This is a genomic window from Dellaglioa sp. BT-FLS60 (assembly GCF_054941065.1).
In genome coordinates this window covers 1-57,671 of record NZ_JBSOLI010000029.1, presented here as the reverse complement: position 1 = coordinate 57,671, position 57,671 = coordinate 1, and the positions used below count along the sequence as shown (strand labels likewise).

At 35.4% G+C, this 57,671-nt stretch carries 61 protein-coding genes, 1 other RNA gene, 2 pseudogenes, 2 riboswitches and 1 other annotated feature (1 of these 67 running past the window's edge); of the genes and pseudogenes, 51 read left to right on the top strand and 13 right to left on the bottom strand.

Features of this window, described 5'->3' with window-relative positions; translation table 11 throughout:
* From ACVQ8P_RS02400 to rplL, 9 genes are all read left to right on the top strand, one after another.
* A protein-coding gene (locus ACVQ8P_RS02400) for an RNA polymerase sigma factor (RefSeq protein ID WP_462297304.1) crosses the window boundary here: on the top strand, window positions 1-465 show its 3' portion. Its footprint begins 171 nt before the window's first position; 465 of the gene's 636 nt are visible here — the last part of the coding sequence; its start codon lies beyond the left edge, outside the window; it ends in the stop codon at window positions 463-465.
* A 122-nt stretch (window positions 466-587) separates the two neighbouring features.
* Window positions 588-737, top strand: coding sequence for a 50S ribosomal protein L33 (rpmG, locus tag ACVQ8P_RS02395; protein WP_057974231.1), 150 nt, complete (start codon window positions 588-590; stop codon window positions 735-737).
* 10 nt (window positions 738-747) lie between these two features.
* Window positions 748-927, top strand: coding sequence for a preprotein translocase subunit SecE (gene secE / locus ACVQ8P_RS02390; RefSeq protein WP_462297303.1), 180 nt, complete (start codon window positions 748-750; stop codon window positions 925-927).
* Between the two features lie 115 nt (window positions 928-1,042).
* Entirely contained in the window at window positions 1,043-1,594 is a 552-nt protein-coding gene (nusG, locus tag ACVQ8P_RS02385) for a transcription termination/antitermination protein NusG (RefSeq protein WP_462297335.1), read from the top strand.
* Between the two features lie 27 nt (window positions 1,595-1,621).
* A complete protein-coding gene (locus tag ACVQ8P_RS02380; RefSeq protein ID WP_462297302.1) occupies window positions 1,622-2,479 on the top strand; it encodes an alpha/beta hydrolase in 858 nt (285 codons plus the stop codon).
* A 113-nt stretch (window positions 2,480-2,592) separates the two neighbouring features.
* A complete protein-coding gene (rplK, locus tag ACVQ8P_RS02375) occupies window positions 2,593-3,018 on the top strand; it encodes a 50S ribosomal protein L11 (RefSeq protein ID WP_409021537.1) in 426 nt (141 codons plus the stop codon).
* 106 nt (window positions 3,019-3,124) lie between these two features.
* On the top strand, window positions 3,125-3,808 hold the full coding sequence (rplA, locus tag ACVQ8P_RS02370; RefSeq protein WP_462297301.1) for a 50S ribosomal protein L1: 684 nt from the start codon (window positions 3,125-3,127) through the stop codon (window positions 3,806-3,808).
* Between the two features lie 63 nt (window positions 3,809-3,871).
* Window positions 3,872-3,987 (top strand) — a sequence feature (ribosomal protein L10 leader region).
* Window positions 3,988-4,021: 34 nt separating this feature from the next.
* Window positions 4,022-4,528, top strand: coding sequence for a 50S ribosomal protein L10 (rplJ, locus tag ACVQ8P_RS02365; RefSeq protein WP_462297300.1), 507 nt, complete (start codon window positions 4,022-4,024; stop codon window positions 4,526-4,528).
* A 69-nt stretch (window positions 4,529-4,597) separates the two neighbouring features.
* Complete coding sequence (rplL, locus tag ACVQ8P_RS02360) at window positions 4,598-4,966, top strand: 50S ribosomal protein L7/L12 (RefSeq protein WP_462297299.1); 369 nt, start codon at window positions 4,598-4,600, stop codon at window positions 4,964-4,966.
* Window positions 4,967-5,113: 147 nt separating this feature from the next.
* Here the strand turns inward: rplL and ACVQ8P_RS02355 are convergent.
* A pseudogene (locus ACVQ8P_RS02355) lies at window positions 5,114-5,284 on the bottom strand (transposase); the annotation flags it as partial.
* A 674-nt stretch (window positions 5,285-5,958) separates the two neighbouring features.
* On the opposite strand from ACVQ8P_RS02355, the gene mprF reads away from it, so the two are divergent.
* The 8 genes and pseudogenes from mprF (at window position 5,959) to ACVQ8P_RS02315 (ending at window position 13,007) form a co-directional block, all read left to right on the top strand.
* Window positions 5,959-8,568, top strand: a complete 2,610-nt coding sequence (mprF, locus tag ACVQ8P_RS02350) for a bifunctional lysylphosphatidylglycerol flippase/synthetase MprF (RefSeq protein WP_462297298.1) — start codon at window positions 5,959-5,961, stop codon at window positions 8,566-8,568.
* 416 nt (window positions 8,569-8,984) lie between these two features.
* Window positions 8,985-10,328, top strand: a complete 1,344-nt coding sequence (locus ACVQ8P_RS02345) for a hemolysin family protein (RefSeq protein WP_462297297.1) — start codon at window positions 8,985-8,987, stop codon at window positions 10,326-10,328.
* A gap of 417 nt (window positions 10,329-10,745) precedes the next feature.
* Window positions 10,746-11,024, top strand: coding sequence for an autorepressor SdpR family transcription factor (locus tag ACVQ8P_RS02340; protein ID WP_462297296.1), 279 nt, complete (start codon window positions 10,746-10,748; stop codon window positions 11,022-11,024).
* On the top strand, window positions 11,014-11,550 hold the full coding sequence (locus ACVQ8P_RS02335; protein WP_462297295.1) for a DUF1648 domain-containing protein: 537 nt from the start codon (window positions 11,014-11,016) through the stop codon (window positions 11,548-11,550). The genes ACVQ8P_RS02340 and ACVQ8P_RS02335 overlap by 11 nt, the downstream gene beginning before the upstream one ends.
* A gap of 22 nt (window positions 11,551-11,572) precedes the next feature.
* Window positions 11,573-11,980 (top strand): hypothetical protein, encoded by a 408-nt coding sequence (locus ACVQ8P_RS02330; RefSeq protein ID WP_462297294.1) that lies wholly within the window; start codon window positions 11,573-11,575, stop codon window positions 11,978-11,980.
* Between the two features lie 98 nt (window positions 11,981-12,078).
* Window positions 12,079-12,183 (top strand): annotated as a pseudogene (locus ACVQ8P_RS02325) (IS982 family transposase); the annotation flags it as partial.
* A gap of 271 nt (window positions 12,184-12,454) precedes the next feature.
* On the top strand, window positions 12,455-12,715 hold the full coding sequence (locus ACVQ8P_RS02320; protein WP_462297293.1) for a DUF2089 family protein: 261 nt from the start codon (window positions 12,455-12,457) through the stop codon (window positions 12,713-12,715).
* Window positions 12,708-13,007: a hypothetical protein gene (locus ACVQ8P_RS02315; RefSeq protein ID WP_462297292.1), complete on the top strand. Its 300-nt coding sequence runs from the start codon at window positions 12,708-12,710 to the stop codon at window positions 13,005-13,007. Before ACVQ8P_RS02320 ends, ACVQ8P_RS02315 begins: the two co-directional genes overlap by 8 nt.
* Before the next feature lie 314 nt (window positions 13,008-13,321).
* Here the strand turns inward: ACVQ8P_RS02315 and nrdF are convergent, their stop codons facing one another.
* Genes nrdF through nrdH form a run of 4 tightly spaced genes read right to left on the bottom strand, consistent with a single transcriptional unit; the run spans window position 13,322 to window position 17,095 of the window.
* Complete coding sequence (gene nrdF, locus ACVQ8P_RS02310; protein ID WP_462297291.1) at window positions 13,322-14,314, bottom strand: class 1b ribonucleoside-diphosphate reductase subunit beta; 993 nt, start codon at window positions 14,312-14,314, stop codon at window positions 13,322-13,324.
* Between the two features lie 21 nt (window positions 14,315-14,335).
* The gene (gene nrdE, locus ACVQ8P_RS02305; RefSeq protein WP_462297334.1) at window positions 14,336-16,507 is read right to left on the bottom strand and encodes a class 1b ribonucleoside-diphosphate reductase subunit alpha; all 2,172 of its coding nucleotides are present in this window, start codon (window positions 16,505-16,507) and stop codon (window positions 14,336-14,338) included.
* Window positions 16,485-16,865, bottom strand: a complete 381-nt coding sequence (nrdI, locus tag ACVQ8P_RS02300) for a class Ib ribonucleoside-diphosphate reductase assembly flavoprotein NrdI (RefSeq protein ID WP_462297290.1) — start codon at window positions 16,863-16,865, stop codon at window positions 16,485-16,487. The genes nrdE and nrdI overlap by 23 nt, the downstream gene beginning before the upstream one ends.
* Window positions 16,865-17,095: a glutaredoxin-like protein NrdH gene (gene nrdH, locus ACVQ8P_RS02295; protein ID WP_462297289.1), complete on the bottom strand. Its 231-nt coding sequence runs from the start codon at window positions 17,093-17,095 to the stop codon at window positions 16,865-16,867. Before nrdH ends, nrdI begins: the two co-directional genes overlap by 1 nt.
* A 211-nt stretch (window positions 17,096-17,306) precedes the next feature.
* On the opposite strand from nrdH, the gene ACVQ8P_RS02290 reads away from it, so the two are divergent.
* The 14 genes from ACVQ8P_RS02290 (at window position 17,307) to ACVQ8P_RS02225 (ending at window position 26,341) form a co-directional block, all read left to right on the top strand.
* Complete coding sequence (locus ACVQ8P_RS02290; protein WP_462297288.1) at window positions 17,307-17,909, top strand: class I SAM-dependent methyltransferase; 603 nt, start codon at window positions 17,307-17,309, stop codon at window positions 17,907-17,909.
* A complete protein-coding gene (gene tadA, locus ACVQ8P_RS02285; RefSeq protein WP_462297287.1) occupies window positions 17,910-18,410 on the top strand; it encodes a tRNA adenosine(34) deaminase TadA in 501 nt (166 codons plus the stop codon).
* A gap of 41 nt (window positions 18,411-18,451) precedes the next feature.
* An RNA gene (ffs, locus tag ACVQ8P_RS02280) (signal recognition particle sRNA small type) lies at window positions 18,452-18,538 on the top strand.
* Between the two features lie 87 nt (window positions 18,539-18,625).
* Window positions 18,626-20,353: a DNA polymerase III subunit gamma/tau gene (gene dnaX / locus ACVQ8P_RS02275; protein WP_462297286.1), complete on the top strand. Its 1,728-nt coding sequence runs from the start codon at window positions 18,626-18,628 to the stop codon at window positions 20,351-20,353.
* A 17-nt stretch (window positions 20,354-20,370) separates the two neighbouring features.
* A complete protein-coding gene (locus ACVQ8P_RS02270; RefSeq protein ID WP_462297285.1) occupies window positions 20,371-20,685 on the top strand; it encodes a YbaB/EbfC family nucleoid-associated protein in 315 nt (104 codons plus the stop codon).
* A 27-nt stretch (window positions 20,686-20,712) separates the two neighbouring features.
* A complete protein-coding gene (gene recR, locus ACVQ8P_RS02265) occupies window positions 20,713-21,312 on the top strand; it encodes a recombination mediator RecR (protein WP_409021522.1) in 600 nt (199 codons plus the stop codon).
* A 15-nt stretch (window positions 21,313-21,327) separates the two neighbouring features.
* Entirely contained in the window at window positions 21,328-21,570 is a 243-nt protein-coding gene (locus ACVQ8P_RS02260) for a YaaL family protein (RefSeq protein ID WP_462297284.1), read from the top strand.
* 163 nt (window positions 21,571-21,733) lie between these two features.
* Complete coding sequence (tmk, locus tag ACVQ8P_RS02255; protein WP_462297283.1) at window positions 21,734-22,375, top strand: dTMP kinase; 642 nt, start codon at window positions 21,734-21,736, stop codon at window positions 22,373-22,375.
* 19 nt (window positions 22,376-22,394) lie between these two features.
* Window positions 22,395-22,724, top strand: coding sequence for a cyclic-di-AMP receptor (locus tag ACVQ8P_RS02250; protein WP_462297282.1), 330 nt, complete (start codon window positions 22,395-22,397; stop codon window positions 22,722-22,724).
* A 12-nt stretch (window positions 22,725-22,736) separates the two neighbouring features.
* Window positions 22,737-23,744: a DNA polymerase III subunit delta' gene (holB, locus tag ACVQ8P_RS02245; RefSeq protein ID WP_462297281.1), complete on the top strand. Its 1,008-nt coding sequence runs from the start codon at window positions 22,737-22,739 to the stop codon at window positions 23,742-23,744.
* A gap of 22 nt (window positions 23,745-23,766) precedes the next feature.
* Window positions 23,767-24,123: a DNA replication initiation control protein YabA gene (locus ACVQ8P_RS02240; RefSeq protein ID WP_462297280.1), complete on the top strand. Its 357-nt coding sequence runs from the start codon at window positions 23,767-23,769 to the stop codon at window positions 24,121-24,123.
* Entirely contained in the window at window positions 24,120-25,001 is an 882-nt protein-coding gene (gene rsmI / locus ACVQ8P_RS02235; protein ID WP_462297279.1) for a 16S rRNA (cytidine(1402)-2'-O)-methyltransferase, read from the top strand. Before ACVQ8P_RS02240 ends, rsmI begins: the two co-directional genes overlap by 4 nt.
* 12 nt (window positions 25,002-25,013) lie before the next feature.
* Entirely contained in the window at window positions 25,014-25,769 is a 756-nt protein-coding gene (locus ACVQ8P_RS02230) for an acyl-[acyl-carrier-protein] thioesterase (protein ID WP_462297278.1), read from the top strand.
* 146 nt (window positions 25,770-25,915) lie between these two features.
* Window positions 25,916-26,341, top strand: coding sequence for a hypothetical protein (locus ACVQ8P_RS02225; protein ID WP_462297277.1), 426 nt, complete (start codon window positions 25,916-25,918; stop codon window positions 26,339-26,341).
* Between the two features lie 227 nt (window positions 26,342-26,568).
* On the opposite strand, the gene ACVQ8P_RS02220 is transcribed toward ACVQ8P_RS02225, so the two are convergent.
* Window positions 26,569-27,546, bottom strand: a complete 978-nt coding sequence (locus ACVQ8P_RS02220; protein WP_462297276.1) for an asparaginase — start codon at window positions 27,544-27,546, stop codon at window positions 26,569-26,571.
* Window positions 27,547-27,640: 94 nt separating this feature from the next.
* Between ACVQ8P_RS02220 and brnQ the strand changes: the two genes are divergently transcribed.
* From brnQ to tsaD, 6 genes are all read left to right on the top strand, one after another.
* Window positions 27,641-29,002, top strand: a complete 1,362-nt coding sequence (gene brnQ, locus ACVQ8P_RS02215; RefSeq protein ID WP_462297275.1) for a branched-chain amino acid transport system II carrier protein — start codon at window positions 27,641-27,643, stop codon at window positions 29,000-29,002.
* A gap of 61 nt (window positions 29,003-29,063) precedes the next feature.
* Window positions 29,064-29,162: riboswitch (THF riboswitch) on the top strand.
* A gap of 40 nt (window positions 29,163-29,202) precedes the next feature.
* Entirely contained in the window at window positions 29,203-29,724 is a 522-nt protein-coding gene (locus tag ACVQ8P_RS02210; protein ID WP_462297274.1) for a folate family ECF transporter S component, read from the top strand.
* Between the two features lie 153 nt (window positions 29,725-29,877).
* A complete protein-coding gene (gene galE, locus ACVQ8P_RS02205; RefSeq protein WP_462297273.1) occupies window positions 29,878-30,867 on the top strand; it encodes a UDP-glucose 4-epimerase GalE in 990 nt (329 codons plus the stop codon).
* 125 nt (window positions 30,868-30,992) lie between these two features.
* Complete coding sequence (tsaB, locus tag ACVQ8P_RS02200) at window positions 30,993-31,715, top strand: tRNA (adenosine(37)-N6)-threonylcarbamoyltransferase complex dimerization subunit type 1 TsaB (protein ID WP_462297272.1); 723 nt, start codon at window positions 30,993-30,995, stop codon at window positions 31,713-31,715.
* Complete coding sequence (gene rimI / locus ACVQ8P_RS02195; protein WP_462297271.1) at window positions 31,699-32,265, top strand: ribosomal protein S18-alanine N-acetyltransferase; 567 nt, start codon at window positions 31,699-31,701, stop codon at window positions 32,263-32,265. Before tsaB ends, rimI begins: the two co-directional genes overlap by 17 nt.
* Before the next feature lie 31 nt (window positions 32,266-32,296).
* Window positions 32,297-33,325, top strand: coding sequence for a tRNA (adenosine(37)-N6)-threonylcarbamoyltransferase complex transferase subunit TsaD (tsaD, locus tag ACVQ8P_RS02190; RefSeq protein ID WP_462297270.1), 1,029 nt, complete (start codon window positions 32,297-32,299; stop codon window positions 33,323-33,325).
* A 42-nt stretch (window positions 33,326-33,367) separates the two neighbouring features.
* Here tsaD and cytX read toward each other — a convergent pair whose 3' ends face one another.
* From cytX to ACVQ8P_RS02160, 6 genes are all read right to left on the bottom strand, one after another.
* Window positions 33,368-34,555: a putative hydroxymethylpyrimidine transporter CytX gene (gene cytX / locus ACVQ8P_RS02185; protein WP_462297269.1), complete on the bottom strand. Its 1,188-nt coding sequence runs from the start codon at window positions 34,553-34,555 to the stop codon at window positions 33,368-33,370.
* 1 nt (window position 34,556) lies between these two features.
* Window positions 34,557-35,216 carry a thiamine phosphate synthase gene (gene thiE / locus ACVQ8P_RS02180; protein ID WP_462297268.1) on the bottom strand — a complete coding sequence of 220 codons (660 nt, stop codon included), beginning with the start codon at window positions 35,214-35,216 and terminating at the stop codon, window positions 34,557-34,559.
* Window positions 35,203-36,024 (bottom strand): bifunctional hydroxymethylpyrimidine kinase/phosphomethylpyrimidine kinase, encoded by an 822-nt coding sequence (thiD, locus tag ACVQ8P_RS02175; protein WP_462297267.1) that lies wholly within the window; start codon window positions 36,022-36,024, stop codon window positions 35,203-35,205. The genes thiE and thiD overlap by 14 nt, the downstream gene beginning before the upstream one ends.
* A 5-nt stretch (window positions 36,025-36,029) precedes the next feature.
* Window positions 36,030-36,821: a hydroxyethylthiazole kinase gene (thiM, locus tag ACVQ8P_RS02170; protein ID WP_462297266.1), complete on the bottom strand. Its 792-nt coding sequence runs from the start codon at window positions 36,819-36,821 to the stop codon at window positions 36,030-36,032.
* A 57-nt stretch (window positions 36,822-36,878) separates the two neighbouring features.
* Window positions 36,879-36,985: riboswitch (TPP riboswitch) on the bottom strand.
* A 78-nt stretch (window positions 36,986-37,063) separates the two neighbouring features.
* A complete protein-coding gene (locus tag ACVQ8P_RS02165; RefSeq protein WP_462297265.1) occupies window positions 37,064-39,001 on the bottom strand; it encodes an ABC-F family ATP-binding cassette domain-containing protein in 1,938 nt (645 codons plus the stop codon).
* A gap of 21 nt (window positions 39,002-39,022) precedes the next feature.
* Window positions 39,023-39,661, bottom strand: a complete 639-nt coding sequence (locus tag ACVQ8P_RS02160) for a lysostaphin resistance A-like protein (protein WP_462297264.1) — start codon at window positions 39,659-39,661, stop codon at window positions 39,023-39,025.
* Window positions 39,662-39,886: 225 nt separating this feature from the next.
* Here ACVQ8P_RS02160 and groES point away from each other — a divergent pair, with 225 nt between their 5' ends.
* From groES to ACVQ8P_RS02140, 4 genes are all read left to right on the top strand, one after another.
* On the top strand, window positions 39,887-40,171 hold the full coding sequence (groES, locus tag ACVQ8P_RS02155; protein ID WP_462297263.1) for a co-chaperone GroES: 285 nt from the start codon (window positions 39,887-39,889) through the stop codon (window positions 40,169-40,171).
* A gap of 36 nt (window positions 40,172-40,207) precedes the next feature.
* Complete coding sequence (gene groL / locus ACVQ8P_RS02150; protein ID WP_462297262.1) at window positions 40,208-41,833, top strand: chaperonin GroEL; 1,626 nt, start codon at window positions 40,208-40,210, stop codon at window positions 41,831-41,833.
* A gap of 249 nt (window positions 41,834-42,082) precedes the next feature.
* On the top strand, window positions 42,083-43,912 hold the full coding sequence (locus ACVQ8P_RS02145) for an APC family permease (RefSeq protein ID WP_462297261.1): 1,830 nt from the start codon (window positions 42,083-42,085) through the stop codon (window positions 43,910-43,912).
* A 109-nt stretch (window positions 43,913-44,021) separates the two neighbouring features.
* On the top strand, window positions 44,022-45,107 hold the full coding sequence (locus ACVQ8P_RS02140) for a glycosyltransferase family 4 protein (RefSeq protein ID WP_462297260.1): 1,086 nt from the start codon (window positions 44,022-44,024) through the stop codon (window positions 45,105-45,107).
* 36 nt (window positions 45,108-45,143) lie between these two features.
* Here ACVQ8P_RS02140 and ACVQ8P_RS02135 read toward each other — a convergent pair whose 3' ends face one another.
* Window positions 45,144-45,779, bottom strand: coding sequence for a YigZ family protein (locus tag ACVQ8P_RS02135; protein ID WP_462297259.1), 636 nt, complete (start codon window positions 45,777-45,779; stop codon window positions 45,144-45,146).
* Between the two features lie 47 nt (window positions 45,780-45,826).
* Here ACVQ8P_RS02135 and ACVQ8P_RS02130 point away from each other — a divergent pair, with 47 nt between their 5' ends.
* The 10 genes from ACVQ8P_RS02130 to ACVQ8P_RS02085 all read left to right on the top strand — a co-directional run bounded on the left by ACVQ8P_RS02130 (window position 45,827) and on the right by ACVQ8P_RS02085 (window position 57,317).
* Complete coding sequence (locus ACVQ8P_RS02130; protein WP_462297258.1) at window positions 45,827-47,155, top strand: DEAD/DEAH box helicase; 1,329 nt, start codon at window positions 45,827-45,829, stop codon at window positions 47,153-47,155.
* On the top strand, window positions 47,152-47,832 hold the full coding sequence (locus ACVQ8P_RS02125; protein WP_462297257.1) for a phosphoribosyltransferase family protein: 681 nt from the start codon (window positions 47,152-47,154) through the stop codon (window positions 47,830-47,832). Before ACVQ8P_RS02130 ends, ACVQ8P_RS02125 begins: the two co-directional genes overlap by 4 nt.
* 210 nt (window positions 47,833-48,042) lie before the next feature.
* Complete coding sequence (hpf, locus tag ACVQ8P_RS02120; protein WP_462297256.1) at window positions 48,043-48,606, top strand: ribosome hibernation-promoting factor, HPF/YfiA family; 564 nt, start codon at window positions 48,043-48,045, stop codon at window positions 48,604-48,606.
* 150 nt (window positions 48,607-48,756) lie between these two features.
* The gene (gene secA / locus ACVQ8P_RS02115; protein WP_462297255.1) at window positions 48,757-51,120 is read left to right on the top strand and encodes a preprotein translocase subunit SecA; all 2,364 of its coding nucleotides are present in this window, start codon (window positions 48,757-48,759) and stop codon (window positions 51,118-51,120) included.
* A gap of 93 nt (window positions 51,121-51,213) precedes the next feature.
* A protein-coding gene (gene prfB, locus ACVQ8P_RS02110; protein WP_462297254.1) for a peptide chain release factor 2 occupies window positions 51,214-52,330 on the top strand; the annotation gives its coding sequence in 2 pieces (ribosomal slippage) (window positions 51,214-51,285 and window positions 51,287-52,330; 1,116 coding nt in all).
* A 96-nt stretch (window positions 52,331-52,426) separates the two neighbouring features.
* Entirely contained in the window at window positions 52,427-53,122 is a 696-nt protein-coding gene (gene ftsE, locus ACVQ8P_RS02105) for a cell division ATP-binding protein FtsE (RefSeq protein ID WP_462297253.1), read from the top strand.
* Window positions 53,103-53,990, top strand: a complete 888-nt coding sequence (ftsX, locus tag ACVQ8P_RS02100; protein ID WP_462297252.1) for a permease-like cell division protein FtsX — start codon at window positions 53,103-53,105, stop codon at window positions 53,988-53,990. Before ftsE ends, ftsX begins: the two co-directional genes overlap by 20 nt.
* Before the next feature lie 87 nt (window positions 53,991-54,077).
* The gene (locus ACVQ8P_RS02095) at window positions 54,078-55,259 is read left to right on the top strand and encodes a PDZ domain-containing protein (protein WP_462297251.1); all 1,182 of its coding nucleotides are present in this window, start codon (window positions 54,078-54,080) and stop codon (window positions 55,257-55,259) included.
* A gap of 22 nt (window positions 55,260-55,281) precedes the next feature.
* Complete coding sequence (locus ACVQ8P_RS02090) at window positions 55,282-55,983, top strand: response regulator transcription factor (RefSeq protein WP_462297250.1); 702 nt, start codon at window positions 55,282-55,284, stop codon at window positions 55,981-55,983.
* Entirely contained in the window at window positions 55,980-57,317 is a 1,338-nt protein-coding gene (locus tag ACVQ8P_RS02085) for a sensor histidine kinase (protein WP_462297249.1), read from the top strand. Before ACVQ8P_RS02090 ends, ACVQ8P_RS02085 begins: the two co-directional genes overlap by 4 nt.
* Window positions 57,318-57,671: the final 354 nt, after the last annotated feature.

Here is a 57,671-nt window from a genome sequence, read left to right as displayed (position 1 = left end):
TTAAAATTATGGGACACCGAAGATTTTTTACAGGAAGCTAGGGCTGTTTGTTTTAGAGCTTTGAAAAATTACCAACCAGATAAAGGAATTACATTTGGTCAATATTTTAAAACGAGCTTATCCAATTGTATATTTAGTTTAATTCGTAAACAATCAGCTGCCAAACGATTGTCTGACGTGAATTCACATTCTTTAGAGTGTTATGAAGAAACTTATGGCGAATGTGAACGGCCCTCTTTTTATTGCGAAATACTGGCAGATGACAGGATTATCCTTCAAGAAAAGTTGGATGCTTTTGAATTAAAATTATCAGAATTAGAAAGAAGTACGTTTGTTTTACTTTATTATCAAATGAAAACACCAGAAGAAATTATGCTTATTTTAGATTGTGATCTCAAAAAAGTGTTGGGATCTATCGCAAGGTGCAAGAGTAAGCTTGGGTTATTCTTTAAAGAAAATCGATAATTTTGATGAGAAAGAAAAGAGGGTGGTTCCTTTTTTCTTTCTTTTAATGTAAAATAAGTGTATTCTTTAAAAATGTTAGTCGAAGTTAGTGTTAGCTAGCTTTACATTAAGGAGAAAAAGTCATGGCACAAAGAAAAGTAGCATTGGCTTGTATCGTTTGTGGCTCACGTAACTATATTGTTGCTGCAAAACCGAGCAGAACCGAACGCCTAGAAGTAAATAAATTTTGTAAATATTGCAATAAACATACGTTACATCGTGAAACAAAATAGGGGGATAATGATGAGAAAAATTAATGCATTTCTTAAAAGTGTGATTGTAGAAATTAAAGCAACAACCTGGCCAACAGGTAAAGAACTTCGCCGTGATACAACAACGGTTGTGGTAACTGCTATCTTATTCGCAATTTTCTTTTGGATTGTTGATTCAGGTGCTTCTGCATTCGTTTCCCTATTTTCATAGAAGAATAGCTATTTAACTGATATTTTGATATACTAATATCAGTGAGAAAACTTCGTTGATGCGGAGTTTTTTTTGTTTGAGAAAAATAAACCTGATAATTTAAGGAGAGATAGCGATAATGGAATCAATCGAAAAAAGTTGGTATGTTCTACATACTTACTCTGGTTACGAAAATAAAGTTAAAACAAATATTGAATCACGTGCACAATCAATGGGTATGGAAGATTTTATTTTCCGTGTAGTTGTCCCTGAAGAAGAAGAACGTGAAGTTAAAAACGGTAAAGAAAAAACAGACATGAAGAAAACGTTCCCTGGATATGTTTTAGTTGAAATGGGTATGTCAGATGAATCATGGTATGTTGTTCGTAATACACCAGGTGTAACTGGATTCGTTGGCTCTCATGGTGCCGGAAGTAAACCAGCGCCATTATTACCTGAAGAAGTAGAATTAATTCTACGTCGTTTAGGAATGAGTGCACGTCATCAAGAATTAGATATCGAAATTGGCGAATCTGTCACAATCGTTGAAGGTGCATTTGCTAACCTTATCGGTAAAGTGACTGAAATTGATAACGAAAAATTAAAACTTAAAGTTGATATCGATATGTTTGGTCGCGAAACAAGTACTGAATTAAACTTTGACCAAGTTGATAAATTATTAAAGTAAAGATTCGCAAAAGTAGAAGGTGATTGAATGACTAAGAGACTCTTACAAATGGGCTTATTAGGTCTGGGTGCCGGTACAAGTTTCTTTATCGGAAATAAATTCAGACGATTAGGACATGTCACAATTGATGCTTCTGATCCCATTGTACCTAGTAATAAGATGGTACCGACGTTGTTTGTTCATGGCTATGGTGGTAATCGCTTATCTTTTGGATCAATGATTAATCGATTTGAACGAGTAGGTTATGGGCGAAAAGATATGGTCATTATAGTCGATCTTGATGGTAGCTTACACGTTGAAGGGCAGTTAAGATCTGCACAGCCTTTTGTTCAAATATTATTTAAAAATAATGTCGCTTCTGTTGAAAAGCAGAGTGCATGGCTGTACCGGATTATGCAATTCTTATATGGTGCTTATGCTATTAAAAAAGTTGATTTTGTTGGGCATTCAATGGGCAGCGTTAGTATCTTACGCTACTTGACGGAATACCGGGATGCACTTGATGCGCCAACAGTAGCGCATGCTATTTCAATTGGAGCGCCTTATAATGATCATAATATTGCACGGACAACACCAAAAATTGAAGATTTATTTTTAACAGATGATGGTCCAGTTGAAACAACACCACTTTACCAATATTTTGACAAAGCAATGCAACATCTACCAAAAAACTTACAATTTCTAAATATTGCTGGTGATTTGAAGGATGGAAATGATGGTGCCGTTTCTGTTAACAGCGCACTATCGCTTCGGTACCTAGTTAAAAATCAACTTAATTATCATGAATTAATTGTGAGTGGTCGAAAAGCTGCGCACAGTTTATTGCATGAGAATAAGCGAGTTGATGAATCAATTTATAAATTTTTGTGGAAAAAGCATAAATAGATTGCGTGGAACCCATCTGGGTGTTATATTATATTAGTATGTTCTGCATACAGTGGGAGGAGAAATTTATATCTCCATTTACCACGCACGGACTTTACAAGGAGGTATGTCACGTGGCTAAAACAGTAGCAAACGTCGTTAAATTACAAATTCCAGCAGGTAAAGCAACTCCTGCTCCACCGGTTGGTCCTGCATTAGGACAAGCTGGTATTAATATTATGGGCTTTACAAAGGAATTCAATGCACGTACAGCTGATCAAGCTGGTATGTTGATTCCCGTTGTAATTAGTGTTTACGAAGATCGTTCATTCGATTTCGTTACAAAAACACCACCCGCAGCAGTTCTTTTAAAGAAAGCTGCAGGCGTTGAAAGTGGTTCTGGCGAACCTAACACTAAAAAAGTTGCAACCGTAACTAGTGCTCAAGTTCAACAAATCGCTGAAACTAAAATGCAAGATCTAAACGCTTCAGGTGTTGAATCTGCAATGCGCATGATCGAAGGAACTGCACGAAGCATGGGATTCGTTGTAGAAGGTTAATTCCTAAACTACAAACACGCTTCTCGGTCGGATACTCTATGAAAGTAGATGTATCAAGTGGGAGGTTTATCCGTTAGACCACATATTGCAAGGAGGAAAATTCAAGATGGCTAAAAAAGGTAAAAACTATCAAGACGCACTAAAACAAGTTGAAGAAGGTAAAAACTATTCAATCGCTGATGCAATCGCATTAGCTAAGAAAATGGATTTTGCTAAGTTTGATGCAACAGTTGAACTTGCTTACAACTTAAACTTAGATACAAAACAAGCAGACCAACAATTACGTGGGGCTGTTGTACTTCCAAATGGTACTGGTAAAGACCAAACTGTTGTTGTATTTGCTAAAGGCGAAAAAGCTAAAGCTGCACTTGCAGCCGGTGCTGACGTTGTTGGTGACGATGACTTGGTTGAACGTATTTCTGGTGGCTGGTTAGACTTTGATGTTGCTATTGCAACACCAGATATGATGGCCCAAGTTGGACGTTTAGGCCGTGTCTTAGGACCTAAAGGTTTAATGCCTAACCCTAAAACAGGTACTGTTACAATGGACGTTGAAAAAGCAGTTTCAGAATCTAAAGCCGGCAAGGTAACTTACCGTACTGATAGAGATGGAAATGTTCATGTTCCAATTGGTAAAGTATCATTTGATGATGCAGCATTAATTGGTAACTTTGATGTTATCAACGATGTTATTGTTAAAGCTCGCCCATCGTCAGTTAAGGGTGGCTACATCAAACATTTATCAGTTGCAACAACATTTGGTCCAAGCTTAAACTTGGCTCAAAACTAATATTAGATAATTAAATTTCTTTAGTTGACCTATAAATTTAACTATGTTAGATTTATAGAAGTCAATTAATTTATGATTCTACCGAAGACTCAGGTGGCGCAAGCCTTAATTTACCTGCCGAGGAGTGAAGTATTACTCTCTCTGTGTCTTGGTGGACACGGAGTTTTTTTATTGTAAAAAAGCTCTGACACGACTACAGGAGGTGAATCAATTATGAGTAAAGAATTTATCGCACAAAAAGCATTAATCGTGGATGAAATAACTGAAAAATTTAATAACGCTGCATCTGCAGTTGTTGTTGATTACCGTGGTTTAACGGTTGACCAAGTGACTGCATTACGTAAGGAATTACGTGAAGCAGGCGTTGAAATGAAAGTTATTAAAAACAAGATTTTAGTACGTGCTGCTGAAAAAGCAGGGTATGAAGGTATGGAAGAAGTATTTTCTGGACCTACTGCAGTCGCATTTTCTAGCGAAGATGTTGTTGCACCTGCACGTATTATGGCTAATTTTGCTAAGACTGCTGAAGCACTTAACATTAAAGGTGGCGTTATCGAAGGTAAAGTTGCAACGTTAGAAGAAATTAACGCTCTTGCTACATTACCAAGTCGTGATGGCTTACTTTCAATGTTACTTTCAGTATTACAAGCACCTGTTCGCAACGTTGCTTATGCGCTTAACGCTGTTGCAGAAAGCAAGGACGAAGAACCTGCTGCTTAATGCTTAGCATTTATGATCGGTACTTAATTGTACACAAAAAATCGTACACATAAAATGGAGGATACACACATGTCATTAGATACAGAAAAAATCATTGCTGATTTAAAAGAAGCAAGCATTTTAGATTTAAACGACTTAGTTAAAGCAATCGAAGAAGAATTCGGTGTTTCAGCTGCAGCTCCTGTAGCTGCTGCTGGTGCTGCTGCTGGCGAAGATGCTGGTGAAAAGTCAGAATTTACTGTTGAATTAACAGAAGCTGGCGACCAAAAAGTTAAAGCTATCAAAGCTGTTCGCGAAATTACAGGTTTAGGCCTTAAAGACGCTAAAGGTTTAGTTGATAACATTCCATCAGTTATCAAAGAAGGCGTTTCTAAAGATGAAGCTGAAGAAATGAAAGCTAATTTAGAAGCAGTCGGTGCCGTAGTTACTCTTAAATAATTTAATTATTTTTAGCCTGATGTTGTCCTGTTTACAGGGTAGCGTCAGGCTATTTTTTTGGCTCTTCGTCAACTGTTGTTGTTAGATAATATTATGAAAGTTCTGATCACTTAGTGATTAGAACTTTTTTTGTATGTACTTTGAGTGTATAAATAGTCTGATTCGAAATTTGTAAAAGTTTCTAAAGCCAAAACTAATACGTTTAATGACCTTGATTTTATTATTTGTGCCTTCTAAGGGCCCGTTAGAATAGTGATGGTTAAAGGTGTTTTTGATTTCAGAATGGTGAAGAAACAAATTTTCAATACTTTTGTTCATTTCTTCAGAACAGCCTTCGGTGTTGCTAACGTATAATGTCTTTTTCCATATTATAGAAGAGGTTATAGGCTAAACTGCAGATTATTTAAATGATTTTTTTAATTACTTGTAAATGATAAAATGTAATGTGCTGATAGTATTTTATAGTTATCAGGAAGTGCAATAGCTATTATTGGTTAAAGTCCTGATAAAATACGTTTTCAAAATTAATCCTAAATCTTGATAAACTGACTGTTGGTTTTATTAAATAAGTCATTACTTGAAAATGTTACTTTAGGAGGAAAATGTTCTGATGAAGTAACATCCGTCCTGGATAACGAAACGTATTATAATGGAGAAAATTTTGCCGTGGAAGAAAAGTAGGTTAACCTAATTAAAAGGTTTTCTAAGAGATAGATAAAAAAATAACCTAATGACTGGAAAAATGGAACTGACTAAAATATAATGAAAGATGACTAGCTGTAAATAAGACAGAATTTTAAACATAATAACTATTATAGTTATTATGTTTGTAGGGATGTTTTATTTATCCAGCTTATGAAGGTTAATCATGAATGGTAAATGATTTGAAACAGAGTTAATTATTTTTCAATAGTATGTCAAAGAACCAGAACGTGGCGTCATACATCTGCAGGGAGTATGAGTGATCAATAATAAGCAGGGGGATTTAAAAAATGAAAAAAATAATTAATGCAGGTAATGAATTTATCAAAAAGAGATTAACAGTTTTGAAACTCCTATTTATTTTATCAGTTTTAATTTTTGTTATTATCCAAGTTGGACGTATCTTTAGAGATATTAATGGTGCCCAAGTTCAAAGAAGCTTTGAGTCACAGTCGGTTGGATCCATTTTATTAATGCTGGTAATTGGGTTTATTGCCGTTTTACCTATGATGATTTATGATTTTGTGATGGTTAAATTTTTGCCAGAGAAATATTCATGGCGTTATATTCTACAAAGTGGTTGGATAACCAATACAATGACTAATATTGCAGGATTTGGTGGCTTACTAGGAGCCTCGCTGAGAGCTAATTTCTATAGTAAAAATGCTTCTAAAAAACAAGTCCTATTCGCTATTTCAAAGGTAGCATTATTTTTAGTTGCCGGTCTATCACTGTATTGTTGGGTGTCTTTAATTTTAATTTTTGGCTTAAATATTGGCTCACAGTTCGGACAGTATTGGATCTGGTTATTATTGGGTGGGTTATATTTTCCAATTGTTTTCATTATTACAAAAACCAGAGATTCAGAATTTTTTGCGGATTTAACAATTGGTCGCGAATTAACACTCATTCTTGGGTCATCTTTAGAATGGGGTTCTGCTGGACTATTCTTCATATTTATTGGATACATGATGAATGTTGATCCATCTCACTTAGTAGCTGTGTTTCCGTTATTCGTTATCGCGTCAATTATTGGTGTTGTATCAATGATTCCTGGTGGATTAGGGTCATTTGATGTCTTTATGATATTAGGACTACAGACACTAGGTGTACATAATAGTACGGCTGTTATTTGGTTGTTATTCTATCGATTATTTTATTATATATTCCCGTTCTTAGTGGGAGTCATTTTATTTATTAAAGATTCAGGTGGTCGATTTAATGAGTATTTAAATGGATTACCTGTTGTGTTACTTAGAAGAGTTGCGCATTTTATCCTTGTTTTATTTTTCTATGTGACAGGAGTTATTCTGTTATTGGCTTCAACGGTCCCAGAATTTACGTTTACTAATCCGATTATTAGTTACTTATATCCATATACCTTCTACTTTATTCATCAGATGAGCAATATTTTTATTGCCTTTTTAATGATTGGAATTGGTCGAGGCATTGAATCTAAGGTTAAACGTGCCTATTGGCCAATGGTTCTTTTTGTTGTCATGGGGATTATTAATACCCTCTGGCATGATTTTTCAATTACCTTACTTATTTTCTTAGCCGTTATATTAATTTGTGCGTTGTTGTCTAAACAAATATTTTATCGTGAAAGATTTGAATATTCGTGGGGACGCTTGCTAATTGATGGAGGCATATTTGCGGGAACGTTTATTCTCTATACAATAGTTGGGTTCTATAATGCACCACAATTTCATCATACGGGTAAGGTCCCAGATGTTTTCTTATTTCCATCAGAGAAAATTTGGTTATCTGGATTTTTGGGGTTACTTTTTGCAGTCATTGTTGTGTGGGTCACATTTACGTACCTATCTCGTAAGGATCAACGATTTGGTGAGCAAGAGTTTCCAGCAGATCGTGTTAAAAACGTGGTTGATACTTATGGTGGAAATGAAGTCAGTCATCTTGCCTTCTTAAGGGATAAGAATGTCTATTTTTATCAAAATGAAGGGCAGGATGAAGTCTTTTTCCTTTATCAGAAAAAGTCGAATAAATTAGTTGTTATGGGTGAGCCAGTTGGAAATCCTGAGTTTATTCGTGCCGCTATTAATCAATTTATCATTGATGCAGATGTTGAGGGATTAGAGTTAGTCTTTTATGAAGTTGATGCACAATTAACGATGATGTTGCATGAAGTTGGATTTGATTTTATTAAAATTGGTGAAGAAGGTTTCGTTAAAGTTTCTGAAGTGGTGTTGTCTGGTAAAAAACGACGTTCAGAGCGTGCTTTAATGAATAAATTTGACCGAGAAAATTATGCATTTGCGATGATTGAACCGCCCTATTCAAAAGAAACGATTCAAGAATTAAAAGATATTTCTGACAGTTGGCTAGGTGGACAATCTGAAAAAGGATTTTCTTTAGGATTCTTTGATGATTATTATCTTAATCAAGCACCGATTGCCGTTATTAACGATTCTGAAGGGCGTAAGGTTGCTTTTGCGACAATGATGCCTACTGGAAATCATAGGGTTTTATCGATTGATTTGATGAGATATAGTCGAGAAATGGCACCATCTGGTATAATGGATAAAATTTTCATTAGTTTATTTCAACAAGCGACAGAAGAGGGTTATGAATTATTTGATATGGGTATGGCACCATTATCGAATGTGGGTGAATCTAAATTTAGTTTTGTTGAAGAAAAAATTGCCCATATGATTTATAAGTATGGATACCGTTTTTATGGTTTCCAAGGCTTGAAGCAATATAAGGATAAATATGTAACAGAATGGCATTCAAAGTATATTTCATTTAGGAAACGTAGCTCAATTGCATTTACGTTGTTGCAGATTTTAACGGTTGTTAATCAGAAAAGGCCGACAGATAGAAAAGTTAAGGGATCTAGTTTTATTGTGAAATTTTTCTTGAGAAATGCTAAATAAATGATAAAAGCGCAGAATCAGGTTTTATGTGATTCTGCGCTTTTGCTATTTATTTTTAAAGGTGCTAATTAGTCAGTGTTTTTTAGGAATCCAAATCATGCAATAAATAATAGCGATAAAACCAATAGACCAGCCTAAAAATCCTTGTCCAAAGTATATTAAAATTAAACCGATAACTGTTGATAAAAGCAAGATGAATGGCACTTTTAAGTGGCTACACATATCGTTACCCCCGATTTTTTATTAAAAACACGATTGAACTATTTAATTCAGTTTTTTTGTAAATACGTAATATGATACATGAATTATATCATATTTTAAAGAGTCAATGGGTACTCACTAGTTTATGGATACAATTTTTGATACAATAAGGATTAATAATAAAAATTATGACAAATTGAAAGTAGGGTGTTACCTTGGATTCTGGTCCGGAAAGTTATTTATTGAATATCATTGTTATCATTGCGATATTACTGTTGTCTGTGTTATTTACGCTTACTGAGTATGCGCTGGTTCGGGTACGGGTTAGTGCATTAAAAGATATGTATGAAAAAAAGCCACTTAAAAATATTAAGCGAGCTATTCACATGACGGAAAACTTAACGGAATACCTGTCAACAGCCCAGGTTGGAATAACCTCAACCAGTTTGATTCTTGGTTGGATTGGTGAAAAAACAATTGCGGATGCGATTATTCAATCCAATATATTACCTGCAGCTATGGCAAACGCTATTGCATCGGTTGCTGCAATTCTTATTTTTACGGTTATTCATGCTGTTTTTACTGATTTAGTTCCTAAAAATATTGCGATTGCAGATCCATTGCCAGTATTATTATTTATTGTTCGACCTATTCTCTTTTTCCATATCGTTTTATATCCGCTAATATGGATTTTAGATCGATCGGCAAATTGGATTACACATTTATTAGGGTATGAAGTTGAAAATGAAGAAGATATTTATTCGCAAACTGAAATTCTGTCATTATCCCGTCTATCTGCGAATGCTGGTGAACTTGATGAAGAAGATTTAACCTTTATGCAACGCGCATTTGATATGAATGATAAAGTAGCGGAAGATATTATGATTGACCGGACATCAATGGTTGCAGTAGATGTAGACGCAACCATTAAAAATGTTGTTAACTTATACTGGAAAACGAGATATTCAAGATTCCCAGTCATTGCTAATAATGATAAAGACAAAGTTATCGGTTATGTTTATAGTTATGATTTATTACGACAGGAAAAAATAAATAAATCGAATTTAATTTCAACAATTATGCGTGATATTCCGGCTGTTCAAGAAAATGCCGAGGTTCATAGTATTATGGATGTCATGGTATCTAGGCGTACGCCAATTGTTATTGTTGTTAATGAGTATGGTGGCACTTCAGGAATTATTACAGATAAAGATATTTATGAAGAATTATTCGGTGTTGTTAGGGAAGAATTTGATGATACGAATGATGATAATATAGTAGATTTGGGTAATAATCGATACAAGGTTTCAGGTAAAGTGACCTTATACGATTTTGAACGCTACTTTGATACAACGCTCAAAGAGACAGAAGAGAGCGATGCAGTCACACTTACGGGACTTATCCTTAATAAAAATTCTAAATTTCGGGCTAATGATGAAATGAACATTTCTAATTTTAAAATTAAAGCGTTAGATTATGAAAATGCCTATATTTCTGAATTTGAAGTTACCGTATTACCGGTAGAGAAAAAGGCCAATAATGATGAAATAAGTAAATAAAAATAGTTTTCAAGATTTTAATCGTATAAAGTTAAATAATTTCTAAAAATTAAAAATCTAGTAACTAATCAAAAAAACCATAGGGATTGAATTCCCTATGGTTTTTTAGTATGTGAAATGAAGAAATATTGCACAAGAATTCTACCTAAAAAGAGCACTATTAAGAAAATCCGGCCGTTATAAAAGTATGAACTATCTTGAATAAAAAATGATAAGATTATTAAAATTAAAAATATCATACCTAAAGAGGATAAGGCATCATTTATGCAGGCTTTAACTTTTTCATTTTCTAATTTAAAAGTTTGTTTACAAGGAATAAGGGCAATACTTTAATGGTATGGAGGTCTATATTGACTTTAATCTAAATAGATGATATATTCTATTTAGGGATAGTTCTAAATAGAAAGGAGACAATAAATGAGTTTACAAAATACGCTAAAAGCATTGTCTAACCCAGTTAGACGGGATATTTTAATGTTATTAAAGAAAAAAAGATTATCGGCGGGAGAAATTAGTGCACAGTTTACTTTGAGCCAAGCAACTATTTCAAATCATTTGAAGGTGTTAAGACAAGGTGATTTGATTAGGGAAACTAAGTATAAAAATTTTATTTATTATGAGTTAAATTTAAGTGTGTTTGAAGATGCGATGTTGTGGCTGCAGGATTTAACGAAAGGAGAAAATAATGAAAAATAAAAGAAATATGAGTGCCGTTTTATTTGGACTTATACCAATGATTACAGGATTTTTGCTGTATAAAAAATTACCAAATGAAATGCCGATTCACTGGAATATAAGTGGCAATATTAATCAGTATGGTAATAAAGCATTGGTTATTATTGGATTTCCACTGTTTATGATCTTAATTAGCGTGATAATGATGGTGATCAGTAGATTTAATCATCAAAATAAGAAGTTAAACACAATCTTGATTTGGATTTTTCCAGTACTTTCAGTAATTCTATCGACAATTATATATACTAATGCGCTTGGTTATCAAATTAATATCATAAGTAGTGTGGCTTTAATAGTGGGGGCCTTGCTCATCGTGATTGGTAATTATATTCCCAAAACGGTACCTAATAAATATGTTGGTTTTAGAACGAAAAAAACTTTAAATAATCCAGAACATTGGCAAAAGTTAAATCGATTATCAGGTATTTGGATGGTTATTTTAGGAGTTATCATATTTTGTGCCGGAGTAGTAGGAATGTATTGGTAATCATATTAAAAGGAGAATGAAAATGGAATTAAAACATATTTTAGATAAACAGACATATGAGATATTAAACCGTGAATATGGTTTACATGATGCTTATGTTGATTCAATGGGGTATACAACTGCTGGAGATAGTAGGGAAAAAAGTAATATTAAATATGTTATGAATATGACTGATTACGAAAATCAAAACTTAAAAATAAAATTGATTTTTGAAGAAGTTTGGAGAGTTAATTACTCAATGGATTTAGATACACTTAGATATGAAGAAACAAATAAACCATTGTTTGGTAGAGGATTGGGACAGGTAGATGATATTCGTGTCGATTATGTGCGCAAGACATTTATGGTTTCTTTATATACACATGAAGATTATCGGTTGTTTGTTTCTGCCAAAAAATTTAAAATTGAAACTGAATATGTAGAAAAATAGTAATTATTTTCTACTTTAGAAGAAGATCCTAAAAAGGTCTTCTTTTTGTTAGACATAAAACACTTGAGTAAAAGAAGGTTAAATAATAGGTAATTTAACTATGCCAAACAATACGGAATCATCAGGCTAAAGTTTTTAAAGCAAGTGCCAATATTGGCTATAACGTTACTAAAAAATGTGATTTTAGGCGCTACGGCGTAAAAATATGCGAGAATGGAATGACAAGCAGATGAACGACTGTTAAACCACCAACGGCGGATTAAGACAGTATTTTCCAGGTTATGTCACTTATTTGATATTGAACATAATCGTGTTTGATCCTTTGGTGTCTTTCAATCGCGATTAGAACAGTGATTAATACTTGGTTAAAAATCAACTAGAACCACGCATAAATTATATATTATTAAACAATGTTAAAGTTATTATATATAAGTAAGAAAAGAGGAAATTATTATTAATATATGGTACGAGAATATGACGGATGAAGATATGAATTTTATTAAGCGGTTTACACTATCGTCGGGGTCGCTAAAGCAAGTAGCAAAAGAATATTCAGTTTCATATCCGACAGTACGGAATAGACTAAATGATGTTATAACTAAAATTGGACTAATTGATGAGAAAGATAGCGAACCATTTATAGTGAATCTTATGCGTCTAGTAACGGATGATCAAATTAGTTATAGTGCAGCAAAAAAAATTATAGAATTCCATGAAGGAGAAAAAAATGAATGAGTTAACATTTTTCGTAATAGTGATACTTTTAATTTTGATTGAGACATATGGGTTGGCAAACACAAAATATTTTTGGCTTGGTGGAATAATACCCCTGTTAGGTACAATTGGTATTGTTTTGGTAATGGTTGAAAGTCAACATTTAGTTTTTAAAGATTTTATAATGGCAGCTATTGGAATTATTGGTTTATTGGTTTTTTGGGGTGATGGGCATGATCGTTATACTAAAAGAACTTTAAAAGAAAAAAATAAGATGTTAAGTAAGGATTTGAGTCAAAAGAAGAATAAATAAAAAAGCTGATGCATTCCTATGTCAAATATCCGGACAAAAATATTGTTGAAATATAACTAACTGTTAAAAATATTTGCTGATAACCCCATTCTAGGAAAGGAAAAGCCTTTTGCATATATATTGGTAGCCATTCTTACAATTATCAGTGGTATAAAGACAATTATAGCAACAGTTAGTACGTCTATTCCTCTTTTCAGTACAACTTCCGGTATTGTTAACTAATGAATAAAATGATTTCCATCAACGATGATAGTATAGATCCAATAAAATAGCCCACACAATTAGGTTGAAATCCAATTGTGTGGGCTATTTGTCTAGCGTTTAGGACGACGCTTCATTTGTCCGCTTTCACCAATTTCGTAATCTGAATCATTCATTGATTCAACGCTACCAAGTAAGTAACCATTACCAACTTGAGAGAAGAAATCATGGTTTGAGGTTGAGGTTGAAATACCGTTCATAACGACAGGATTAACATCCGAAGCCGTGTCAGGGAATAAAGGATCTTGGCCTAAATTCATCAAGGCTTTGTTGGCGTTATAACGTAAGAAAGTTAACACTTCCTCAGTCCAACCAACTTCATCGTAAAGTTCGTGAGTGTATTTTTCTTCATTTTCGTATAATTCAAAAAGAAGATCGTACATCCATGTCTTCATTTTTCCTTGTTCTTCTTCAGAAAGTTCATTGAAGCCTAATTGGAATTTGTAACCAATGAAGGTACCATGAACAGATTCATCACGTAAAATTAATTTGATAATTTCAGCAACGTTAGCTAATTTATTATGACCTAGATAATAGAGTGGCGTATAGAAGCCAGAGTAGAATAAGAAGGTTTCAAGAAAGACAGAAGCTACTTTCTTTTCTAAAGGCGTTCCAGAATGGTAAATACCATTAATCCGTTGAGCTTTTTTTTGTAAAAATTCATTTTTATCAGTCCATTCAAAAATCTCAGTGATTTCCGAAGCTGTATTCAATGTTGAAAAGATTGATGAATAACTTTTAGCATGAACCGATTCCATAAATTGAATATTATTCAAAACGGCTTCTTCATGTGCCGTCCGTGTATCATGACGTAATGATTCCATCCCGTCTTGAGATTGGACAGTATCCAACAAAGTTAACCCACCAAAATCATGACCAACTAATGTTTTTTCTGCAGGACTTAATGTCCGCCAATCATCTAAATCATTTGAGAGTGGGATACGGGTATCTAACCAAAATTGTTCGGTTAATTTTTCCCAAGTTGCTTTATCAACTTGATCTTCAACTTCATTCCAATTAATTGCCTTATAACTATCATTATTCATTTAATTTTCCTCCGTTACAGTTTAGATAACACAACTCTCACATGCATTTGCGCCAACTTCTTCTTGATCATCAGTAAAGGTTCTAATGTAGTAAATTGATTTGATACCTTTATTATACGCATAATTACGTAAGATGTTTAAGTCACGGGTAGTCATTTTATCTGTCCGGCCATTTTTCCATTCATAGAGACCTTCAGGAATAGTTGAACGCATGAATAAAGTTAAACTAAGTGATTGATCGATATGTTCTTGAGCAGCAGCATAAACGTCGATTACTTTACGCATATCCATGTCGTAGGCTGATGTGTAGTATGGAATTGTGTCATTTGAAAGGTAAGGAGCTGGATAATAAATTTTGCCAATTTTCTTTTCTTGACGTTCTTCAATTCGGTTAATGATAGGGTGGAGACTAGCAGTTGTATCATTAATGTATGAAATAGAACCATTGGGTGCAACGGCTAGTCTATTTTGATGGTAAAGGCCATCTGCTTGAATGTCAGCTTTTAAAGCAGCCCAGTCTTCTTGATTAGGGATGTCGATACCGTCAAATAGAGCAGCGACTTTATCAGAAGCAGGACCCCAATCTTCATTGATGTACTTGTCAAAGTAGGCACCTGTTGCGTAGCTACTTTTTTCAAAGTTATGGAATGTTTCATGTTTTTCTTTTGCGATCGTATTTGATGATTTCAATGAATAGTAGTTAAGCATCATGAAGTAGACATTAGTGAAATCAATTGAATCTTCAGAACCATAATGCATATGATTCTTAGCGAAGTAGGCATGTAGGCCCATTGCGCCTAAACCAATCGTATGTGCCAATTTGTTACCATTTTGAATAGGAGGCACAACATCAATATCTGAATTATCAGTTACAAAAGTTAAGGCACGAACCATTGAATCAACTGAACGACCGAAGTCTGGAGAAGCCATCATATTGACAATGTTAGTTGAACCTAGGTTACATGAAATATCAGTTCCCATAACGTCATAGCCTTGCGCGTTATTCACAACTGAAGGTGTTTGAACTTGCATAATTTCTGAACAAAGATTACTCATGATAATTTTACCGTCAATTGGATTAGCACGATTAGCAGTATCAATATTAACGATATAAGGGTAACCAGATTCTTGTTGTAATTTAGAAATTTCAGTTTCTAGTTCACGAGCACGAATGGTTTTCTTAATAATGTTTTTATTGGCAACCATATTGTCATATTCTTTTGTAATATTAACATATGAGTAAGGCACACCGTATTCTCGTTCGACACTGTAAGGATCAAAGAGATACATCGTTGCATTTTCTTTAATGAGTTCATAAAATTTATCAGGGACAGTAACGCCTAATGATAAGGTTTTAACTCGGATTTTTTCATCAGCATTTTCCTTCTTTGCTGAAAGGAAAGCCACAATATCTGGATGGAAGACATCTAAATAAACAACTCCAGCACCTTGACGTTGACCCAATTGGTTAGAGTATGAAAAACTATCTTCTAACAATTTCATAACGGGGAGGACACCAGAAGCAGCGCCTTCAATGCCTTTAATTGGAGCACCAGCGCCACGTAAGTTACTAAGCGTAATACCAACGCCGCCACCAATTCGTGACAATTGAAGTGCTGAATTAATGCCGCGACCAATCCCGTTCATATCATCAGTAATTTGAATTAAGAAACAAGATACTAATTCGCCACGACGTTTACGACCTGCATTTAAAAAACTAGGTGTAGCAGGTTGGTAACGTTGGTGAATCATTTCATCAGCTAAATTCATGGCTAAATCTGTATCACCGTCAGCAAAATAAAGGACGTTCATGGCAATACGGTCAATATAATTTTCAAGATAATAAGCATTATTATCTGTTTTAAGTGCATATTGGGCATAGAATTTGTAGGCAGCCATAAATGTGCCAAAATGGAATTTTTGAGCTGCTAAATAAGCGTAGACCTTTTCGATAAATGAGAACTCATATTTATTGTAAAAGTTAGTTTCAATATAATTGTTATCAATTAAGTAATCAAAACGAGCCTGTAGTGAATCAAATTGCATTGTATTTTCGGCAACATTTTCTTTCAAAAAGGCAGTCAAGGCTTCTTGATCTTTTTGAAGTGGAATTTGACCGTCTACAGGAATATTGATTTCATTATTTAAATCATAATAAGTGACTTTATCACTATTTAACGTTTTTAATGTCAATTTCATCAACTACTTTCTTCATATTAGTGACATCTTCTTCAGTGCCATTGAATTCAAATTCGTATAATAAAGGAACGTTATAATCGGTTGCGATGTCTTTTGCTGTAAAAATAAAAAGTTGGGCGAAGTTACGGTTTCCACCGCCAACAACACCCAGTATGTTTTCTCGATTTGATTTGTATTCAATGAAGTCATTGACTGATTCAGTTAGCCCAATCTCATAGGTTGGAATGACCAATAGGTAGGGTTCATTCAATTCAACGAATGGGTCCGTTGGGTCAATTTCAAATGAAGGGTAACCAATTTTATTGATGAAACGACGTGTTTGACCGGTAATGCTAAAGAAAACAATTTTCATTAGACTGCCAACTTTTTAAGCATATCAGGACGAAATCCAGCGATTGTATCGAATCCAGGAGCTTCTACAACTGGAACAGCTTGGAATCCTTGGCCTTTCAAGTAGTCAATTGCGTTATCATCTTCAGAAATATTACGTTCGTCAAAGTCGACGTTATTTTCTTCTAAGAAACGTTTTGTCATTTTGCATTGGATGCAGTTATTTTTTGTAAATACAGTAATTTTTTTCATGATATAAAATCTCCTTTAGCATTTTGTTAATAAGATAAGTATACAGCACAAAAAGTAAAAATCAATCAAAAAAGCGCTACATATTGTATGATATTAAGTTGCATCACACAATATGTAGCGCTGGAAGGCTTGAATTGTTTATATTAAATTTAGATTGCGAAAAGTTAAATTTCTCCGTATTATAGAAACTATTGAGAAAGTAGGGAAAAAGATGACTAATTATTATTTTACGAAAAATCCAGATGTCATTCATGATGAAAAGGAATGGACATTTGAACTGATGAACAACGAATTTAAGTTTACCACAGATAACGGTGTATTTTCAAAAAAAACAGTCGATTTTGGTTCAAGAGTTTTATTAAATGCATTTGAGCAACAAGAAATAACTGCTGGCAGTTTATTAGATGTGGGATGTGGGTACGGTCCAATAGGACTTGCTATAGCCAAGAGTCAACCAAAACGAAAAGTTGATATGACAGATGTAAACGAATTGGCATTAGAATTAGCAAAGAAAAATGCCACAATTAATCATATTAGTAATGTAAATATTTTCGAATCGGCGGCTTATGACAATGTAACGAAGACAGATTACGCTGCAATTATAACCAATCCCCCTATTAGAGCAGGCAAAGATGTCGTTCATGCCATTTTAGGTGGCGCGTTTGATCATTTAAAATCAGGCGGTCAATTATTGGCTGTACTACAAAAGAAACAAGGTGCTGGTTCAGCACAAAAGAAAATGACTGATGTTTTTGGTAATTGTGAGATTATTTTAAAAGACAAAGGGTACTATATTTTGATGAGTGTGAAGTAGATGCCAGAAAAATTAACTGAACAACAAAAAGAATTTTTTATGCGTGAAGCTTTATATGAAGCAAGAAATGCAAAAATCATTGGTGAAGTCCCAATTGGTTGTGTTGTTGTACAAAATGGTGAGATTATTGGACGTGGGCATAATATTCGAGAACATGTGCAAGATGCAACGTTACATGCTGAAATCTTAGCCATTCAAGAAGCGTGTGCAACGGTGCATAGTTGGCGTTTAGTAGACACACAATTATTTGTGACATTAGAACCGTGTCCAATGTGTAGTGGTGCAATTATTAATGCCAGAATTCCAGAAGTTTACTTTGGTGCATTTGATCCAAAAGCGGGGACGGCAGGTAGCATTGGCAACCTATTAACCGATGAACGCTTTAATCACCAAGCGAAAGTTGAGTCTGGTTTATTATTAGAAGAGTCTAAAGACCTACTCCAATCGTTCTTTAGAGAAGTGCGACGTAAAAGAAAAGAAAAAAAACGAGCACAAGGGTAGCTTTTTATTAGAATTTAAGGTATTATAATAGTTGCCGCAAGGCCTTAAGGCAATGGTGTGCTTACGAATTGTGTCAGGTCCGGAAGGAAGCAGCACTAAGTTTGATTCACTTTGTGCCTTAAGTAATTATGATTATTTAAGACTCTTAGTCAGAAATGGCTAAGAGATTTTTTTATTTAAAAAACTATTTATAGATTTTGAAAGGGGAGATTGTGATGAGTTACCAAGCTTTATACCGTGTCTGGCGTCCACAACGATTTAGTGATTTAGTTGGGCAAGATATGATTACTCAGACATTGAAAAATGCAATTATGACACATCAAACAAGTCATGCTTACATTTTTAATGGCCCACGTGGAACAGGGAAAACCTCCGCAGCCAAAATTTTTGCCAAGGCGGTTAATTGCCGCTTTCAAGAAAATGGCGAACCGTGTAATAAATGTGAAACCTGTGTTGCTATTACGAATGGTCAGTTAAATGATGTCATCGAGATTGATGCTGCGTCTAATAATGGCGTTGAAGAAATTCGCGATATTCGTGATAAAGTAAAGTACGCACCCACACAAGCCGATTTTAAAATCTATATTATTGATGAAGTTCATATGTTGTCTACAGGGGCCTTTAATGCTTTATTGAAGACACTTGAAGAACCGCCTGAAAATGTTATTTTTATCCTTGCTACAACAGAGCCACATAAGATTCCAGCTACGATTATTTCACGGACCCAGAAATTTGATTTTAAGCGGATTACACCAGCCGATAGTTACGCACGGATGGTTTATATTCTGACAGAAAAAGAAATCGAATATGAAGAATCAGCGCTTAAGGTTATTGCGAAAGCTGCTGAAGGTGGGATGCGTGATGCCTTGAGTATTTTGGATCAAGTCATTTCGTTTGGTGATAATAAAGTCACTTTAAATAATGCGTTGATAGTTACGGGTAGTGTGACGCAAGATAAAATTCAAAAATATGTGACAGAAGTTAGCCAAAAAGAAACCACTAAAGCATTAGAAACCATTCAAGAAATTATTGATGAAGGTAAAGATTCAACGCGATTAATAGAAGATTTAATTACTTATGGTCGTGATTTGTTGTTATATCAGCAAGCTCCCGAGCTCATTAATCAACTTGAATTAGGGATGGTTAACGATACGTTTAAAGCGCTATCGCAAACGATTTCTGCTGATTTTTTATATCAAATGATTAATATTTTAAATGAGATTCAGCAACAAATGCGATTTACGACGCATCCAGATGTCTACTTAGAAGTCTTGACGATTCGTTTATCTCAGTTTAGTGCTGTTGAAACAAGTCGTAATGATAAGCAAGAAATCGGGCAATCAAGTCTCAGTTCAGATGCTTCTGAACAAATTGATCGTTTAACAAAAACGGTTGCTACTTTGAAAAAAGAGCTTGCTGATTTAAGTAAAAATGCGAGTCAACACCAGGCTTCAGCACCAGTTAAACCAAAAAAAGTTGCCTCAAATCGAAAGAAAACCACATTAAATTTATCTCAAATTTATCCGGTTTTAGATCACGCAACGAAGGAAAGTTTGGTACAATTAAAACAGGTTTGGTCAGAGCTGTTACAACAACTATCAGTAACACAACGTGCTATTATGCAAGCCAGCGAACCTGTTGCGGCTAGTCCTGACAGTGTCTTGGTTAGTTTTAACTATGACTTTTTAGCAACGAAGGCATCGGGTGATACAGAATTGCTTGACGCACTCGGTAATGGGTTGGATCGGTTACTGCACAATGTGCCACAGTTGATTTGTATTACAGCGGAGCAATGGCCGGAAGTACGTAAATCGTACATTCAACAAAGTAACCATGAAGGAACAGAAACAATCATTGAACCAGTTCCTGAAGTAGTTGAACCAATTATCTCAAAAGCCGAAGAAATTTTCGGAACAGAAAATATAGAAATTAAACAAGATTAGAAAGGGAGTAATTTATAATGATGCGTGGAAATGGAAATATGCAAGGTATGATGAAACAAATGCAAAAACTACAAAAAGAGATGACAAAGGATCAAGAGGCTTTGAATGCAACTGAATTTGTTGGTGAAGCTTCCAATGATTTAGTCAAAGTAACCTTTACCGGTGACAAAAAAATGACTGATATTGTAATTAAAGAAGAAGCTGTTGATCCTGACGATGTTGATATGTTGCAAGATTTAGTGATTATGGCTGTTAATGATGCCATGACAAAAATTGAAACAACAACAGCAGACAAGATGGGTAAATATTCTCAAGGAATGCCCGGACTATAAACTTAAAGTTAAAGAAGGCTAAAGAAAATGCAATATCCTGAACCTATCGCAAAATTGATTGAAAGTTATATGAAATTACCAGGTATTGGTGGCAAAACTGCTACAAGATTAGCTTTTTTTACAATTGATATGGATGAAGATGATGTCACGGACTTTGCCAAATCATTGATATCTGCCAAACGAGATCTACATTATTGTAGTATTTGTGGCAATATTACTGAAGAAGATCCTTGCCAGATTTGTTCGGATTCATCACGTGATCAAACGAAAGTAATTGTTGTAGAAGAACCCAAAGATGTCATGTCTTTGGAAAAAATGAAAGAATATCATGGCTTATACCATGTACTTCATGGGGTTTTATCACCAATTGAAGGCAAAGGGCCTGAAGATATTAATATCACAAGTTTGTTAACCCGATTGCAATCACATCCTGATATGCAAGAAGTGATTATTGCGACAAATGCAACGCCAGAAGGTGAAGCAACATCGATGTACCTATCTCGATTGATTAAGCCAGCTGGCATTAAAGTGACACGATTAGCTCATGGATTATCTGTGGGTAGTGATATTGAATACGCGGATGAAATGACGTTGTTCAAAGCCATTGAAGGCCGTACTGAAATATAGAAATGAGCTCATATAATGTTTAATAAAAAACCAAAACTTAAATTACGTAAAGAATATGATGCTAAGTTGTTAGACGCGATTGATCGAGCTAAGTTAACTTGGGATCAAGCAAAGCAAACGGAAGAAGCTATTTATGAAGTTGATGCGGAATTAAGCAATGAAACCCAGATGGCAAGAGCGAGATATTTCTTTCTCTATAACGAAGCACGTGTTCGTGCTGTTAAAGGTCATATGCAAGCATCAGTTATTGCACATTAAATAAGAAAGAACGTTGGGACAATTGAATAACTTGTCTCGGCGTTTTTTTGTAAGTTGGCGATTAGATTTATTAAACGAGAGATAGTATACTAGTAACAGGTTTATCTTATGGACAGGTTTTTAAGATTCAAGTACAATAATAATAAGTATTGGGGTCGTTAATATGACTGGCAAATTTGTAACGATTGAAGGACCAGATGGGTCTGGAAAAACGAGTGCTTTAAAAGGTATTATAGAAAAAATTCAAGTGAATTTAGCGAGAGAATTGGTTGTAACCCGTGAACCAGGTGGAAATCCAATTTCCGAAGCTGTTCGTGGTATTGTCTTAAATCAAGATTATCCAGAAATGGATAAGCGAACAGAGGCTTTATTATTTGCGGCATCAAGACGTCAACATATTGTTGAAACGATTTTACCGGCACTTGAAGCCGACAAATTAGTTATTTGTGATCGTTACGTTGATAGCTCAATTGCTTATCAAGGTGCGGGGAGAGATATTGGGACTCAGGCAGTTGCTGATATGAATTTATTTGCAACAAATGGGACAAAACCTGATTTAACTTTATATTTTGATGTTCCATCAGAAATTGGCTTGAAACGAATTTTTGAGCATCGTCAAAATGAAGTAAACCGATTGGATGATGAGAAATTAGCTTTTCATCAAAAAGTCCGTAGAGCTTATCAGCAGTTAGCAGTAGAAAATCCAGAACGGATTGTTACTATTGATGCTACGCAGTCTTTAGACAAAGTTATTGCAGATTGTGTCAAAGTACTGATGGGGAAGTTACCCGAGTCTTTTAAATAAATGAAATGAGGGAATTCAAATGAAATTAATTACAGCGATTGTTCAAGATAAAGATAGTAACCGATTGAGTAATGTCTTTATCGATGCTAATGTTCGTGCAACAAAATTGTCGACAACAGGTGGTTTTTTAAAATCTGGTAATACAACTTTCTTAATTGGGATTGAAGATGAACGGGTTGATGATGTCTTACAATTGATTAAAGAAACGTCATCAAGCCGTGAACAATTTATGGCACCTCCTGTTAACTTGGATGTTTCAATGGATGCACAAGTGCCATTTCCTTTAGAAGTTCAAGTCGGTGGTGCAACAGTATTTGTCTTGCCAGTAGAACAGTTCCATCAATTTTAGGAGTAAATAGTAATGGCAGAAATAAGCACTGAAGCCAGTAATATGACGGTTCAGACGTTACAACCACTATTAATTGAACATTTTAAAAAATTAACAACTACTAATCAATTGGCCCATGCGTATCTATTTGCGGGTCAAGAAGGTGTTGGTAAGACTGAGTTGGCGCAATGGATTGCAATGCGACTTTTTTGTACCGCTGATGAGAGCCAGAAGCCTTGTGGTATCTGCGCAGAATGTCAACGGATTCTATCAGGTAACCACCCTGATGTTGTGGTTGTAAAACCTGAAGGTCAGTCAATTAAAGTTGATCAAATTCGCTTTTTGAAATCAGAATTTTCAAAAAGTGGGGTTGAAGGTAATAAAAAGGTTTTTATTATTGAAAAGGCTGAAAGTATGACGGCTAGTGCCGCTAATAGCTTACTTAAATTTTTGGAAGAGCCTGTTGGAAATGTGACAGCCTTCTTATTAACTGAAAATAAAAATCAGATTTTACCAACGATTCAATCGCGCTGTCAATTAGTTAATTTTGCGGCACTTTCTCAAGATAAACTGATTCAAAGTTTATTAAGTAAAGGGGTCTTAAAAGACCAAGCTAATCTACTTGTGCACGTTACTGAAAGTCTTAGTCGGGCTGAAGCGTTAGCACAGGATGAAACCTTTGTCGAGATGACGAATCAAGTATGGCATTGGTTCAGTAAGTTATTGAAGAATGATGCTGAAAGTTTTATTTTAGTTCAGACGAAATTAGTGCCACTTGCGAAAGAAAAGGCGCAACAAACCTTAATGGTTGATTTGATGACGTTATTGGCACGCGATTGTTTATTGGTTCGTTATGATCGTAAAGAGCGAGTTAGTTTTTCTGGCCGATTAACAGAGATTGAAAAAGCCATTCAAGTAATTAGCGATAAAAAATTAGTCGATATATTAGATGATTTTTTACAAATTAAAACGATGCTTCAAATGAATATTGCGTTTCAGAGTGTTATTGAAGCAACGACGTTAGAATTAATAGCATTATAAAATATGAAATGAAGGTGATTTTGTGGATAAGCGTCAACTATATGATAATTTTGTAGCTATCGAAGAAGAAATGAAGCGAATGTTGTCGAGTTTTGAAACAATAAAATCTGATATGACTGGTGTTCTTGAAAACAACGCTGAATTGGAAATTGAAAACCAACATCTTAGAGAAAGACTAAGTGAGATAGAACGACAAACATCTAAGGATTTCAATAAATCTTCTGATGCAAATCTGTCAAAATCGCGTCAAAATTTAGAAAAATTATATGACCAAGGCTTCCATGTTTGTAATATTGAGGGGATGTATGGTTCACGTCGAGTAGATGATGAACCTTGTGCCTTCTGTTTAGATTTAATTTATGGGGAGCGTGAATCATGAGTGAAATAGCTGCACAAAGTAGTTTTCAAGGTGAAAAAGCGACGGGTTCTTTGTATTTAGTGCCAACGCCAATTGGTAATTTATCTGATATGACGTTTAGAGCAATCGACATTTTAAAAGAGGTCGATTACATAGCAGCAGAAGATACGCGGAATACCCAAAAATTGTTAAATCATTTTGATATTGAAACGAGCCAATTGAGTTTTCATGAACATAATACGCAGGAGCGGATTCCACAATTTATTGAAAAAATTTTGGCTGGTCAATCAATTGCACAAGTTAGTGATGCAGGGATGCCTTCAATTAGTGATCCCGGGCATGATTTAGTGAAAGCATGTATTGAAGCCAATATTCCGGTTGTCCCACTGCCCGGTGCCAATGCTGGTATTACAGCATTAATTGCATCTGGATTAGCGCCACAACCCTTTTTATTTTATGGCTTTTTGTCACGTAAACCAAAAGACCAAAAAGAAGAGTTAGCGACGTTAAAGAATCAAACAATGACGGTCATTTTTTATGAAGCACCACATCGTTTGAAAAAAACATTAACGCACTTAGCTGCTAGTTTTGGTGGTCAGCGTAAAGTCGTGCTGTGCCGTGAACTAACTAAGCGTTATGAAGAATTTTTACGTGGTACTTTGGACGAAGCCATTGAATGGGCTAGTTCAGACCAAATTCGTGGTGAATTTTGTGTAATTGTTGAAGGTAATGAGTCACCAGAAGCAACTGAAGTTGACCATTTGGCTGGTATGTCTATTGAAGAGCAAGTGGCTTATTTAATTGAAGCAGGTATGAAAACGAACGATGCGATTAAAGAAATTGCTAAAAAACAAGAAATGAAAAAACAAGAAGTTTATAATCTTTATCATCACATTTAAGGAGCGAATGTATTGGCAGACAATAAATTTAGTGAATCGCATCGTGCGGTTTATTATGAAGGCGACAAAAGTGGTCGTGTAACAATGGCGATGTTAATTAATATGATTATTTTGGTCTCAACAGATCAAAGTGATCGTTTAGGAATTACCGAAAAACACCTGACAGATTTGGGATTGGGTTGGGTTATTACACAATATCTGATTGATATTGCGAGAATGCCACACGTTGATGAAAAATTAACCTTAACCACAGAGGCTGTGTCATATAATCGTTTCTTCTGTTATCGAGATTTTTGGGTGCATGATGAAGCAGGTAACGAGTGTGCGCATATTCATGGGGTTTTTGTTTTAATGGATCATGAAACTCGTAAAATGACGCGTGTATTGCCTGAAGTTATTGAACCATTTGGTGCTGAATATACGCGAAGAATTGAACGACTAGAGAAACCCGTTGGTATTTCAGAAACGGATATGATAGCTTCTAAAAAATCATATGACGTTCGATTCTTTGATATCGATCCTAATCAACATGTCAACAATTCAAAATATTTTGATTGGTTATTGGATTCGTTATCAGAAGAATTTTTAATGTCACATAACTTAAAACATATGAATATTAAATATGAAAAAGAAATTCGCTATGGTCATAAAATTGATAGTGTTGTCTCGATTGCTGAGGCGGGCTTAAAGACTTTCCATCAGATTAAAATTAATGATGTAGTTTATTGTGATGCTGATTGTGAATGGACGGAACGTGAAAATGAATGATATAGAGGGTGTTGTCACTTTGTGATGATGCCTTTTTTTATGTGATAAATTTACAATAATGCGTGATCCTAGTTGATAGGTAGAGAAGGTTGCAAACTAGATGTATAATCAACTAATAATAAATCTAACGATTTGGAGGCGTTCATGTGGGAAGAAAAGGCTGGATTATTTTACTGACGTTTATAACAGTTTCAGTTATCGGTGGTAACTTGTATAAGGTTCACGAAAAAAAGGTAGAAGAAAAAAATAGAATTGCTCAAATTAAAGCGGAATATAATTCCGTAGTAGAATTGAAGAAAACATTTACTGGTATTAAGTCGATAAAATTTAATGAGGCAAGTCCTAATTGGTTGATAGAGGGAAATAATATGACAGTTACGCTAACTTATGAGATACCCCCAGATTCTCCTCCAGATGCATTACCGGATAGTGAAACATTTTCATTTCAATATATCACAAAAAATAAGGTTATAGGAAGACTTCACATTGATTTTTACATGCAGGAAACTGAGGGAGTAACAAAGGGAAAGGTTGAAGTTACTTATACTAACGGGGAAAAGACTAGTATATAGTTAAATAAGCTGAAGTTAGTTCTGACTTAACTTAGTTATTCAAAATTTTGGGATGATCTAAATGAGACAGCATAAAACCAATAGTGATTTTTACTTGAAAACAACAAAAAAGAACCGTTATCTTGCCAAAGATAACGGTTCTTTCAAGTTTAATAAGGGAATTATTTTAAAAATAAGTTATGAGTTCGCATTAAGTTCAATCGGGTTAAGCCCTATCGAACTGTTTCTTATGACAAGGCGTCTGCAACATAAATCGCAAGTTCTTCTTTTTCGAGTCCATTACTTAAACCAACTAATAATTTAATGCGGGCTTTCTGACCATTTAGGCCACGGCAGAAGATGCCGCCCATTTTCTTAAGTTGGACACCGCCACCTTCGTAGTCGTAAACATCTTGTGCGACGCCGTTAAAGCAACGTGACACAATGACTATGGGAATATCACGATCAATTAGTTTTTGAAGATTAGCTAAAACTTGTGGGGGAAGATTTCCGGCACCAAGTGCTTCAATAACAACACCGTTTGTTTGGTCGTTATCAAGGAAGCCAAGTAAATCAGCGTCCATTCCAGCATAAGCTTTGATTAAATAAACATGATCAACGACTTCGTCAATTGCTAGGCAAGTCTGGCTAAGTAATTCGGCAAAGAAATTAACACTATTTTTGGCGATGCTACCAATAGGACCAAAGGTAGGTGTTCTGAATGTTGCCACATTTGTTGTGTGGGTTTTTGTCACATAGCGAGCAGTATGAATTTCATCATTCATGACAACCAAGACACCTTTGTCGACTGCATCGTCACTTGCTGCGGTTAAAATAGCCGTTTGAAAGTTGTGTAAACCATCTGATCCAATTTCATTTGCTGAGCGCATGGCCCCTGTTAAAACGACAGGTAGATGGTTAGGTAAGGTGAGATCTAAGAAATAAGCTGTTTCTTCCAAAGTATCTGTACCATGGGTAACGACGACGCCATCGATAGCTTCATCTAGCGCACGCATAATTCTTTTTTGAATGATTAACATTTCTTTAGGACCAATATGTGGAGAGGGTAGGTTAAAGACATTTTCAGTGATTAAATCAAATCGGTCACTAAATGGATTTGCGACTTGATTTAAAGGGTTTTCGGCACCAGGTGCAACGGCACCTGTTTCTTGATTTTCAGACATGGCAATTGTGCCACCAGTATGTAAAATTAATATTTTTTTCATAGTTTCCTCCTTGCTGACACTTAGATTATACAGATTATATTGTACTTTGACTATGAATTTGTTACGGTATATGAAAGATAAGGTGGTCTCGAAGATGAAAGAAAAGCAATTAAGTAAAAAAGATTATATATTTATAAGTTCAATGCTGTTTGGGTTATTTTTCGGTGCAGGAAATTTAATTTTTCCTGTTTTTGTAGGTCAACAATCAGGACAAAATGTCTGGATTAGTAATTTGGGGTTCTTAGTTGCTGGTGTTGGGTTACCATTTTTAGGTGTTATTTCTATTGGATTATCTAAAAGTAGAGGTGTTTTCGAATTAGCTTCTAAAGTTAATCGTGTATACGGCATTATTTTTACGATGTTACTTTATTTAACCATTGGGCCATTATTTGCAGGGCCTAGAGCGGCCACAATTCCATTTGAAATTGGATTTGCGCCTCATATTAAAGCAAGTCAAGAACCGGGTTGGTTATTGCTTTTTTCAATTTTATTTTTTGCAACGGTTTGGTTATTGGCAGTTAAACCAACTAAAATATTAGTTTATGTTGGTAAATATTTAAATCCCATCTTTTTATGTGCATTAGCTATTTTATTATTGTTTGTTCTGATAAATCCTATGGGGAATTATACTGATTTTGCGGCAACAAGTGCTTATCAAAAAGGCGCTTTTATGTCTGCCTTTGGACAAGGGTATTATACGATGGATGCTTTAGCCGGTTTAGCCTTTGGGATTATCATTGTGGATACGATTCACGATTTAGGGGTTACAGATTCTAAATCGATAACTAAGGGAATTGTTCGTTCTGGTAGTATAAGTGTTATTTTGATGGGTATTATCTATACTTGTCTGGCCTATTTAGGGGCAACCAGTTTAGGGCTATTTTCGCATTCGGATAATGGTGGGGCTATTTTAGCTCAAGTAACAGAACATTACTTTGGCAAATTTGGAAGCCTGTTTCTTGCCGCAATTATTGTAGTGGCTTGTATTAAGACGGCAATTGGTGTGACCAGTGCGTTCGCTAAAATATGCGTTGAAATCATTGGACGCGGTAGCTATATTTTATATTTAACGTTGGGTTGTGTGGTCAGTTGTTTAATCGCAAACGTTGGGTTAGACCAATTAATCTCATTATCAACACCCGTTTTAATGTTATTGTATCCTCTTGCGATTGTGTTAATGATTGTCGCTTGTTTGGAACCTGTTTTAAATAAGTTTGATTTTAAAGTTAGTATTATGTACCAGTGGTTAACTGTTTTAACTTTCTTTAGTGCTATTTTTGATGGCTTAAATGCAATGCCAACGTCAATTAAAAATTTAGCAGGTGCAAAAAGGATGTTATCTTTTGCCGATAATTATTTGCCTTTATTTAATATCGGTTTGAGTTGGATGGTGCCTGTTGCATTGGGATTAGTTATGGGCTTAATTTTTATGGTTCGAGAAAAACGAGCCAAATAAAAATAATTACCGTATTTACTTACTTTTAGTGCTATACTGTGAAAGTAGTCAAATACAAAATTTCGGGGTAGAGAATACAGCGTTAAGTGCCAAAAGGACGGAATGTGTCTTTTGGACGAAGGCTAGGGATAGCTGCGGTTGTGTTCTCGCATTCGCCGCATACCACAATGTGGCAACTCCAACGAGGAGATGTCTGGATCATGGAAAGTTTAACAAAGCGATTGACTGCAAAGAATATAGCAGTGATGGGTTTATTATTAGCCGGTCAAATTATTCTAACCAATTTTTTATCGTATCAGGTATTAACGTTGCGGATTAGTTTTACGTTTATCGTCACTTATCTGTTAGCAACGTGGTTTGGCCCATTACTGGGCGGTATTGGTTCTGTTTTATCAGATTTACTGGGAACCGTATTATTCAGTAAAGGGGGGACATTTTTCTGGGGATTTTCGTTATCTGCTTTCTTGGGTGCGTTTTTCTATGGACTTGTGTTTTACAAAAAGCCATTTACACTGACACGCATTATTATTGCCGTGTTAATCAATGTGATTGTGATTGATTTATTGCTAAATACGTTCTGGTTGGTACTCATGTATCATTCACCTTGGACAATTATTTATGCACGTGGCATCAAAGATTTATTCTTAATTCCGATCCAAATTATTTTGCTATACATTGTTGGTAATAATAAACAAATTCAAAGATTAGGTCAACGTTTATAAGACTTATATGCGTTAAGGCTTAGTAAATGAAAAGTAACAAGACGGTGAATTTATTTCGCCGTCTATTTATTTGTTTAAAAACAAGCTAATTCCTGATAAATTGGCTAAAATAAGTTATAATGAAACTACATAAAACATTTGGAGGAATATAAAATGTCAATTTTAGTTTTGGGTGGCGCAGGTTATATCGGTTCACATACTGTTGATCAATTGGTAGCAAACAACCGTGACGTAGTCGTGGTTGATAATTTAGTGACAGGTCATTTAGAGGCTGTTAATAAAGCTGCTAAATTTTATCAAGGTAATATTGCGGATAAAGATTTCATGCGTAATGTTTTCAAAAATGAAGATATTGAAGCAGTTGTCCATTTTGCAGCCTCATCACTTGTTGGTGAATCAATGGAAAAACCATTAAAATATTTTGATAACAATACAGCAGGAATGGTTCATTTACTTGAAGTCATGACTGAAGTTGGCGTTAAGAAAATTGTTTTTTCTTCAACAGCTGCAACATACGGCGAACCAAAAGTTGTCCCAATTCATGAAGACGATCCTCAAATACCAACGAACCCATATGGTGAAAGTAAATTAGCCATGGAAAAAATCATGCACTGGACTGATGTTGCAAACGGGGTTAAGTTTGTTGCTTTACGTTACTTCAATGTCGCTGGTGCTAAACCAGATGGTAGTATTGGAGAAGACCATAATCCAGAAACGCATTTAATTCCAATCATCTTGCAAGTTGCTAATGGTGAACGCGAAAAATTACAAATTTTTGGTGATGACTATGAGACAAAAGATGGTACAAATGTCCGTGATTATGTGCACGTTCTTGATTTAGCAGATGCACATATTCGTGCATTAGATTACTTGCTTGCAGGAAATGAAAGTAATGCCTTTAACTTAGGGTCATCTAATGGCTTTTCAAATATGGAAATTTTAGAAGCCGCTCGTCGCGCAACAGGTAAAGAAATTCCTGCTGAAATTGCACCAAGACGTGCCGGCGACCCTTCAACTTTAATTGCGGCAAGTGAAAAAGCGCATGAAGTGTTAGGATGGGCACCTAAATATGAAAATATGGAAGACATTATTAAGACAGCGTGGGCTTTCGAACAAAAACATCCAAATGGTTTTTCAAAATAGAGTGATTAATGACGATAGGGCAAACTGATTTGTCCTATTTTTTTTGTTAATTTTCTCTTATAAAAAATGTGTTAGACTATTTTTGTGCTAAAATATGAACAAAGTAGAAATAAAGGAAGATATGAATGAAACTTTTGGCAATTGATACATCGAATATACCGCTTAGCGTCGCTGTTTTAGAAGATAGCACGTTGTTAGCGACAATAACAACGAACATTAAAAAAAATCATAGTATAACATTGATGCCCGCAATCGCTGACGTCATGAAATTAGCTGGTGTCAAACCTGCTGAGTTAGATCGAATTGTGGTTGCACAAGGTCCAGGCTCTTTTACAGGACTCAGAATTGGTGTTGCAACGGCCAAGACACTTGCTTTCACGTTAGATTGTGAATTAGTGGGAGTGTCTAGTTTAGCTTTATTAGCTGCGGGTATTACCACAAATGGTGAAGCAGATATTGTGCCATTATTTGATGCACGTAGAAATTATGTTTTTTCAGGCTTATATACCAATGACGACAAAATGATAAATGAGTTACCTGATCAGCATCGAGAACTTGTGACTTGGGTAACTGAATTAAAAAATCGTCAACGCCCACAAATTTTTGTTGGGACTGATGTTGCTTTGTTTAAAACACAAATCGTTGCTATTTTAGGCGAACAAGCACAATTTCCAGCGGCATTTTTGAATGTCCCACAAGCTTTTATTTTGGGACTTATTGGTAAAGATATGGCGCCCGTTGAGCAGGAAGATTTTATTCCTCATTATCTACGTTTGACGCAAGCAGAAACACAATGGTTAGAAACTCATTCAGATAAGGATCATAATACCTATGTTGAAAAAATTTAGAGCACGAGTAAGACGCATTATCCCAGAATTAGGGTTAAATGAACCAGCAAGAACATTAGTTTTTCAAAATCATCGGATTCAAATTAGAAATGAAGCTTATTTTATGACGCGTGCTGTCGTTCCTGATATTCCCGAATTACTTGAGATTGAAAAGGCCGTTTATGGTGGAAAATCGCCATGGAGTGCTAAAATATTCGAAGGTGAGATTAGCCAAAAAGGCAAAACACTTTACCTTGTATTGCGTAAAGAAGATAAAATGTTAGGATTTGTTGGTTGTTCAACGAACGCCAAAACAGGGGATGTGCATATTGCGAATATTGCTGTTTTACCCGAATGCCAAGGAAGAGGAATGGGCAATTTTTTGGTTACAGCAATCACAAAACGTGCGCGATTAATGAAATTTAAAACGGTCAGTCTAGAGGTCCGTCGTGATAATCAGACGGCATTGAATTTGTATCATCAATTAGGCTTTAATAAAGTGGGCATACAAGAAAATTATTATGTTGAAGACGGCCAAGATGCCGTTGATATGTTACTTAAATTAAGATAGAACAATACGGAGTAAGTTGAAAGGAGTCCCGATGAACACAGAAAAAAGAAATTTAATTTTAGCATTTGAATCAAGTTGTGATGAGACGAGTGTTGCAGTTGTCGAAGATGGTCATCTTATTTTATCGAATATTGTTGCGACACAAGTAAATAGTCATAAGCGTTTTGGTGGGGTTGTGCCTGAAGTGGCTAGCCGTCACCATATTGAACAAATTACGAGTTGTATCAAAGATGCGATGACAGAAGCTAATGTCACTTATGAAGATTTGGATGCTGTCGCGGTAACTTATGGTCCCGGATTAGTCGGCGCTTTATTAGTGGGTGTTTCTGCTGCTAAGGCTATCGCATTTGCGCACGAATTGCCCTTAATTCCGGTCAATCATATGGCTGGACATATTTTCGCAGCACGTTATAAAGCTGAGCTAGTTTATCCATCAATGGCTTTACTTGTTTCAGGAGGGCATACTGAATTGGTTTATATGCCTGAAGAAGGTCAATTTGAAATTATTGGTGAGACGCGTGATGATGCAGCTGGTGAAGCTTATGATAAAGTTGGGCGTGTTCTAGGGATGACTTATCCATCAGGTAAAAAAATCGATGAGCTGGCTCACACGGGACAAGATACGTTTCATTTTCCACGCGCAATGCTCAAAGATGATAATTATGACTTCAGTTTTAGTGGCTTAAAGAGTGCCTTTATTAATACGGTTCATCATGCGGATCAATTAGGTGAATCGTTGAATCAGGCTGATTTAGCAACTAGTTTTCAACAAAGTGTTGTTGATGTCCTTGCTGAAAAAACAATTCGTGCTTGTCATGAATATGATATTAAACAATTAATTCTTGCTGGTGGTGTGGCAGCTAATAAAGGGCTACGCGCTAGACTTGAATCTGATATGAAAAAATTGAATGGTGTTGAATTTGTTAAAGCACCTATCAATTTATGTGGCGATAATGCTGCAATGATTGGTGCGGCTGGCTACGTTGAATTTCTTAAAGGTCAACGTGCTGGATTGGATTTGAATGCTGATCCTAGTTTGGAATTTGATTGGATTGCTTAGTAAGACTAAAAGACGCCTAACTCATTGAAGTTAGGCGTCTTTTTAATCAATCTTTTTAAGATAATGGTTTGGTAAAATAAGTTGTGTTAAGTAAATGAATAAGCCTAGTCCAAATAAAATAATCACAGTTGTGCCTAAGCTAAAGTCCAATTGTTGTAATGGGTAGTAGGCAAAAATTCCGATGACCCACCAAATAAGATTCAACCAGTAAGGTAATGTCTTTTTCGTAACGAAGTAAGTGACAAAGACAATCGTATAGAGTGGCGTGAATACTGATGCGATGAAATATAAAAAGGTTTGATAACGATCGATAGGAACTAACCACGCAATCAGTAAGCCCATAATGACAATCAGGATACTCATTAATTTGACCCTTTTAATGGGATGTATATTTTGAATATTAATGGTTGCTGATAGGACATCTAAAAAAGTTGTTGTGACAGTTGAAAAGATGATGATAAATAAAGCAATAATACCTAAACCTGAAGTTGCTAAAAATGATGTGAAGTCAGTAAAGCCAGTTCTAGTGGTTAAAAATAATCCGATTGTAAACATGATTAAGCTACCAGCGAAGTAGCCCAATGAACTAATTGAAGACAATGCAATTGGATATTTGGTTGCTTTTGTATAATCGCCAATTAAAGGTAACCAAGATAATGCCATTGTGATATTTAATTCAACAGCGGATCCAAATGTCATTTGACCAAGATGAGATGAAGTTGAAACGGGTGTTTTAAAAATTAAAAAGAGCATAACGGCCGCACCTATGACTAGCAAGCTAACAACAATTAAATTGATGCGATATAAGTTGCTTTTACCAACTAATAGCCAAATGATGATGCCAATAGCCATGATGAGTCCCATGATAATTGTATTTTTAAAACTGAATAGCGCATTTGAAACGCCATTCATAGCTGAAATGGCGTTCACAATCATGACAGCTGTCCAACCGATTAATTGAACGAGATTAATCAGTGAGAATAAGAGAACACCTGTCGATCCAAAAGCAATTTTTGTTGATTGGATAGCTGTTTGATGTCTTTTCGCACCAATGTAGCCAGCAGGTAATAAGAAGAGACCACAACCGATTAAATGACCTATTAGGATGGCCCAAAATCCATTTAAGAAACCAAGTGGCGCTAATAACATACCAGTCATAATTTCAGCAATTGAAATGGCAGCGCCTAACCAAATTAAAAATTGACTCCGTAATTCTTTAGGTTCCGACATCCTAATTGGCCTCCAATTTGAAATAATGATTGATGGATTGGACCGTTTTTTCAATGTCCTGACTTTGCGCAATTAAAGAGATGACGGCAACGCCTGAAACGGCTGATTCAGCTAGTTCGGCTAAATGAGTTTCTGAAATACCACCAATGGCGACAATTGGGTGACGACTGGCGGTTACTAATTGCTTTAGGTTAGAAATTCCGAGCGGTGCATCAGCATCTGCTTTTGAATGGGTTGGGAAAATGGGCCCACTACCAATATAAGCAACAGCTGGTAATTGATTTGCACGTTCTACTTGTTCGAGCGTATGACAAGAAAGGCCAATGGCTAATTTACCCATTGCTAGTTCAATAACGTCTTGAATTACTTGATCACTTTGCCCAACATGAATGCCATCGGCTTGGATTTCAAGTGCTAGTGGGAGATCGTCATCAATAAAAAAGGGGACCTTGTAGTCTGCACATAGTTGCTGACAGTTAAGTGCAAGTGCCTTTTTTTGTGCTTTATTTAAAGGATTCAAAGGATTTTTTTCTCTAAATTGAAAACAAGAAATCCCAGCTTGTAAGGCTTTTTCCAGAGTGGGTAATAATTGGTTCTTGGCAACGTCCTGCGTGCCAGCGATAAAGTAACTGGCTAACCATGATCGATTAAAGTTTTGCATGTTGTTCCTCCTCACGATAGGCCCAATGATTTAATGGTCCATGTCCATGCCCGACAATAATGCCATTTTTAATGGCGGCTTCAACATACTTTTTAGCAGTTATAATCGCCGCATCGATAGGTTGCCCTTTTGCTAATTCCGCTGCAATACAGGCTGAGAGGGTATCACCCGTTCCGTGAGTACGAATTGTAGCCACGCGGTCAGAGGTCATCCAGAATGAATGACCATTTTCTAGTAAGACAAAGTCACTTGCTGTATTTTCAGAATTTTGATGGCCGCCTTTAATGATGACATTTTTGGCACCTAATGCGCTTATTTTTTGACTAGCCGCAATCATGTCTTTTTTAGAGTTAATAGTGAAACCAGTAATGACTTCAGCTTCAGGAATATTGGGTGTGACTACGGTCGCTAAGGGAATTAATTTTTCTTTGATGGTGGCCACTGCATCTTTAGTAAGCAGTGTTGCACCACCTTTGGCAACCATAACAGGGTCAACTATTAAGGGGCCAAAGTCATATTTTTTGAGATTTTCAACGACAATCTCAACGTGTTCTGAATCAGCAAGCATCCCCGTTTTACATGCTTTAATAGCTAAATCAGCTGCAATTGAATTAAATTGTTCATTAATAATTTGAGCCGGTAAGGGGAAACTGTCTTGCACACCTAACGTATTTTGGGCAGTAATGGCAACGAGAACGGTTGCGGTATAGACGTGGCGTTCCTGTATCGTTTTTAAATCAGCCTGCATGCCAGCACCACCACTGCTGTCAGATCCGGCAATCGAAAGAACTTGTGGGAAATTAGCCATTTTATTCAGTCCCCCATAGCAATTTGTTCAGCGATTTCTTTTGGCGTTATCAAATGTAATTTATCTAATAAATTAACAATGAAACTACCAGGTTGTTCAGCGTCTAATTCTTGCGCAACAAGTTCGCCAGTTATTGCAAAAACAAGGCAGGCCATTCTAGCTGCTTCAAAGTAATCTTCTTTAGAAACGGCCGCAAATGCAGCGATTAGACTTGAAAGCATATCACCTGAACCCACGTGAATTTGGAAAAGGGATGTGCCATGTGTCACTGTTGCTGCACGGACACCATCAGAAATATAATCAGTTGGACCACTTAAAACAACCGTACAATTATAACGTTGGGCTGCAATTTTTGCGACTTCTGCTAGATTGGCAGAGCCATCACCTGCGTCAATGCCTTTAGCCTGCCATTCAATTCCAGCTAATGCTGCAATCTCACCCGCATTACCTCGAATGAAATCAAATTTAAAACGAGTTAGTAAGTCTGTAATTACTTTTTGACGATAAGGCATTGCAACAGCAACGGGATCCATGACGAGAGGAACCCCTAATTCATTGGCGGTTTGACTAATTTTTTCAATATAAGGCAATTCAGTACTTCTGAATGATCCCATATTAATTGTGGCGCCGGAAGAAATTTGTAACATCTCTTTGGTTTCTTCAATTGCACTAGGCATAATAGGTGAGGCGCCAATTGCGTTAAGGCCGTTAGCGACGTCTTGTACCGTGATGTAATTTGAAAGGTTAAAAATGACTGGGTTTTCTGCGCGGATCTTATCGAGTAATTCTAGTTTCATAGTTTCTCCTCTTAAGCACACAAAAACCCCACTCTTTGACAAAAAAATCGTAGAGTAGGGTCCTTCTTCACACTTTCCTACGCAAGTTTTGACTTACAGGTTCGAAGGGATTAAGTTGTAAAAACTTATCTCAGTTCTTCTAAAGAACACCCCTAGTGTACTTATATTTAATTTTTAGGTTACTAATAGAGAATAGGCTTTCATTATTGTTATGTCAACAGAAAATAAAAAAAGAAACTAACTTATTCCAGAGCTAAGCTAGCTTCTTCCCAGTCATTTTCTGTTGTTTCAATTGCTGTTTGAACTGTTTGTAATTCTGTTTGAAGTTCTTGGAGTTTGTCAGCATCACTGAAAATATCAGGCTGTGACATTTTTTCTTCAAGTTCTGTTTTATGTGTTTCTAAAGTACTTAGTTCAGTTTCTAAACGTTCAATTTTACGAGTTAATTTGCGTTGTTCTTTTTGGGTTTCTTTGTTTTGTTGATAGTTAGTTGCTGGTTTAACATCAGGAGCTGTTGGATTAGAAGCAGTTTCAAGGGCCTCTTTTTCAGCTTCAATAGCTTCTAGTTCTTCTTTTTTATCAACATAGTAATCGTAATCACCCATGTAGTAAGTAGAACCTTCTTTTGAAACTTCAATAATACTTTCTGCAACTTTATTAATAAAGTAACGGTCATGGGAAACGAGTAAGACTGTACCGTCAAAGTTAGAAATGGCTTTTTCAAGAACTTCTTTACTATCAATATCCAAATGGTTAGTGGGTTCATCAAAGATTAAAAAGTTATCTTTATCCATAGCCAGCTTAGTTAAAGCCAGCCGTGCTTTTTCGCCACCACTTAAATTTGAAACACGTTTCAAAACATCGTCACCTGAAAATAGAAAGCTACCTAATAATGAGCGTATGTCTGTTTCAGGTGTTGTTGGATGATCATTCCAGAGTTCATCTAGAACGGTATTTTTATCTGTTAATTGATTTTGTTCCTGATCATAATAACCGATATGGACATTGGCACCGAAGAAAGCTTCACCTCGAATGAAGGGAATCTGACCTAAGACACTTTTAAGCAAGGTTGATTTACCAACACCGTTCGGACCGACAATTGCTTGCACTTGATGTTTATGTAAATCGATTGAGACGGGTTCAGATAAAACGGTATTGTCGTACCCAACAGCTGCATTAGCAACCGTTAGAACGATATTGCCACTTTCATCGGCTGCTTTAAAACTAAAACGGGGTGCTTTTTCGTCACCATCTGGGCGATCAACTTTGTCCATTTTTTCAAGTTGTTTACGCCGACTTTGTGCTCGTTTGGTTGTTGATGCACGAACGATATTTTTATTAACAAAATCTTCAAGTTTTTCAATTCTATCTTGTTGTTTTTCAAAAACTTTCCATTCTTGTTTTAAGTTAGCTTCTTTTTTGACAATAAATTGAGAATAATTACCATTATAGTGGGTTGTTTCATGATGACTCATATCGTAAACTTCTGTGACGATTTTATCCAAGAAGTAACGATCATGAGAGACAATTAAGAGGGCTCCCGTATAAGTTTTCAAATAACCTTCTAACCATGTTAAGGTTTCAATATCTAAATGGTTAGTCGGTTCATCTAAAATCAATAAATCACGTTTTTCTAAAAGTAATTTAGCTAATGCTAAGCGTGTTTTTTGACCCCCAGAAAGAGTTCTGATATCACGATCAAAATCTTCTTCATAAAATCTAAAGCCATGTAAGACGGAACGAATTTCTGATTCGTAACCATAACCATTTTTTTCACTAAAATCATGTGACAGTTGATCATAAGTTGATAATAGTTTGTCGAATTTTTCAGAATCTTCTGCATTTTTTGGGTCAGCAATTTGGGCTTCTAATGCATGAATTTGCGTTTCCATTTTCTTGAGATAATCAAAGACATGACTCATTTCTTCCCAGATTGAACGTTCGGAAGAAACAATGGTTGTTTGTGCTAAGTAGCCAATAGTCATCCCTTTATGTTTAATGATTTGACCGGCATCAGTGGCTTCTTGATCAATGATCATTTTAATTAATGTTGATTTACCGGCACCATTTCGGCCAACTAAGGCAATTCTGGCATCGTCTTTAATATCCATATTAACATTTTCGAATAGAACGTCAGCACCGAAATAGCGGGCTGCTTGTTGGACTTGTAACAGGATCAAAACGAATCCCACCTTTCTTTTTTAAAGTGATACTTGAATGATTAATACGAAACTGTTCATGAGAATGTGTGCAATCATTGACGTTTTAATACTACCAGTTCGTTTATAAAGGTAACAAAAAAGTAAACCAATTAAAAAGTAGATGGCTAGATGTCCATCATTGTGCGCTAGACTGAATAGTAAACTGGAAATAATTGCGGCGAACATTGGTGGTATAAAACTGGCTAAGTTACCGAAGAAAACTTTTCTGAAAACAAGTTCTTCCATAATAGGGGCGCCAAATGAGATTGCCAACATATAATAGGGATATTTTGTAACAATCGTCATGATTTCACTTGTATTCTGTGAAGGCACAGTCGTTTTTAAAAGTGAGTAATAAATCGTTTGAATAACGGACTGAATAATTAACGTTAAAATGAATCCGAGAAATCCCCACAAAATAATTTGTGTCCAATTAGAATGACCACTAATTGAATTTTTAGTACTGAAGTAATAATTTAGCCAAACTAAGAGGATCGCACCTAAGGCATAGTCAGCTGTCATAGCCGGATAGATAATCGATTTTAGAGAAAATAGTTGATTCAGAACCGTTGGTAGAACGAAGATGACGAGATAGCCTAATAAAATGGCAATTGAATTTTTACTAGTTGATTTTGACATGAAAACTCCTTTAAATATAATTAGTTAGTCGTGCATTATTTTGTCGAACAAATTCGTATGATAAGTATAGCATAATTGGTCGGATAACGAATTTAATTCATATGAAAACTTCTATCAAATAAGAGCTGAAATACTTGCAATTGTCCGTAAAATTGATTATAGTTAATTTTGTGATTAGCACTTAGGAAGATAGAGTGCTAAATAATAGTGTTGGAGGGATAGAACGTGTTAAAACCATTAGCAGATCGAGTTATTTTAGAAGTAACTAAAGAAGAAGAAACAACGGTAGGTGGTATTGTCTTGGCAAGTAATGTACAAGAAAAACCACAAACAGGTAAAGTTATTGCGGTGGGTGATGGCCGTACAATGGATAATGGTGAGAAGATTGCCGTTACTGTCAACGTCGGACAAACCGTTTTATTTGATAAATATGCCGGATCAGAAGTTTCATTTGAAGGTAAAGACTACTTGATTGTGCACGAAAAAGATATCGTCGCAACTGTAGATTAAGTTAAATTTTAAATTTAAAGATGAGGTGGATTAATTATGTCAAAGGAATTAAAATTTTCTGAAGATGCTCGTTCAGCAATGCTTAGAGGTGTTGACCAATTAGCCAATACGGTTAAATCAACTTTAGGACCAAAAGGCCGTAATGTTGTTTTGGAAGAATCATATGGCTCACCAACAATTACAAATGATGGTGTGACAATTGCTCGCGCTATTGAATTAGAAGATCATTTTGAAAATATGGGTGCTAAATTAGTGTCAGAAGTTGCTTCAAAAACCAACGATATTGCTGGGGATGGGACAACAACTGCAACTGTTTTAACACAAGCTATCGTGACTGAAGGTATGAAAAATGTGACGGCTGGTGCTAACCCTGTTGGTATTCGTCGTGGGATTGAAGCTGCTACAAAAGCTGCAGTTGCTGAATTACATGAATTATCACACAAAGTTGAAACAAAAGAAGACATCGCGCAAATCGCTTCTGTTTCTTCAGCTAATGATGAGATTGGTGCTTTGATTGCTGACGCTATGGAAAAAGTCGGTAATGATGGCGTGATTACAATTGAAGAATCAAAAAGTATTGATACCTCATTAGATGTTGTTGAAGGGATGCAATTTGATCGTGGTTACTTGTCACAATACATGGTAACTGATAACGATAAAATGGAAGCTAACTTAGAAACACCATATATCTTGGTGACTGATAAGAAAATTTCTAACATTCAAGAAGTATTACCTTTATTACAATCTATTGTTGAACAAGGTCGTCCATTATTAATCATTGCTGATGATGTTGATGGCGAAGCTTTACCAACCTTAGTCTTGAATAAAATTCGTGGGACATTCAACGTTGTTGCTGTTAAGGCACCTGGATTTGGTGATCGTCGTAAAGCAATGCTTGAAGATATCGCTATTGTAACGGGTGCTACAGTGATTACTGATGAACTTGGCTTACAATTGAAAGATACAACCATTGAACAATTAGGTTCAGCTGGTAAAGTCAATATCACAAAAGAAAACACAGTGATTGTTGAAGGTTCTGGTGATAAAGCTAAAATTACAGAACGTGTTGGTTTGATTAAAAAACAAATCGATGAAACAACTTCTGAATTTGATCGCGAAAAATTACAAGAACGTTTGGCTAAATTATCTGGTGGGGTTGCTGTCATCAAAGTCGGTGCTGCAACTGAAACAGAATTAAAAGAACGTAAATACCGCATTGAAGATGCTTTGAATGCCACACGTGCCGCAGTTGAAGAAGGTTTCGTTGCCGGTGGTGGGACAGCATTCGTTAACGTTATTGGAAAAGTTGCTGCACTCGAAGCAACTGGTGATGAATTAACGGGTATCAAGATTGTGCAACGTGCTTTGGAAGAACCTGTACGTCAAATCGCTAAAAATGCGGGTCTTGAAGGTTCCGTTATTGTTGAAAAATTAAAATCAGAAAAAATAGGTATTGGTTTCAATGCCGCAACTAATGAATGGCAAGATATGATTGAAGCTGGAATTGTTGATCCAACTAAAGTGACTCGTTCAGCATTGCAAAATGCAGCCAGTGTTTCTGCTTTATTGTTAACAACTGAAGCAGTTGTTGCCGACAAACCGGAACCAGAATCTGCAGCTGACCCACAACAAATGCCTGGTGGCATGGGCGGTATGATGTAACCCAAGTTTCATAAAATAATAAAATTTAAAGAGTTATCACTCTGCGCTAATTGCGAGTGGTAACTCTTTTTTTGTGGGGAATAAAGTTCATTTATGGTGTTGTATATTTAAATATAAACGGGTAAAATAGAGTGAATTCGGTGGATAGGAATTAGTGAATAAAATAACTATTCGGTAAGATGAACGTACCGTCAGGGCAACGTTTATGAATAATTTTTTTAAATTTAGAACATAAGGGGTAAAGATGAAATGTGGCGTTATTTAAAGAGATTGTTAATTGGGAAACCATTGAAATCTTCTGAAGAGGGAAATCAGCAATTATCAAAGTTTAAGGCATTAGCTCTTTTATCATCAGATGCATTGTCATCTGTGGCGTACGGGACTGAACAAATTGTGACCGTTTTGGTTGGCTTTTCTGCGATGGCAATTTGGTACTCATTACCGATTGCGTTATTAGTTTTAATTTTATTGGCATCAATTACCATTTCTTACCGTCAAATTATCCATGCTTATCCTAAAGGTGGGGGCGCTTATGTCGTCTCAAGCAAAAATTTAGGTAAAAAAGCAGGTTTAATTTCCGGTGGCTCACTTTTAATTGATTATATGCTAACTGTTGCGGTTAGTGTATCCGCAGGGACTGAAGCGCTAATTTCTGCGGTGCCATCATTGTATGGGCATCAAGTGGTTATTTCAGTGATTATTATTATTTTAGTTATGGCAATGAATTTACGTGGGTTACGTGAATCTGCTTCATTCTTAACGGTACCTGTTTATCTGTTCGTTGTGATGATTATTTTAATGTTACTTGTTGGTGGTTATAATATTATGACTGGTCAAGTGCCTTATCATGCAACAGCTGCTGTTGGGACTGCCGTTCCTGGTATCACAATGGCCTTACTTTTAAAAGCATTCTCATCAGGGTCATCTTCATTAACTGGTGTCGAAGCGATTAGTAATGCAGTGCCTTTCTTCAAAAAACCACATGCTAAAAATGCAGCGGCTACTTTAACCATTATGGCAACTCTTTTAGCTGTCTTCTTTGGTGGTATTACACTATTAAACTACTGGTATGGGATTGTACCTACTGAAAAAGTAACGGTTCTTTCTCAAATTGCACAGACAACATTTGGACAAGGTATTTTATATTATATTTTCCAATTTTCAACCGTGTTAATTTTGGTATTAGCTGCGAATACTGGATTCTCAGCTTTCCCAATTTTGGCCTTTAATTTAGCTAAAGATAAATTTATGCCCCATTTATATATGGATAAAGGTGATCGTTTAGGTTACTCTAACGGAATTATCACGTTGGCAGCTGGTTCAATTATTTTAACGTTCATTTTTAATGGGTCAACAGCCTTATTAATTCCGTTATATGCGGTGGGTGTGTTTATTCCATTTACGTTGTCTCAAACAGGGATGATTGTAAAATGGTATCATGAACGTCCAAAAGGCTGGTTGATGAAGGCCTTCTATAACTTCTTAGGTGCTTTTATTTCACTAAGTATTTTATTGATTCTCTTTAGATACCGTCTATCAACTGTATGGCCATTCTTTGTGATTATGCCAGTTATGTACGGGATATTCTATAAAATTAATGATCATTATAATAAAGTTGCCGAACAATTACGATTGACAGAGGAAGCAGAAATTCACGATTACGATGGTTCTACGGTTATTGTGTTAGTAAGTTCTGTGACCCATGTGACAACTGGTGCCATCAATTATGCGCGTTCGATTGGTGACTATGTGATTGCAATGCATGTGTCTTTCGATACAAATCCTGAAAAAGAACATGAAACGGAACGTGAATTTAAAGAGCGTTTCCCTGGTGTCCGTTTTGTTGATTTGCATTCGTCATACCGATCAATTGCGTCACCCGTTGTGAAATTTACAGATGTGATTGCTAAGAATGCTGCTGCTCGTAATTTTACGACAACAGTTTTAGTGCCACAATTTGTACCAAGAAAACCATGGCAAAATATTTTGCATAACCAAACAAGTTTAAGATTAAGATCAGTTTTAAACTCTCGTGAAAATATTATTGTTGCAACATTTAACTATCATTTGAAAAAATAATGACTAAAAAACATCAATTAATTTTAATTGATGTTTTTTTGAATTTATTTAACAACGTGGTATAGTTATAAAGATATTACTAGACAATACTATAAGGAGAGATACTATCATGTTTCCAATTATCGTAGCATTTTTCGCAACAGCGCTTATCTCCGCGTTGTTAACGCCAGTGGTTAGATTTTTTTCACTTAAAATTGGGGCAGTTGATGTTCCCAATAAGCGACGAGTAAATAAAGTTGCAATGCCCACAATGGGTGGTTTAGCTATTTTTATCGCCTTTAGTTTTACGAACTTTTTTGTTTTACGAAATCAATATCCCATTAAAATGTTAGTGACGTTATTTATTGCTGAATTGGTAATTATTGTCACAGGGGTCTTAGATGATAAATTTGAATTAAATCCACGTCAAAAGATGTTTGGTATTACAGTTGCCGCCTTGATTGTGTATTTTTTCTCAAATATGCGAATGACAACATTGACGATTCCTTATTTTGGGATTGTTAATCTGGGGTGGTTGAGTTTGCCTATTACGGTTATTTGGATTTTGGCTATTACAAATGCAATTAATTTAATTGATGGGTTAGATGGACTGGCCACAGGGGTTTCAATTATAGCCTTATTTACAAGTGGGTTAGTGGGCTATTTCTTTTTAGTTAATACAAATAGTTACATTGCTATCATGATGTTTACGTTGGTTGCCGCTTTGATTGGATTTTTACCGTATAATTTTTTCCCGGCTAGAATCTATTTAGGGGATACGGGTGCGTTATTTATTGGATTTATGATATCAGTTTTTTCATTATCTGGGTTAAAAAATGCTACTTTCATCTCAATTATTGTCCCGGTCCTGATACTAGGGGTTCCCATTACAGATACAGTTTACGCCATGTTACGTCGGATTTTAAATAAAAAACCAATTTCTCAAGCAGATAAACATCATTTACATCATCGCTTGATGCAAATGGGATTAACGCATCGTCAGACGGTGTTGGTTATTTATGGGCTTGCGTTAATTTTTTCGTTTATCTCATTACTTTACCCCATTTCATCAATTTGGGGGTCAATATTAATGTCAATTGCGACCTTAATTGGATTGGAGCTATTCGTCGAATCTATTGGATTAGTTGGTTCCAAACGAAAGCCGTTATTAAATTGGATTAAAAAAATTGTTAAAACAATGACTTCAAAAAAATAACTAGTAAAAAGGATGTCCAATTAGGGGCATCCTTTTTTAGTTGGCTGGAATTTCATGGTATAAATCTTGACCTAATTTAAAGGTAATCTGATTACTGAGTAGGTTAATTAGTTGGTCTTGTAGAGTGTTCAGCGCCTTTTTATCGACTGCTAAAGTAAATTCAACAGTTTCAAGATAAGTACTTTGTTGAATGATAATGTTATTTTTCTCAAGATAGTTTTCAAATTTTCCAACATTAGAGTAAGCAATTTGACAAAGGAGTTCCGTTTGTAAAACACGTTTAACGATGCCAATTTGTTCAATTGCTTGTGAAGTAGCATTACTGTAAGCCCGAATTAAGCCACCAGCACCTAATTTTATCCCACCAAATTTCCGACTGACAACGATACAGGTATTTTTAAGATGATTGGTCTTAATAACTTCTAGAATTGGTGTTCCGGCTGTTCCAGAGGGCTCGCCGTCATCACTTTGACGTTGAATTTCGGACTCAAGGCCAAAAGTGTACGCAAAACAGTGATGTCTGGCCTTAGGTTCTAATTTCTTAACTGATTCAATGAAAGCCACGGCTTCATTTTCAGTTGTAATTCTGGTAATCCGACAAATAAAAGCAGATTTTTTTTCAATTAATGTGGCTGAACCAGATTCTTTGATGGTTAAATAATTTTTTGACATTATTATGATTCCTTTGCGTATTTAAATTTGTGAAGGGATTGAAGCGCATGTTAATGGCAGATTTTTATGGTCGCCTAGTCACCAATTCGGAAATTGACGATGACAGCAATTTAGAAGGAATAACAGCATATCCAGGCATTTTCACTGAGAATAACCAAATAATTTGTCAAAGATGCCACTCAAAACTGAATTTGGTGACAGATCGATTACAAGGTGATCAGTATTATTGTCCCTATTGTCTGATATTAGGTCGTATCTCAACGGCAACGACACTTTATACTATACCTGAACCTAACTTGTTTTCAACTCATAAGAAACGACCCTTGACGTGGAAAGGGCAATTAACGGCTAGCCAAGAAATTTGTGCTAACGAAGTGAAACAAGTTTTTGAAAACCCAGGGGCACGACATTTACTATGGGCAGTGACGGGTGCTGGTAAAACGGAAATGTTGTTTCCGGGTATCGAGGCTGCGTTAATGAATAATAAGCGTGTTTGTCTGGCATCACCACGTGTTGACGTGTGTATTGAGCTATTCCCGCGCTTACAAGCTGCATTTAAAGATATTGCTATTTGTTTATTACACGGGAAATCAACGGAGCCTTACCATTATACGCAGCTTGTCATTTGTACAACACACCAATTATTACGATTCCATAAGGCGTTTGATGTCATGATAGTTGATGAAGTAGATGCGTTTCCTTATGCACAAAATGACTTATTATTACGGGCAACGAAACAAGCCACTAAACTAAAAGGCGCAAGTTTATTTTTAACCGCAACGCCCAGTGAGTCACTCTTGAAAGAAGTTCGGTTAAAACAATTAACCGTGAGTTATTTACCCATGCGATTCCATGGGCACTTATTACCTGAAATTAAAATAAAGTTTGAAAAATCATGGAAAAAGCAACTTAAAAAGGGGCGTTTGCCAAGAAAACTGACAGTTAAAATGACGCAATGGATGCAGCGAGATGATCCGTTTCTCATTTTTGTGCCAAAAATTTGGCTGTTGGAACCCGTTTTTGATGCATTTAAAAAGAAGTTTCCTAATTTAAAAGGGGCAACGGTTTATTCTGAAGATCCAGATAGACTAGAAAAAGTTAAGGCCATCAGATCAGGCGAGTTACGGTATTTAATTACAACAACAATCTTGGAGCGGGGTGTGACCTTTGCTAACTTGGATGTATTTGTGTTAGGTGCTGATGACAAAACCTTTTCAACAGCAGCGTTAGTTCAGATAGCAGGTAGGGTTGGACGCAATGGTAATCGACCGTTTGGCGATGTTATTTTTTTATGTTGCCATTACACAGTCACGATTAAGAAAGCAGTTGGACAAATAAAAACGATGAATGGGAAAGCTAGGAAATTAAATAGATGAAAAACTGTAAAATCTGTCAAAATGTGTTCAGTCAGAAATTAACGTTAGCCTTTCTTGTGTCACTGAAACCTTATGAAAAGCAATTAATTTGTAGTGAATGCCAGACACGATTACAGTTAATTGATGGCAAAACGGCTTGTAAAGGGTGTGGCCGAGAGCAAACCACATCAGAACTTTGTGTGGATTGTAAAAAATGGCAACTTATTTATCCTGGTTTGAAATTTCAAAATCAAGCTTTATATGTTTACAATGATTTCATGAAGGCATTTATGCAAAATTATAAATTTAATGGTGATTATCGTCTCAGGACTGTTTTTCAAACCGCATTGAAAAAGAAATTAGCAACCATTGATTTTGATTATCTTATTGTGATACCAGTGGATTCTGGCACATTAAATAAGCGGGGATTTAATCAGGTTTGCGGGCTGTTAGCTATTGAGCATAGTCACTTTTTGGAACGAAATGATACGGTAAAAGAAAGACAGTCACATAAAAATAGAAAGCAACGGCTTGAATTAGTACAGCCTTTTGCGCTTAGTTCAAATTGTCCAGATTTGTCAGATAAAGTTGTATTGGTAGTTGATGACATTTATACGACCGGTCGAACGTTATTTTATGCAATTGCCTTGTTGGCGCCAAATGCTAAATGCGTTAAAAGTCTGACACTTGCAAGATAGAAGGTAACGCTTTATTTAAAATTAATTATGATAAAAATATGAAAAAGCTAAATGAAAGCTGTTAACGATTACAATGGCGTATTAAGTAGATTTATTGAGGAATATTATTTGTATATTTAGTCATATTCGCTTATAATTAGATTAAGCGGTAAGGGTCATAAATTTAAGTAAAATTTTAGATCTTGCTATAGATTGAAGGGAGAGTTTATTATGTTAAAATACAATATTCGCGGTGAAAATGTTGAAGTTACAGATGTTACTAGAGATTACGTTGAAAAGAAATTATTTAAATTAGAAAAATATTTTACTGATACATCTAATTCAACGGCACATGTCAATTTAAAAGTCTATTCAGACAAATCAGCCAAAGTGGAAGTCACTGTACCAATGCCTTCTCTCGTCCTTCGAGCTGAAGAAACATCACAAGATTTATTATCAAGTGTTGATCTTGTGACTGATAAACTAGAACGTCAAATTCGTAAATATAAAACTAAAATTGATCGTCAATCAAGAGGCAAAGGGATTAAAGATATTGAAATTCGTAATGAAATTTCTGATGAAGAATCTGACTCTAATGACGACGAAGTAAGCATGTTTGATGTTGTTCGTACAAAACATGTTTCTTTGAAACCAATGAGTAGTGAAGAAGCTATTTTACAAATGGATATGTTGAGCCATAATTTCTTTATTTATGAAGATGCTGACACAGAAGGTACTAATATTGTTTACAAACGAAAAGATGGTCGCTACGGTTTAATTGAAGCGGAAGATTAAGATTTTTAAGGAAAGCCTTTTGGGTAGTTCGCCTGCTCAGGGCTTTTTTGTGATTTTTGGTTTAAAATTTGTTGATTTAGTGATATTATGAAAAATAATATTATAATTAAAAATAATTTAACAAATGTGTTCGTATAAGGGGAAAGCTAAATGGCAAATGTATTAAGACAATGGGTTGAAAGTGATACCCGCGAATTACGTAAACTGGGTAAAATAGCCGATACTATTGAAAATATGGCCGATGAAATGGCCGCATTATCTGATGATGAACTGAAAGCTAAAACACCTGCTTTTAAAGCAAGATATAAAGAAGGAGAAACACTTGATGACCTTTTGCCTGAAGCATTTGCAGTTGTACGTGAAGCTGCAAAACGTGTATTAGGCTTATATCCATTCCGTGTTCAAATGATTGGTGGAATGGTTTTAAATGATGGTAATATTGCAGAAATGAAAACTGGTGAAGGTAAAACTTTGACAGCTACTATGCCTGTGTATTTAAATGCAATTTCTGGCTTGGGCGTTCATGTTGTTACTGTTAATGAGTACTTATCAAGTCGTGATGCAACCGAGATGGGTGAATTATACTCATGGTTGGATTTAACTGTTGGGTTGAATATTAACTCAAAAACAGCTGAAGAAAAACGTGAAGCTTATGCTGCTGATATCACTTATTCAACAAATAGTGAATTAGGTTTCGATTATTTGCGTGATAACATGGTTGTTTACCGTGAAGATATGGTACAACGACCTTTGAACTACGTTATTGTCGATGAAGTTGATTCAATTTTGATTGATGAAGCTAGAACACCCTTGATTATTTCTGGTCAAGCTGAAAAAACAACGGCTATGTATGTTCGTGCCGATCGTTTTGCTAAAACATTGACTGAAGAAGAGGATTACAAAATTGATCTTGAATCAAAATCAATTTCTTTAACCGAAGAAGGTATTCGTAAAGGTGAAAAATATTTTGGTTTAGATAATTTATTTGATACAGATAACACCATTTTGACTCACCATTTGGATAATGCATTACGCGCTAACTTTGTAATGTTGCGTGATAAAGATTATGTTGTGCAAGATAATGAAGTTATGATTGTTGATCAATTTACGGGTCGTATTATGGAAGGCCGTCGTTATTCTGATGGTGTTCATCAAGCAATTGAAGCGAAAGAACATGTTGAAATTGAAGATGAAACAAAAACAATGGCTAACATTACGTATCAAAATTTCTTTAGAATGTACAAGAAATTGTCTGGTATGACAGGTACTGCTAAAACTGAAGAAGAAGAATTCCGTGAAATTTACAATATGGAAGTTGTTCAAATTCCAACGAATAAACCAATTATTCGTGATGATAAAGCAGATTTATTGTACCCATCATTGAAAAGTAAATTTAAAGCCGTTATCGCTGATATTAAGACGCGTCATGAAGCGGGACAACCAATGTTAATTGGGACGGTTGCGGTTGAAACATCAGAATTATTAGCACAGCTGTTAGATGAAGCTGAAATTCCACATGCTGTTTTAAATGCCAAAAACCATGAACGTGAAGCTGAGATTATTTTGAATGCCGGACAACGTGGGGCTGTTACAATTGCGACAAATATGGCTGGACGTGGGACTGATATTAAATTAGGACCTGGCGTTAAAGAAATTGGTGGGTTGGCTGTTATTGGGACAGAACGTCATGAATCTCGTCGTATTGATAATCAACTTCGTGGCCGTGCTGGCCGTCAAGGGGATGATGGGATGACACAATTCTATCTTTCTTTGGAAGATGATTTAATGTTACGATTTGGTTCAGAACGTATCAAGAATTTCTTGGAACGTATGAATATTACTGAAGATGATGCTGTTATCCAAAGTCGTATGATTACGAAACAAGTTGAATCTGCTCAAAAACGTGTTGAAGGTAATAACTACGATACACGTAAAAATGTTTTACAATATGATGATGTTATGCGTGAACAACGTGAGGTTATTTATAGCCAGAGACAACAAGTCATCATGGAAGAAAAAACATTGAAGCCTGTTATTATGCCTATGATTCAACGAACGATTAATCATATTGTTCAAATGCATACACAAGGTGACCAAGCCGAATGGAACTTACAAGCTATTATAGATTTTGCGGTATCTTCAATGGTTAATGAAGATAGTATTTCATTGGCAGATTTAGAAAGTAAGGATGCTAAAGAAATTGAAACCTACTTAGTAGGCCGTGCTGAGAAGAATTATGAGATGAAAGAAGATCAATTAGTCGATGCAGCTCAAATGCTTGAATTTGAAAAAGTCGTTGTGTTACGTGTCGTTGATGATAAATGGACAGCTCATATTGATGCAATGGATCAACTTCGCCAGTCAATTGGACTACGTGGTTACGGACAATTGAACCCACTAGTTGAATACCAATCAGATGGTTTCAGAATGTTTGAAGAAGTCGTTGGTACAATTGAATTTGAAGTGACGCGTTTATTCATGAAAGCTGAAATCAGACAAAATATTAAACGTTAATCAAAAGGTAACAAGAGAATGTTAATAAAGAGTCACTTCCGAATTCGATAGAGTTTGAAGGTGACTCTTTTTAGTAGATTAAGGAGAATATTAATGGAATTAAGCGATTATAGAAAACAAATTAATGATATGGATCAACAAATAACTAACTTCAGGGGGTCTCTTTGACTTAGAGACACTGAATGAACGAATTTCTGAAAATGAAGAACGAATGGCTAATCCTGATTTTTGGAATCATCAAGAAGAAGCACAAAAAATGATTGATGAAACTAATCAATTGAAAGGTAAATATGATTCGTTCCATGATTTGGAGAGTAAGGTCTCAGAATTACAAGTCATGCTTGAATTATTACAAGAAGAAAATGATGAAGAAATGCTTGCCGAATTTAATGAGTTATTTAGCGCAACGCAAAAGGCACTTGATAAATATCAGTTACGTTTATTATTGAATGAGCCATACGATAGCCGTAATGCTATTTTAGAAATCCATCCAGGTGCTGGTGGGACAGAATCTCAAGACTGGGGATTGATGTTACTCAGAATGTATACGAGATGGGCTGAAAAAATTGGTCTAACCGTTGAAACGGTCGATTATCAATCTGGGGATGAGGCTGGCTTGAAGAGTGTGACACTCCTTATTAAAGGGGTAAATGCATATGGTTATCTTAAAAGTGAAAAAGGGGTCCATCGATTAGTGCGTATTTCACCATTTGATGCTGCTGGACGCCGTCATACGTCATTTGCATCTGTTGATGTGATGCCAGAATTGGACGATTCTGTTGAAATCGAATTGAATCAAGATGATATTCGTATGGAAGTTTTCAGATCATCCGGTGCTGGTGGACAACATATTAATAAAACGTCTTCAGCCGTGAGATTGATTCATATTCCAACGGGGATTGTAACATCGAGTCAAGCACAACGGTCACAATTTCAAAATAGGGCTACAGCTGAAAGTATGATGAAATCTAAGTTGTATCAACTTGAAATGGAAGAAAAAGAAAAAGAACGTGCGGCAATTCAGGGTGAACAGATGGATATCGGATGGGGCTCACAAATTCGATCATACGTGTTCCATCCTTATTCTATGGTTAAAGATCACCGTTCAGAGTTTGAAACTGGAAATGTTCAAGCAGTTATGGATGGCGATTTAGATGGGTTTATTAACGCTTATTTACAATGGAAACTAAAAAATGAAAATCCAAGTTAATAAATGAAATTTAATTGTAAGACTATTGCAATGTATGAAAAGATAATCATGTTATAATGAAAGCATTCTGAAAAGAAACATAGGAGGATTCACCGATTGATAGAATTTAAAAATGTATTTAAACAATATTCCGATGATATTATCGCAAGCAATGATATCAATATTCGAATTGACCAAGGCGAATTTGTCTATGTCGTTGGCCCTAGTGGGGCTGGTAAGTCGACATTTATCAAAATGATGTATCATGAAGAAAAAGCAACGTCTGGTGAAATTACAGTAAATGAATTCCATTTAGAAACAATGAAACCAAAAGAAGTGCCATTTTTACGGAGAGATTTAGGAATTGTTTTCCAAGATTTCAAGTTATTACCTCGATTAACCATTTTTGAGAACATTGCCTATGCTTTAGAAGTGATTGAAAAAGAACCAACAGAAATTAAAGAACGTGTTGATTATGTATTGGAACTTGTTGACTTATCTGACAAAGCAGATAAATTTCCCGAAGAATTGTCTGGTGGGGAACAACAAAGAATTGCGATTGCACGTGCAGTTGCAAATAAGCCGGAAGTTTTAATCGCTGATGAACCAACGGGGAATTTAGATCCTGAAACGTCAGATGATATTATGGCAATTTTAGAAAAAGTTAACGCACAAGGAACAACTGTTATCATGGCAACTCATAATAGTATTATTGTGAACAAATATCCACATCGTTTGTTGGCTATCGAAGATGGCCGTATTGCCCGAGATGAAGAAGGAGGAAAATACGGTTATGAAAATGAGAACAATTAAGCGTCATTTAAGTGAAAGTGTGAAGAGTTTACGTCGTAACGGATGGATGTCTGTTGCTGCTATTAGTGCGGTTACCGTGACATTGATTTTGGTTGGTGTGTTACTTTCAATTTTAATGAACGTGAACAAATTAGCATCTGATGTTGAAAATGATGTTCAGGTCCGCGTGTTCGTTGAACGTAAAACAACGAAAAATGAACAGGCTGCATTGAAAAAGAAACTTGAAAGCTATTCTGAAGTCAAAAAAGTGACGTTCTCAAGTAAAAAAGAACAATTGAAACAGGTAGTCGGTAGTTATGGTAGTGAATTTAAATTATTTGGTGGGGATGACAATCCTCTGTATGATACATTTGATGTTCAAACAAGTCAGCCAAAGCAAACTGAAACGATTGCAAAACGTGCTAAAACTTTAGATTACGTTAATGATGCTAGTTTTGGTGGAACATCTGCTAAAAAACTATTTAAAGTAGTTGGTAGTATTCAAAAATGGGGTATGATTATTAGTGCATTACTTCTTTTCGTTGCGGTATTCTTGATTTCTAATACAATCAGAATCACAATTTTATCTCGTAGAAATGAAATTGGAATTATGCGATTAGTTGGTGCAACGAATGGATTTATTAGATGGCCATTCTTACTTGAAGGTGCATGGACTGGTCTTTTAGGAGCAATTATGCCAATTATCTTAGTTGATTTTGGGTACATTTGGATTTACAACGGATTACAAGCTTCGTTGGCATCAACCAGTTATCGATTATTAACGCCGGGAACTTTCTTGGCAGAAATTGATATTTTATTAGTGTCAATTGGTATTATTATTGGTGCATTAGGATCATTTGTTTCAATGCGTCGATTCTTGAAAATTTAATTAAAATTTTGAAGGACTGAGATCTGCTGAAAGCAGAAAGCAGTCCTTTTTTGCTATTTTGATTATCTTTTTGAATCGTAATAAAGCATGATATACTATAATTACTATATCTTAAAGAAAATGGGTGGATTCATGGCAGCACTTAAAATAGTAGGGGCCTTTTTCATGCAACCAACGGCCTGGTTAACAATTGTATTAATCTACATTGTTTACATACAAAGAATAAAAAAAGAGAGACAGACATTTAGAACAGCGGTTGATAGCGATTTTTATGAGGGACGTCATGCCATCAAAGTAGGACTGCTTTTTGGAGTAGTAGGCTCAATAATACTATTTGGCTTAGGCGTCATGGTACCCATTAATTGGGTAATTATCTATGCCATTCTAATGGTTTTTGGACTTTTATGGTATCCGCTAGTTGATACTATTTTCCCACTATTTCTAATATCTGGACTAATATACAGTGCCACTAAACTGCAACCGATTGATTTCATAATAGTTGGGCGTGAGAAATTTCGGCCAGAGTTTTTAACGGGAATCCTTATGTTGGGCACGCTAATGTCGTTTATTACTGGAGCTGCGCTTTATTTATTCAGAAATAGACAATTGTCGCCCAATACGCAAGTTGGGAAACGAGGTCGAAATATATCGTCGTTTAAAATGAAAGAGTTGTATCTTGTACCACTTGTTGTTTTGATACCGGGGAACCAATTCCATAGTGCTCTTTCTTGGTGGCCTATAATCCATATCGCAGGTACGGATTATGGTGTGATGATATTGCCATTAATTATTGGATTATCGTTGCAAGTGTATAAAGAATTGCCAAAAATAGCCCTTAATTTGATAAAAAAGCAATACTTATATTTATCACTTTTGGGCGTTTGTTTAACGATAGTATCGGTATTTTCACCAATTATTGGGGAAATCGGGTTAATCGTTTTATTGATTACATATCTTGTTAGTCGCTACATGGTTAAACGTCATGATAATCAACAAGAAAAATGGTTTGTGGAATCTGGTGAGGGTATTTTAATTGTAGGAGTGCGACCTAATACCCCAGCAGCTAAAATGGATGTTGACGTGGGCGATGTCGTCATTCAATGTAATGGGATTGATGTTAAAACTGAAGACGATTTGTATAATGCCTTAGAAAGTAGTCCAACATATTGTCGATTAAAAATTAAAACGTTTAGTGGGGATACAAAAATAACAGAGAGTGCTATTTTTTCAGATTCACCATATGAAATAGGGTTGGTCTTAATTAAATAATGCTAAGCGGGGGAAATAAATAATGAAAAAGATTTTAGTTGTGGATGATGAACCAGCAATTGTTACATTGTTAACGTACAATTTAGAAAATGTAAATTATGAAGTCCAAGTGGCGACAGATGGGCCAAGTGCGTTTAAAAAGGCAACAGAACGAAATTTTGATTTTATTATTTTGGATTTAATGTTACCAGGTTACGATGGTATTGAGGTGACTAAAAAGTTAAGACAAGAAAAAGTAAAGACACCAATAATTATTCTGACGGCTAAAGATGATGAATTGAATAAAATCATTGGTTTAGAAATTGGTGCAGATGATTATATGACCAAACCGTTCAGTCCAAGAGAGGTAGTGGCAAGAATTAAAGCTATTTTGAGACGTACCGAACAAGAATCATCAGGAAGTGAACAGGATGTTAATGAAATTAAAGAATTTAAAGATTTCAAAGTTGATTTATCTAATTATTCAGTTTACAAAAATGATGAAAAAGTAGCATTGACGCCAAAAGAATTTGAACTTTTGGTGTATTTTGTTAAACGAACAGGACGTGTCTTGAGTCGTGAAAAATTATTAAGTGGTGTCTGGGGATATGATTATGAAGGACAAACGAGGATGATTGATATGCATGTCAGTCATTTGCGTGAAAAATTGGAAGTGGATGCAAAAAAACCAGCATATTTAAAAACGGTTCGCGGATTTGGATATAAATTTGAGGGAAACAAATGAATCGAAAAATGAAAAGTATAATGGCAATCTTAATAGTAGTGATGAATGCAATATTTGGTATGACACTACTATGGTGTACAACGGGGCACTTTTTCAATAAAACAGGGGTCAGCGGGGTAGTTGTCTTGAGCCTTGTTGAGATGTTCATAGCTTATAAAATAGTATCAAAATTAAAAGCTGAATCAAGATTAATGGCTAGTAGACTAGATAGTTTAGTAAATCAAGGAACCTCTTTTCACGTATTATTGGATTCAGATAGTCCGAATTTTGAACTATCAAAAGCGGTTAATCGCGTTGAAAGTTATCAAAAGGAAAGAAATGTCCGTTACCAAATTCAAAATAAAAATTATTTGCATTTAATTGAACATTTAACAGTTGGAATTATGCAAATTGATCATAAGAGACAAGTTTTAATGGCAAACAAGACAATGGATACCTTTTTGGGACATCATGTTCGTGATCAGCGACATTCATATATTGATGATATTAAAACATATCAATTAAGTCGATTAGTTGAAAAGACAATCAAATCGAGGGAAAAACAACGGGGCGAAATCGAGATTGAAAATACCAATAGGGTAGTAGATGTTACAGTTGTATACGTTGAAAATGAAAATTTAGAATTTCAAGTGATTGTTATTTTGTATGATATAACAGAGTTGAAGCAGCTTGAAAGAATGCAAAACGAGTTTGTTGGTAATGTTAGTCATGAATTAAAAACACCAGTTACTGCAATAAAAGGTTTCACGGAAACGCTGTTAGCAGGACCTGTGGATCCTGAAACAGCTAATAAATTTTTGACTATTATTTATGATGAAAGTGAAAAGTTAGAAGCGTTGATTCAAGAAATATTGAAATTGGCAAAAGGCAAAAAAAAGGAAGAAGCTATTTCATCTTTCGATTTAGGAGCCGTAATAGATCATGAGTTAGAGTTATTGAGTAACAAAATTAAAAATAAAAATTTAACAGTAGAGAAAAAGATGGAGAAAGATCTTTTTATTGAGTTTGATAAAAGTAAAATAGTAACTATTATAGAAAACTTGTTACAAAATGCTGTTAAATATAATTTAGATAAAGGTTTTGTAGTAATTCAAGCAGGTATAAGAGAGTCAAAAATTTTTATTTCAGTGTCAGATACAGGTATTGGTATTTCAAATGAAGATAAAAAGAGAATATTTGAACGTTTCTACAGGGTTGACCCATCTAGAAATAAACAAATAGAGGGTAATGGTCTTGGCCTTGCTATTGTGCAGGAATTGGTGACATCGATTGGTGGCAAAATTAATGTTGAGGATGTAAAAGGTGGCGGGACTCAAATTACTGTTTATTTGTAAATTTAAAGGATATTTAAAAATAAGCTTGACCAGGAAAAAGAAAGCTGATATATTAAATAAGTGCTGTTAAGGCGACAATGAATATTATAAATAAAGTATTGACATGAGATATACCAGATGGTATATTAATAAAGCTGATTGATACGGCGAGACAAAATGAATATTTATTCAAAATAAATCTTGACAAATCATGACGTGGTTGATATGATGTAAAAGTTGTCAAAAGCAACCAAGTAGATCTTTGAAAACTGAACAAATTTTCGACAAATCAAATGTGTAGGGTCTCTTAACTAAGAGTTAAGAGCAAACATTTGCGAAGTCAATTCGCTAGTTTTAAAAAGCAACAAAACAATA

What these genes read in the sequence shown, in the direction of transcription:
- rpmG (WP_057974231.1), top strand. Translation starts at nt 588, where the DNA reads ATGGCACAAAGAAAAGTAGCATTGGCTTGTATCGTTTGTGGCTCACGT.
- secE (WP_462297303.1), top strand. Translation starts at nt 748, where the DNA reads ATGAGAAAAATTAATGCATTTCTTAAAAGTGTGATTGTAGAAATTAAA.
- ACVQ8P_RS02380 (WP_462297302.1), top strand. Translation starts at nt 1,622, where the DNA reads ATGACTAAGAGACTCTTACAAATGGGCTTATTAGGTCTGGGTGCCGGT.
- rplA (WP_462297301.1), top strand. Translation starts at nt 3,125, where the DNA reads ATGGCTAAAAAAGGTAAAAACTATCAAGACGCACTAAAACAAGTTGAA.
- rplJ (WP_462297300.1), top strand. Translation starts at nt 4,022, where the DNA reads ATGAGTAAAGAATTTATCGCACAAAAAGCATTAATCGTGGATGAAATA.
- rplL (WP_462297299.1), top strand. Translation starts at nt 4,598, where the DNA reads ATGTCATTAGATACAGAAAAAATCATTGCTGATTTAAAAGAAGCAAGC.
- mprF (WP_462297298.1), top strand. Translation starts at nt 5,959, where the DNA reads ATGAAAAAAATAATTAATGCAGGTAATGAATTTATCAAAAAGAGATTA.
- ACVQ8P_RS02340 (WP_462297296.1), top strand. Translation starts at nt 10,746, where the DNA reads ATGAGTTTACAAAATACGCTAAAAGCATTGTCTAACCCAGTTAGACGG.
- ACVQ8P_RS02335 (WP_462297295.1), top strand. Translation starts at nt 11,014, where the DNA reads ATGAAAAATAAAAGAAATATGAGTGCCGTTTTATTTGGACTTATACCA.
- ACVQ8P_RS02330 (WP_462297294.1), top strand. Translation starts at nt 11,573, where the DNA reads ATGGAATTAAAACATATTTTAGATAAACAGACATATGAGATATTAAAC.
- ACVQ8P_RS02320 (WP_462297293.1), top strand. Translation starts at nt 12,455, where the DNA reads ATGACGGATGAAGATATGAATTTTATTAAGCGGTTTACACTATCGTCG.
- ACVQ8P_RS02315 (WP_462297292.1), top strand. Translation starts at nt 12,708, where the DNA reads ATGAATGAGTTAACATTTTTCGTAATAGTGATACTTTTAATTTTGATT.
- nrdF (WP_462297291.1), bottom strand. Translation starts at nt 14,314, where the DNA reads ATGAATAATGATAGTTATAAGGCAATTAATTGGAATGAAGTTGAAGAT.
- nrdI (WP_462297290.1), bottom strand. Translation starts at nt 16,865, where the DNA reads ATGAAAATTGTTTTCTTTAGCATTACCGGTCAAACACGTCGTTTCATC.
- nrdH (WP_462297289.1), bottom strand. Translation starts at nt 17,095, where the DNA reads ATGAAAAAAATTACTGTATTTACAAAAAATAACTGCATCCAATGCAAA.
- ACVQ8P_RS02290 (WP_462297288.1), top strand. Translation starts at nt 17,307, where the DNA reads ATGACTAATTATTATTTTACGAAAAATCCAGATGTCATTCATGATGAA.
- tadA (WP_462297287.1), top strand. Translation starts at nt 17,910, where the DNA reads ATGCCAGAAAAATTAACTGAACAACAAAAAGAATTTTTTATGCGTGAA.
- dnaX (WP_462297286.1), top strand. Translation starts at nt 18,626, where the DNA reads ATGAGTTACCAAGCTTTATACCGTGTCTGGCGTCCACAACGATTTAGT.
- ACVQ8P_RS02270 (WP_462297285.1), top strand. Translation starts at nt 20,371, where the DNA reads ATGATGCGTGGAAATGGAAATATGCAAGGTATGATGAAACAAATGCAA.
- recR (WP_409021522.1), top strand. Translation starts at nt 20,713, where the DNA reads ATGCAATATCCTGAACCTATCGCAAAATTGATTGAAAGTTATATGAAA.
- ACVQ8P_RS02260 (WP_462297284.1), top strand. Translation starts at nt 21,328, where the DNA reads ATGTTTAATAAAAAACCAAAACTTAAATTACGTAAAGAATATGATGCT.
- tmk (WP_462297283.1), top strand. Translation starts at nt 21,734, where the DNA reads ATGACTGGCAAATTTGTAACGATTGAAGGACCAGATGGGTCTGGAAAA.
- ACVQ8P_RS02250 (WP_462297282.1), top strand. Translation starts at nt 22,395, where the DNA reads ATGAAATTAATTACAGCGATTGTTCAAGATAAAGATAGTAACCGATTG.
- holB (WP_462297281.1), top strand. Translation starts at nt 22,737, where the DNA reads ATGGCAGAAATAAGCACTGAAGCCAGTAATATGACGGTTCAGACGTTA.
- rsmI (WP_462297279.1), top strand. Translation starts at nt 24,120, where the DNA reads ATGAGTGAAATAGCTGCACAAAGTAGTTTTCAAGGTGAAAAAGCGACG.
- ACVQ8P_RS02220 (WP_462297276.1), bottom strand. Translation starts at nt 27,546, where the DNA reads ATGAAAAAAATATTAATTTTACATACTGGTGGCACAATTGCCATGTCT.
- brnQ (WP_462297275.1), top strand. Translation starts at nt 27,641, where the DNA reads ATGAAAGAAAAGCAATTAAGTAAAAAAGATTATATATTTATAAGTTCA.
- ACVQ8P_RS02210 (WP_462297274.1), top strand. Translation starts at nt 29,203, where the DNA reads ATGGAAAGTTTAACAAAGCGATTGACTGCAAAGAATATAGCAGTGATG.
- galE (WP_462297273.1), top strand. Translation starts at nt 29,878, where the DNA reads ATGTCAATTTTAGTTTTGGGTGGCGCAGGTTATATCGGTTCACATACT.
- tsaB (WP_462297272.1), top strand. Translation starts at nt 30,993, where the DNA reads ATGAAACTTTTGGCAATTGATACATCGAATATACCGCTTAGCGTCGCT.
- rimI (WP_462297271.1), top strand. Translation starts at nt 31,699, where the DNA reads ATGTTGAAAAAATTTAGAGCACGAGTAAGACGCATTATCCCAGAATTA.
- tsaD (WP_462297270.1), top strand. Translation starts at nt 32,297, where the DNA reads ATGAACACAGAAAAAAGAAATTTAATTTTAGCATTTGAATCAAGTTGT.
- cytX (WP_462297269.1), bottom strand. Translation starts at nt 34,555, where the DNA reads ATGTCGGAACCTAAAGAATTACGGAGTCAATTTTTAATTTGGTTAGGC.
- thiE (WP_462297268.1), bottom strand. Translation starts at nt 35,216, where the DNA reads ATGCAAAACTTTAATCGATCATGGTTAGCCAGTTACTTTATCGCTGGC.
- thiD (WP_462297267.1), bottom strand. Translation starts at nt 36,024, where the DNA reads ATGGCTAATTTCCCACAAGTTCTTTCGATTGCCGGATCTGACAGCAGT.
- thiM (WP_462297266.1), bottom strand. Translation starts at nt 36,821, where the DNA reads ATGAAACTAGAATTACTCGATAAGATCCGCGCAGAAAACCCAGTCATT.
- ACVQ8P_RS02160 (WP_462297264.1), bottom strand. Translation starts at nt 39,661, where the DNA reads ATGTCAAAATCAACTAGTAAAAATTCAATTGCCATTTTATTAGGCTAT.
- groL (WP_462297262.1), top strand. Translation starts at nt 40,208, where the DNA reads ATGTCAAAGGAATTAAAATTTTCTGAAGATGCTCGTTCAGCAATGCTT.
- ACVQ8P_RS02145 (WP_462297261.1), top strand. Translation starts at nt 42,083, where the DNA reads ATGTGGCGTTATTTAAAGAGATTGTTAATTGGGAAACCATTGAAATCT.
- ACVQ8P_RS02140 (WP_462297260.1), top strand. Translation starts at nt 44,022, where the DNA reads ATGTTTCCAATTATCGTAGCATTTTTCGCAACAGCGCTTATCTCCGCG.
- ACVQ8P_RS02135 (WP_462297259.1), bottom strand. Translation starts at nt 45,779, where the DNA reads ATGTCAAAAAATTATTTAACCATCAAAGAATCTGGTTCAGCCACATTA.
- ACVQ8P_RS02130 (WP_462297258.1), top strand. Translation starts at nt 45,827, where the DNA reads ATGTTAATGGCAGATTTTTATGGTCGCCTAGTCACCAATTCGGAAATT.
- ACVQ8P_RS02125 (WP_462297257.1), top strand. Translation starts at nt 47,152, where the DNA reads ATGAAAAACTGTAAAATCTGTCAAAATGTGTTCAGTCAGAAATTAACG.
- hpf (WP_462297256.1), top strand. Translation starts at nt 48,043, where the DNA reads ATGTTAAAATACAATATTCGCGGTGAAAATGTTGAAGTTACAGATGTT.
- secA (WP_462297255.1), top strand. Translation starts at nt 48,757, where the DNA reads ATGGCAAATGTATTAAGACAATGGGTTGAAAGTGATACCCGCGAATTA.
- ftsX (WP_462297252.1), top strand. Translation starts at nt 53,103, where the DNA reads ATGAAAATGAGAACAATTAAGCGTCATTTAAGTGAAAGTGTGAAGAGT.
- ACVQ8P_RS02095 (WP_462297251.1), top strand. Translation starts at nt 54,078, where the DNA reads ATGATATACTATAATTACTATATCTTAAAGAAAATGGGTGGATTCATG.
- ACVQ8P_RS02090 (WP_462297250.1), top strand. Translation starts at nt 55,282, where the DNA reads ATGAAAAAGATTTTAGTTGTGGATGATGAACCAGCAATTGTTACATTG.
- ACVQ8P_RS02085 (WP_462297249.1), top strand. Translation starts at nt 55,980, where the DNA reads ATGAATCGAAAAATGAAAAGTATAATGGCAATCTTAATAGTAGTGATG.